Consider the following 54,171-nt stretch of genomic DNA (forward strand, 5'->3'; position numbering starts at 1 on the left):
GGGGGGGGGGGGGGGACAGCCCCCGCGGCTGGGAGACATCTTACAAAGCGGGGGGGGGCCGGTGCCAAAACACGTGTCCCGGGGGGGGGGGGGGGGGGCGGGGCTGGGCGGGGCCCCGGCTGGAGCCGCTGTTTGGCCCGCTGCCACCGCCGGTGCCCAGCTTTCCGGCCCGGCTTCCTGTTCTGGCGCTGGATCGGATCATGACCAACCGCCCAGGCCTGATTGCCGGCATGCAGGTGCATGACAGTCCGCTGGCCCGGCTTGCCTCCGACCACCTGCCGCTGAAAGCGTGGATTGATCTGGACAAGGCGGCAGAAGCTGTCGGATGAGAGCTTTAAATCCTGATATTTTCGGGTAAGACCGGGACAAAGCCTATATTCGGGAGACAGTCATGGCGGATGCATTGATCGCGGTTGAAGATCTGAGCGAAGAGCAGGCCGGGCAGGAACTGACCCGGCTGGCTGCTGCCATCGCCCATCACGATGCGCTCTATCACGGCAACGACCAGCCGGAAATTTCCGATGCCGAATATGATGCGCTGAAGCGGCGTAACGATGCCATCGAAGCCCGGTTTCCGACACTGGTGCGCAGCGATAGCCCCTCGCAGCGGGTTGGGGCGGCACCCGCCGGGATTTTCTCCCAGATCACCCATGCAAGGCCGATGCTGTCGCTGGACAACACGTTTTCCGATGAGGACGTGGCGGATTTCGTTGCCTCGGTCTATCGCTTTTTGGGCGTGATGCCTGATAATTCCATTGCCTTTACCGCCGAACCGAAGATCGATGGCCTGTCGATGTCGATCCGCTACGAGAACCGCAAACTCAAGACGGCGGCGACGCGCGGTGATGGCACGACGGGCGAGAATGTCACCGCCAATATCCTGACCATCAAGGAAATCCCGACCGAATTGCCCGCTGATGCCCCGGATGTGGTGGAGGTGCGTGGCGAGGTCTATATGGCGAAAAGCGACTTTCTGGCGCTGAACGCCCAGATGGAGGCCGAGGGCAAACAGACCTATGTCAACCCGCGCAATACGGCAGCCGGGTCGCTGCGCCAGCTCGATGCGAAAGTCACCGCCAGCCGCAAGCTGAAATTCTTCGCCTATGCCTGGGGCGAGATGAGCACCATGCCTTCAGATACGCAATCGGGCATGGTCGAGGCCTTCAAGGGCTGGGGCTTCCCGGTCAATCCGCTGACCCGGCGTCTGACGTCGGTTGAAGAGATCATCACCCATTACCGCGAGATCGGTCTTCAGAGAGCCGATCTGGACTACGACATCGATGGCGTCGTCTATAAGGTCGACCGGCTGGACTTGCAGGCTCGGCTCGGCTTTCGCTCGCGCTCGCCGCGCTGGGCCACCGCCCATAAATTCCCGGCGGAACAGGCCTTTACCAAGGTCGAAGCCATTGACATCCAGGTGGGCCGCACCGGCGCGCTGACGCCAGTGGCGCGGCTGGAACCGATTACCGTCGGTGGCGTGGTCGTCACCAATGCGACCCTGCACAATGCCGATTACATCGAAGGTATCGGCAATGGCGGCGAGCGTATCCGAGAGGAAGGCCATGACATTCGCATCGGCGATACGGTCATCGTTCAGCGGGCCGGTGACGTCATTCCGCAGGTGCTGGATGTGGTGCTGGAAAAGCGGACTGAGAGTTCGGTGAAATACGAATTTCCGAAAACCTGCCCGGTTTGCGGCAGCCATGCGGTGCGCGAGAAGAACGAGAAGACCGGCAAGCTGGATTCCGTGACCCGCTGCACGGGCGGCTTCGTCTGCTCGGCGCAGGCCAAGGAGCACATCAAGCATTTCGTCTCCCGCAATGCCTTCGACATTGAAGGGCTGGGCACGAAGCAGGTGGACTTCTTCTTCGACAGTGAAGATCCAGCGCTGATGATCCGCACCGCGCCGGATATTTTCACCCTCAAACAGCGGCAGGAAGCCTCGTCGCTGACCCGCCTTGAAAATATCGATGGCTTTGGCCGCGTCAGCGTCCGCAAGCTGTTCGACGCCATCGATGCGCGCCGCGAGATTGCCCTCAACCGCTTCATCTTCGCACTTGGCATCCGCCATGTCGGTGAAACCACCGCCAAGCTGCTGGCCCGCTCCTATGGCTCCTACGCGGCGTTTGCCGAGGCCATGCAGGAGGCCGCCCCGAAATTTGGTGAGGCCTGGAACGAGTTGAACAGCATCGATGGCATCGGTGAAGTGGTCGCTGCCTCCATGGTTGAATTTTTCAAGGAACCTCGCAATCTCGAAGTTGTCTCCCGTTTGCTGAAGGAAGTGACCCCACGGGATGCGGAGGCCGTTACGGCAAGCAATAGCCCCGTGGCCGGGAAAACCGTGGTGTTCACCGGATCACTGGAGCGCTTTACCCGCGATGAGGCGAAGGCGAGGGCCGAAAGCCTCGGTGCCAAGGTCGCCGGATCGGTCTCGAAAAAGACAGATTATCTGGTGGCCGGACCGGGTGCCGGTTCCAAGCTCGACAAGGCCCGTGAAGTGGGCGTGACTGTCATGACCGAGGATGAGTGGCTGGCGCTGATTGGCGGGTGACGCGGACCCTCCCGGCCTGTTGAGATAGTGCATTTACCGTGTTGGAACAGGCCCCAAAATTGCTCAATCAGGCCTGTTGCAATGTCCCTTGTCCGGGTGCATGTCTCTCAATGCACACAAAAATCTGTGCCAGGGTCGCTTCCGCCGAGGGGTATCGGGAAGGGGCGCCTTGAGGTTTTGATCTTTTATGCCGACTTGTAACGCCGCTCGGCGGTTTTGCACGGCATGTTTATCGTGGGGACATTATGCGTTTATTGACAGGTTTGGTGGTTGGCGTGGCCGCGATGGCTATGGCCTCGACTGTTTCTGCTGCCTCTGCGGCTTCCGGCAGCCATCGTTTTCTATTCGTCAACAAAACCAATTCGGCAATCGTCCGATTGACCTTCCGTTCTTTGGACGGCAAGGGTGGTAAAGTGGAGGTCTTGAACGGCCACAGCGTTGGAAAGGGCCGGAGCCGCGTTGTCTCTGTTCCTAACGATGGCACCTGCAAATATGGTGTTCTGGGCGAGATGGAGCAGGATTCGGGCTATTACGACTTGATGACCAAGGCCGATCTTTGCAAACTTGGCCAGTTTGTGCTCAGCGCCAACTGAGCTGAGGAGTCATCTATCTCCTTGATAGTAGCCAGATCTGGATACAAAGCCGGTTTCTGCTCTGCCACGACACAGGGTCTGTCGGGTTCAATCTGAACCGGGCAGACTCTACAACTGCCGGGCTCTGACAAATCTCTGCTCCAGCACTTCGCTTCCCCACTGATTGCCGGTGCGCTCCTCGACGCAAACAAAACCGTGGCTTTCGTACAGATGTCGCGCCGCCGTCAGGCCGCTGAACGTCCATAGATGCGTTTCTTCAAAACCTGTCTCATCCGCAAAGGCGAGGGCGGCGGAGAGCAATTGACGGCCGACACCTCCACCGCGCATGCCGTCATCGATGATGAACCATCGCAGATGGGCTGTTTTGGCGCCCAGGTCTTCGCCATCGATGGCGATGGAGCCGACGATTTCATCCGCTTGCATGGCTAGCCAGATGGCATTTGTCGAATTCCCTAGACGATTGCAAAAGTCGGCGAGGCCAGTTGCGACAACGCATTCGAAATGCAGGCCGAAGCCTGCCGTTCGCGCATAATAGAGCGCATGCATTTGCGTGATACGGGCAATGAGACCCGGTCTGTAGCCCTGGACAATGTCAACTTTGGGTGCTGCCACGTCGCCCCGATCGGCAAGAGCCTGAACATACAGCCGAAGCCCGTCAAGAACCCTGCTATTTTCGTCGGGTCGCAATCGGTTCAGAGCATTTGAAACCTGATGACGCGCAAACGCATGAATGGTTTCGGTTCGCTTTTGCCCGCTCTCGCTCAAGCGCAGCCGCTTGATCCGGTAGTCATCCTTATCCACCTCTTCCAACAGATCGCCCGATGAAATGAGCCTGCGGAGCATGCGGCTGACGCTTGATTTCTCAAGGCGAAGACTATGACCAAGGTCGCGGGCGGTGATACCAGGACATGCATCGATCTCTATCAAGGCATGCACGGCTGATGGAGGGAGATCCGTTCCAGCAAAATCACCTCCCATGAAACCGAGTTCACGAACCAACTGGCGTGATGAGGCGCGAATAGCTTCGACGTGTGAATGGTCTTGCATCATACCAGTTCCATATTGGTTGCGTGATGCAACTGTATTGCCGTGTGCTGTTCGCCGCAAGCGTTTTTGCTTTGGAAATTTTATTTCCGGAATAGACGATTGCCCTTAGGGTTTTGTCGTTTTATCCTGATTGCGACATTGTTGTAAATTTTCTGAGGTTAGATATGGGACGGCCAAATTTTAATATTGCGTGGGCAGCTTCAATGCGGATTTACGATCCGCAAGCGTCAGGAGCCAAAGTTTCTGAAGTCATTGGGGGAAATGTCGCAAAAAATGTCAATAATCCCAATCCGGTTGCGCGTTGGAGCAACACTTGCGCAGTCAGAATGAGCTATATTTTGAACTATTCCGGCATGCACCTCCCGCATGTCGCTGCCCAAACGGTTTCTGGCGCAGACCAGAAATGGTATTTTTTCCGCGTGAAAAACCTAATTGATTATCTTGAAAAAACCTGGGGTAAGCCAGAGGTGGTTCAGTACCCTCCGTCTAATGGAGGTACGCTTGCGGGAAAAAGGGGTGTTATTCTTTTTGAAGTATCGGGGTGGAGCGATGCACAGGGCCATGCAACTCTTTTTAATGGAACAGTTTGCTACGATCATTGCTATTTTAATGAGCCGGGAGTGGCTTACAAAACAGACAAGGCAAATTTCTGGAGTTTGCAATGATGTACCGTTTGCTTCTTCTCGGCTTGGTCTGTCTTTGTGTTAATTCCGAGGTTGCGGTGGGCAAGGATTTGGGTGTTGGCAACGGGCCTCAAGCGGCTGGTCGCACCTATCTTCAGAATTACAAGGATATGGTTTTGGCCACCTGCATTTCCAATGCCTATAAAGAGGATAAGGGCGCATCGGTCGATGCGGGTAGCAGTGTGAGCGCGCTGAGGGACTGGACATATTACGATATGGACAAAAGCCCTGATGACATGAATGCTTTGATCGAAAAATTCCTGACGAAAAATTACAGCAACCCGCTTGCTGAATCTGAAGTCAAAGGTGTGAAATTCGATTTTTTGAAGTGCCTCGATCTGTATCACAGCAAGGAATTGAACGATCAGGCGAAAAAATATGTTGTGAAGCCCAACCATACTTATCGGCAGGATAATCAATCAAAAGGTGATTGAGCGAATGAAAGGCCGCCGGGAACATGGTCCCCGGCGGCCATCAGTTCATTGGAAGCAGGCGCAGTCGCTGTATTTTGCCGGGTCCATGGTCCGGGCGATGGCGTTGACGGCGCAATAGGCTGACGTAACGGAGCCTTCCTGCCAGCCGGGCAGGTAGCTCCAGGTATCGCCCGCGCAGAAGAAGCGGGCGTTTTTCTCGAAGGTGGTGATCTGCTGATAGGCTTGCTTGGTGCTGTCGGTGGACGCGGTATCGGAAGCCCAGCCGCCGACCTGGTGCGGCATATATTGCCAGGCGATGGACACGCCTCGATAGACCTGGTCGGTCTTTCCGGGATGCAAAAGGCCGAGTCCTTTGCGTGCCGTTTCAACGCGCTGGGTATTGTTCAGCTTGGCGTAGTCCACGGCCAGCGGACCACGGTTATAGGCGCCGGTCAACACGCCTGTATGGGCAGTGAAATCCTCAGAAGGATACCAGATCTGGCCGATAATATCGGTTGTCCAGGAAATGCCGCCATAGATCTCATTGTCGGTCTCCCAGAAACGGTCCTTGCCCTGCCAGCCGACCTTGATCGCCGGTGTCCAGAGGTCGGGGGTCTTGTCTCCCCACTGACCTGTCTTCGAGAAGGCTTCAAGGCCTTTGCGGAAGTCTGCGGGGACCGGGTAATCGCCAATGATATTATTGAGCAGCGAGGGGGCCATGGTGGAAATGCAGAAATCGAACTGGGCCTGTTCAGGTTTCCGGCCAGCCGTTTCAAAGGTGATGACCACTTTTTCACCGGCGGAGGCGATTTTCGCCGCTTTGGTTTTGAGCAGGACCAGATGGCCGACTTTGGGGTGCCGCGGCTTGCTGCCCTTTTTCCATAAGGCCGTGGCGGGAACATCCTGAAGCAGCAATTGCTGCCAGATCCGGTCCATGCCGCCCACCGGCTGCATCAAACTTGGTTGCCAGTCCGTGTTGAAATTGTTGAACAGGAAAGAACCCGGCGCCAATTCTGGATTCTCATCAGGGTCGCCGATGAAGCGCGAATCAAGAATTTTGTCGAGCGGGATGGTCTCACGGGTTTTCGGTGCATCGCGCCAGCCACCGGGCAAATGGCTAAAGCCGAGCCGGGTGGTTTCCTGAGCGCCGCCGGTCGCTGTGAGATCGCCGAACACGCGGTAAAGCTTTTCCAGTTTATCCTTGGTCACCACTCCGGCGTCGCCTTGCAGCATCACGCCTTCCTTGGTGACTTTATACATCATCTCAGCCATTTCATTGTACAGGCTGAATGTCACCTGCGCGAAGGATACCGGCGCGCCGTTGTTGAACTCCTTGCTTTGCATCAGGTTGGACATCGACTGGAAGAAGTAAGGCTCCAGCGCCACGCCGATCTCCTGGCAAAGGGCAATCAGATTGACATGGTTGGAAGGAATACGGCCCGGACCTGCATTAAGGTAAAGCTCGACAGGGTTGCCCGCATATTTCTTCGCGGCCCAGGCGTCGTCCATGAATTGGCAGATTTGCAGGTCCGGTGCCGGGCTGTCGGCCGTTTCCTGATAGCGGTCCACATACATCTCGGAAAATTCCTGCGTGCCAGGATAATTCTTGAACCACCAGCTCTTGTAGTGCTCATTCGTTGGCCGCACCGTCAGGCTGCGGCCACCATAGCGGTTGTCGGCCTCGAAGACCTGAACGGAAAAGCCACTGCGGGCCAGCGTCAAGGCAGCCGTCAGCCCGGCAACACCTGCGCCAAGGATGGCGACGCTTTTGCCTTTGCCGAAACCGGTTGGCAGGTTGGGCTTGCTGGTCCGGTAGGCCGCCTGGGCATTACCAAAACCGGTGACCAGAGAGGGAGCCGCAAAAGAACCGGCCAATGCTGTCATGCCGCGCAGCAGCGTGCGGCGGGAAATCGAGTAAGACATCGCAATCCTGTCGTTAAGAGAGGGTGGCGAGCGGCCGGGAACGTCATGATCAAGGTCGGCTCGATCGGAAAAAACGGCCCCTTCCTTCATGGAAAGGAGAATGAGATTTTCTGTGAAATTTCGAAGGTGCCCCTGGGCTTTGCCTCAAGCAAACAGCACAAATCTACAACCTTCGGGGGCAATCATGAAGTTTCTAAAATTCCCCGTCAACTCTTGAAGGACGGAAGCGGCGAACTATTTTTGGTTGCAATGTTTTTACTCGCACCTGCGTGCAATGCTCCGCACAGAAATGAGCTATCAACGCAGCAGCCCGGAAATCAGGTCTGATTTCCGGGCTGCTCATCTATCAAAATGACTGGTGATAATCAGCCTTTCGGCTTGAAGCTCTTCTTGGCGCCGCCAGCCGGTCCTTCGAACTTACCCTTTGGCTTTCCGGCATAAGCGGGCTTGTCGCCCTTGCCTGCATAAGCTGGTTTGTCGCCCTTCGGCTTGCCCGACCAGTCTGATTTCGGCTTGTCCCAACTGCGAGTGTCACCGGCGGCATTGGATTTTTTCTTGAAGGACGATGCTGGCTTGGGGTTGCCCCAGACATCGTCATCGGCCTTGGCCATGTCGTCCTTGTAGGGGCGGCGCTCGGTGGCTTCGGCCTTAGCGGCGTAAGGCTTCTTGTCGCCCTGGGGGGCGCGCGGCTTGCGTTCAGAAAAGTCGCTATCGTCGCGTGGCGGACGGGCTGCACGCTCCTTCGGCGGGGCGTTGAAATCCGGCATGCCGGGCAATTGCTTGACGATAATGCCGCGTTCCAGCGTCTTGTTGGGGCCAAGTGCGGTCAAGAACTGGTCGAGATTGGCCTGGGCGATCTCCACAAAGGTCTCTTCCGGCTGCATCTTGATCGCGCCGATTTCGTTCTTGGTGATATTGCCGTTGCGGCACAGCATCGGGATCAGCCAGCGCGGCTCGGCACTCTGGCGGCGGCCGACCGACAGCGAGAACCAGACGCTGGGGCCAAACTCGCTGCGCGGGCGCGGCGGGGTGTTGGGCTCATAGGTGTCATTCTCGCGGCGCGGACGTTCCGCCTGGATCTTGACCTCCATCAGGTCTTCCGGAGCGGACCGGGTGCTGCGATAGGCGCGCAGATAGGCGGCAGCGATCTTGTCAGCACCGTGGGCCTCCAGCAGCCGGGCGATGGTGGCGGCTTCTTCCTCGCTGATCGCCTCGCTAAACACCGGATCGGCCAGCAGGCGTTCATCGTCGCGGGCAATGACTTCATCGGCGGAAGGTGGCTTGACCCAGGCAGCCTGGACATTGGCACCGCCAAGGATGCGTTCAGCCTTGCGGCGCTGGCTCATTGGTACGATCAGCGCCGAAACACCCTTGTTGCCAGCGCGGCCTGTACGGCCCGAACGGTGCAGCAAGGTTTCGGAATTGGTCGGCAGATCGGCATGGATGACAAGCTCCAGGCCGGGCAGGTCGATGCCGCGTGCCGCAACGTCGGTGGCGACGCACACACGGGCGCGGCCATCGCGCATGGCTTGCAGCGCATGGGTGCGCTCGCTCTGCGAAAGCTCGCCCGACAGCGCCACGACCGAAAAGCCGCGATTATGCAGGCGGGCGGTCAGATGGTTGACATTGGCGCGGGTAGAACAGAACACGATTGCATTGCGGGCTTCATAAAAGCGCAGCGCGTTGATGATCGCATTTTCCTTGTCGGCAGGCACGGTCAGCATGGCGCGATATTCGATATCGATATGCTGCTTCTGTTCGGAAACCGTCTCGATACGCTTGGCATTGCGCTGGTAGCTGCGGGCCAGATCGGCGATGGAGCGCGGCACGGTGGCCGAGAACATCAGGGTGCGGCGCTCGTCCGGCGATTCCTTCAGGATGAATTCCAGATCTTCGCGGAAGCCGAGGTCCAGCATTTCGTCGGCCTCATCCATCACCACGGCGCGCAGGCCGGAGAGGTCGAGCGCACGGCGGGTAATATGGTCGCGCAACCGACCGGGCGTACCAACGATGATATGGGCGCCACGCTCCAGCGCCCGGCGCTCGTTGCGGATGTCCATACCGCCGACGCAGGTGGCAAAAATCGCGCCGGTGTTTTCATAGAGCCATTCCAACTCGCGTTGCACCTGCAAGGCCAGCTCGCGGGTCGGCGCAATGCACAGCGCCAAAGGCTTGACGGCCCGACCGAAACGGTTCTCGCTACCCAACAGGGTCGGGGCCAGCGCCAGGCCGAAAGCCACTGTCTTGCCGGAGCCCGTCTGGGCCGAAACCAGCGCATCCCTACCTTCGAGATCGGTATCGATCATCGCCTGCTGAACGGGGGTGAGGGTGGCATAGCCACGTTTGCGCAAGGCCTCGGCAATCGCCGGAACGATGCCGTCATAATCGGTCATGGGGGTCATCTCTCGAAATGTCTGTCTTCAGGTCGCGCAAAAAGCACGACGCCCGCCGATTGCGGGCATGTTTGGGCTGTTCCTACCCTCCAAACCACGGAAAGTACAGGGGGACGGTGGAAAAAGGGGTGAAATGGTGAAGAGCGACAGACTATCCCCCTGCCACCTACTGTTTCAAACCCGTACCCGCGCCATGGCATAGGCATCGACAAAGGCGCCAGCCCGGAAGGCAAAGGCGCGATGAGTGCCTTCACGGATGAAGCCGAGACTTTCATAAAGAGCAATGGCGGCGGCATTGTCGGTAAACACTGTCAGCTCCAGACGACGAATGTTCAGCCAGTCCTCGGCAATCGCCACCAACTCGCTCACCAGCGCCCGGCCAATGCCGCGCCCCTGATAGGCATCGTGAACGCCGATACCGAGGCTGGCCGTGTGGCTGCGGCGTCCTTGGCCCTGCATGAAGCCAGCATTACCAACAACGATACCATCCATGACGGCGACCAGCGATACGCCGTTTGCGTGGCGGGTTTCGATATATTTTCGGACATCCTGTTCCGCCGGATAGGGCAGGCGCAGCGTACCGGCGCGCACGCCAGGCAGGCTTTGCATGGCGGCGATGCCAGCGGCATCATCAGGCGCTTGGGCGCGAATAAGCAGTCCATCCGGCCATCTTGCATTTGTAGCAAGAGGGGCATTTATGGCCACAGGGGCATTTGCAGCAACGGGTGAAACGGGTGGCGCAGAAAGAGAAGAATTGTCCGGCACGGCTGATCTCCAGGTGAGGCGAGGGAGCAGCGGTGCTTTCAAAACCCTGCTCTACTCGGCAGGGTTTGTGGGATGATCGCTTCTACATCGTGACGATGTGACGACGGCCCCACGTTCCCTGCGGAACGGTGGTGAGGACGGTCATCAGATGGGTCGAGCGATTGGCGATCATCAGGATAATGTCCGGGAAGGGATGTAATTTGTCAATGTCTTATGAGTCCGGTTCATGCTGCGGATCGGCCTGCGATAACAAGTTTCGCCAGCCAGTCCTTTATAATCGTCCCGTCTTGGCCTTCTGGGTCCCAACCATGGCCGCAGGGCAGAAGGTGATAGGCTGTATCTGCACCGGCAGCGGTTAATTGCGCCGCCAATCGCGCCCCGTCCTGCTGATCGCGGCGGCTATCGGTTTCGCCTGACAGGATCAGAACCGGACAGGTTATCGTCTGTGGGAACGGCGTGTCCGGGTCCAGCGAAAGGCCGCGCAACAGGATGGCGCCTTCAATCTCCGGTGCGTGGTCGCGGATTACGGCGGCGGCAACGATGGCACCATTCGAATAGCCGAGGAGAAACGGCCTGCGTCCGCCGAACTGTTGCGTCACGGCTTCGATTAGAAAGCTGATTTCCGTGGCGGAGCGCGTCAGATCGGGCATATCCAGCGACCTGTCGGGCCTGCGTCGGAAAAAGGCATATTTGCCTTCCCAGACAATATTGCCGCGAACGCGCACGATCGGGGAGGTTGGGGCAATCTTTGCTACGTTATCGTCCCAGCAGGTTTCATCCTGACCGGAGCCATGCAGTAGAACGAGCGGCGGGCCGCTTTTTTCAATATGATCGATCTCGCACCAGAACCCGGAGATTTTCGGCATGGCCAGTCCTCCACATTGCCCGAATCGCTGCTGCACTTTATGCCAGTTGGATGTCAGTGCCATTGCAGCCCAAAATCATCGCAATCGATTTCGAGACCGCCAATGAAGAGCGGGGCAGTGCCTGTTCGGTCGGGCTGGCCTTTGTCGAAAACGGAGAGGTGGTGCGGGTAGAAGAGCGCCTGATCCGCCCGAAGACCATGCGGTTTTCCTCCTTCAACATCGCCATTCACGGCATAAGGCCTGATCATGTCGAGGATGCGGGCGAGTTTCCCGAAGTGATGGACGAATTCGCCGATGATTTCGCTGGCGCGATGGTGGTGGCGCATAATGCCGCCTTCGATCTGTCGGTCTGGCGGGCATGTTGTGATCTCTATCGCCAACCCTATCCAAGCCTGTCTTACGTGTGCAGCGTCAAGCTGGCCCAGAAGGTCTGGCCGCAATTGCCCTCCCATCGGCTGAATATTCTGGCAGCGCATCTGCAATTATCCTTTCGGCATCACAATGCCGCCGAAGATGCGTCCGTTTGCGCGCAAGCGGTGATCGCGATGATGGAGCGCCGGGGTACGCAGGATCTGGGCGAGCTTGCTGGCATGATGGGGCTTTCCATTGGGCGACTGTTTCCGGGCGGCTATCAATCCTGCTCGGTTCGCAAGCCTGCGCGGGTGCCTGCTTGACGGTTTTTGTCATGGCGTGGCCGCGCATCTTGTAACGCGGTTATGGAAGCATATCTCTGCTTAAGATGTTTCTCGGAGGCTTTCATGTTCAAATCACCCAAGCTGCTGTTGGCTGCGGCTTTTGCCGCGCTTCTTGGTGCGCCGGCCATGGCCGATGTGGTCGGCAAGGTCGGTGTCGATTGGGTGGGCAACGATATCGTTGTTGAGGCGGTGGCCGATCCGCAGGTGAAAGGCATTACCTGCCATGTCACCTATTTCGACCGTTCGCTGATCGATCGGCTGCATAAGGGCAATTGGTTTGAGGACCCGTCCAACAATTCCATCGCCTGCCGCCAGACCGGGCCGATCGAGATAGGCGATATCAATCTTTCCAAAGGCGGCGAGGAAGTGTTTCGCCAGGGCCGGTCGCTGATCTGGAAGACGCTGGTCGTCAACCGGATCTATGACAAGGACAATGACACGCTGGTCTATCTCATCCACTCCCGGCAGGTGGTCGATGGTTCCGCCAAGATGGCGATTTCGACCGTGCCGCTGTTCAATCAGAGCGTAACCTGGAAAAATGGCAAGCCCTGATTGTATGGCTTGATTTGGCAAATACCAAAAAAGGTCAGGATTCGCACCGGATGGGCCGCGAATTCGGGCGTGTCGCGGCTTTATTGGCGCGGCCTTATGGTGCAGATTACTCCACAGCGGGGGCGCTGGGGAGTTGCAGCGTCATGGGTTTGTTGTAACGCTTTTGTCTGCGGATCGTCTGTTCCTTAAGCCGTTACCGGCTTGTGAGCGTTTCCGATAACGTGACGGTTGTTACGAAGCTCGTGATCTACCGCTTGTCTGCCAAGGCCGTTGATCCTTCTCCTGGGATCACCAGTCTGGAGATGTTGAAAGTCGCCTCCATGCCACCGGGGTGGACTTCTATATTCGAGAGTGTGTCCAGTTCAGATTGAACCGGACACACTCTCGATTGTTTTGTTCTCGGTTCTCTCTCTATCGAAAATCAGGCCCCGCTTTTCTTGAGGTGAGCTCCGAGTTGTCTGCTCCATCCGGGCAGGCAGGTTTGCCAGTCGGTGTGGCGTCTCATGACGTGCCAACCTTATGTGACCTACTTGACGTAAACGATCTTGCCGCCATTGGCAGCGGTCTGCACCCAGATGACGTTTTTCACTAGAATGCCGCGGACCTTCATGGCTTCGCGCAACGCAGGACTGCCATTGATTTCGGCCTGCGATGTCTCGATCATCTGGCGCGAGGGATAACGGACCAGAAGCGGCAGGTCATTGCCGTGGCCGGGCGGATGCTGGTAGATACGCTCCACCGACACGCCGTCATTGTAGCGCTTGCCAAACAGGATATCGGGGAGGGTAAGCTCGCCCGCCATTGCTGGCAATGTAAAGCCTATCGTCAGGCTTGCTGCGATTAGAAGGGCCGAAATCTGCTTTTTCATTATCATTCTCCATGCTGGCATATCGTGATCGCAAAAGTGTGTAGCGGTTTTGCGATCACGATATGCCCAACCAAGCCACGTCACGCAAAACTCCAAGGCCGTTTTACGGCGGAACCCCGCGTGTCATGACTGCGACCAGCGCGCCGACCTCTTAAGACATATAGAGAGCCGATAGCGGCAATTTCAGCCCTACCACCATCATAATTTTAAACGCACGAAACCACCGGTTCGGTGCCATCACGTCCGAACCGGCGGTTTCTTGTTCTTCCTGCTTTTCAATCTGGCTTGAGCTTTGCCGATCAGGCGGCGTTGGCCAGCTCGTCGGCGATAACCGTATCGAGATTGAGGAAGCAGACCATGGATTTTTCGAGCGCCACGATACCGCGGCAGAAGGCGCGCTGCATTTCCGGGATAATTTCCGGGGCGGGCTGCAAGTCTTCACCGCGAATGGTCATCATGTCGGAGACCTGTTCGACCAACAGGCCAACCAGCTTGCCGGCGATGTCGGTGACGATGATGGCCGAGCGCTCGGACGGTTCTGTCATGCTCATGCCCAGCCGGCAGGCCATGTCGATGACCGGGATGACGGCACCGCGCAGGTTGATCAGGCCCAAGACGTATGGGGGAGTATGGGGCATCGGGGTGACGGGTGCCCAACCACGAATTTCACGGATCGCCATGATGTCGATACAGAATTCCTGATCGCCAAGATGGAAGGAAACGATTTCAAGATAGGCGCCGGACTGCTTGATGGCATTAGACATGGTTCAGAACTCTTCCCATTGGTCGGTTGATGGGGCGGCTGCCGTTGCACGGGCTGGCGTGGAGCCGCTGCCTTTGGTGAAAGCCCCCGCAACCTTGCTCATGAGCTGCTTTGCGGGAGACTGCGTTGGTGCTGAGCTCGGTCTTGCCGGCTCAGGTCTGCTTGATGTCGGTCGCGCCTGGTGTGATCCTGGCCGCGTCTCGCCCGCGCCGCCGATCTTGAACTGCCCAACGAGCTGTCCAAGATTGTCTGCATCGCTGGCAAGCGTATGACTTGCCGCATTGGTTTCTTCAACCATCGCGGCATTTTGCTGCGTGACCTGGTCCATCTGTCCGACGGCGGAATTGATTTCACTCAGGCCAACTGATTGTTCGCGCGCCGAGGTTACAATCGACTTAACGTGATCGTTAATTCGCAGCACATCTTCGCCTATTTTATGCAAAGCCTCGCCGGTGGCGGTCACAAGCTCGACCCCGGTGCGCACTTCGTCGCTGGATTTGGTGACCAGATCCTTGATGGTGCGGGCCGCGTCGGCGGCCCGTCCTGCCAGGGCGCGGACTTCCTGGGCGACGACGGCAAATCCCTTGCCCGCATCCCCAGCGCGGGCGGCTTCGACGCCTGCGTTTAGCGCCAGTAGGTTGGTCTGGAAGGCGATCTCATCAACGACGTTGATGATCTTGCCGATTTCGCCGGTGGCACTTTCAATCCGCTCCATGGCCGCCATGGCGTCGGAGACGACGGCACCGGATTGTTCGGCATAGGTCTTGGCATTGTCGACCATGTGGCTGGCATCTTCAGCGCGCTGCGTGCTGGTGCGGACCGTTTCGGTAATCTCGGCCAGTGCCGCCGATGTTTCTTCCAGCGATGCGGCCTGCTGTTCGGTGCGGCGTGCCAGGTCGTCGGCGGCGGAGCGCATCTGATTGGCATTGGCCTGGATGGAGCTGGAATTGATGGAGATCTCGCCCATGACATTGCGCAGATGGGTGGTGACAAGGTTGAAATCGGTGCGCAGGCGTTCGACTTCCTGCGGGAAAGCTTCATCGACCGCTACCTGCAAATCGCCCTCGGCCAGTCGGTTCAGGCCCTTGCCCAAGGCATCGACGGCGGCTTTCATCCGGTCGCGCTCGGCAGCGGCTGCGGCCTCGCTCTCGCGCGTCTCGGTTTCGCGGCTCTTTCGGCTGTCTTCAGCCTCAGCTTCCAGCGTGCGTTTGTCGATGACGGCCTGACGGAAAATATCAGCGGATCGGGCAATGTCGCCGATTTCATCGCCACGCTCCAGACCGAGGATTTCGCGGTCGTAATTGCCCTCGATAATATCCTTGAGGCTGGTGCGGACATTGCGGATGCCGTTGACGACCGAACGGGCATGGATGATCTGCAATCCGAGAACCAGGAAAAACGCAATCAGTCCGATGGTGATCTGCATGTTGATGGCGCTTCTGGACGCCTCAGTCGCGGCAGCCACGCGGCTTTCGACCAATTTGCCAGCGGCGGCTGAGAGATTGGCCAGAGTGTCGCTCAGTTTGCCGCCCGCGCCATCGATGACATCGTCAATTCGCGCATAATCCTCTTCCGGAGCCTGGGTTTCCACCAGTTTCTTCAGTTCCACGGTGACTTCCTGGCGGATTTTCTGAACATCGCTGTCATAGCTTGCAACGTTTGCGGACAGGCCGACATCTGCGGCCACCTGCTTGACGATGGCAGACCCATTGGCCAGCGCCAGGCCGCTCTTGTCGAAAATGCCCTGGCGGTCCGGCTGGATCTTGCCCTCCTCGCGGTCGATGATCGTATCCATGGCCGCAAGAGTGATCTCGCCATTGGCAAGCCGCAAATCGTTGATCGTTTCCAGTTTGTTCTTGAGCTCAATCGCCCGGTTCAACGAGTGATCCAGTTGGCTGCTCTTATAATAGCCGACGGCCAGCATGGCCGCGATGGCGCAGATGGCAGCACCGCCCAAGGTCATCAGGCGCTGGCCGACGGAAATGCTTCGGCCGGAAATTGCGTTGCTCATGAATATCCCCGCATGGCTCAGTTGACGTGACCGGGTTGGTCCAATGGAACATGCTGTGCGGAGTTAGAAGGACTGCGCTCTCCCCTATGGGGGGCTGCTGTCATTGCTGAAACCGCCGCATCTTTCACGTCCAGCCCTTGCCGGTCACGATCTTTGCAGCAATCCTCCAAGGACATCATGTCCTGACGGCGTAAGGCCGACATGCAGGTTGACTGTCTCTCAAGACTGTTAAGCTTCTACTAATACTATTCCCGATTGGTGATTTAATTCTATCCGGTACCACGCAACACCTGTGGTTGGGTCATCACCATAACCCCACAGGACGGCTACGGGCGACGATATGTCTCGGGGGAATGGCATTGGATTTTCCAGCTTTGCGGTTTGTTTGATTTGCCTTGTCTATCCATCGGCTTGTATGGAAGGACGTGGGGCAGACGGTATTTGCGGTGATCAATCATGCCGTGCGCTTTGAAAATGCCGGGCGTTGAAAATTGAGTGAAGCGATGAAGAAACTGCGGATCGGGCTTTGGATATTGGTGGCGGCCTCGGCGGCTTTGTTGGGGTATCTGACGCTTGAAATTGGCCAATCGAGCCGCACGGTGGGCGAGGCGGCCTATGGCGTACCTTTTCAATTGGTCGACCAGCGGGGACAGGCTGTCAGCGAGCAGGTGCTGCGCGGCAAGCCGAGCGCGGTGTTCTTCGGCTTCACCCATTGCCCCGAAGTCTGCCCGACCACCCTGTTTGAATTGGATGGCTGGCTGAAACAGGTGGACCCGCAGGGCGGCCATCTGAATGCCTATTTCGTTTCCGTCGATCCCGAACGCGATACGACCGAGATCCTGAATACCTATGTTTCGAATGTTTCCGATCGGATCACCGGCATTACCGGCGCACCCGACAAGGTCATGGAGATGGTCAAGGGCTTCCGCGTCTATGCCAAGAAAGTGCCGGTGGACGAGGCCAATCCGAACGGCGATTACACCATGGACCATACAGCCTCGGTGTTTCTGCTGGATGCCGAGGGACGGTTCAAAGGCACGATTGCCTATGGTGAAAACCCGGAAACCGCCGTCCAGAAGCTACAAAAGCTGATGAAGGGCTGACCCGCTCGCGGGCGGGGCGCGGATGCCATGCCTTTCCCGCTTTGATGTTGCAACGGCGCGTCAGGCATTGTACCGGAAGCGGCAGGAACGTGGGCGTTCAATCAGCCCGCCCCATAGGGAATATCGACCGTGAGCGAACTTCGTTTTTTCACCAGCACCACCGAAGTGCAGGCCAATCACATTCTCGACCTCCTGAGCCTGGAGTTCGGCGAAGAGGATTATGCGATTGCCACCACGGAAGTCGATGAAAAACGCGATATCTGGCAGACCTCGATCTACCTGATGTTCGATGAGGAAGACGATATACTGGCGAGGGTGAAGACGGCGCTGGTCGCGGAATTTCCGGATCTGCCGGTCGAGCGTGAAGTGATCCCCGATATCGACTGGATCGCCAAATCGCTGGAAGGCCTGACGCCTGTCCGGGCAGGGCGGTTTCTGGTTCATGGGTCCCATGACCGCGACAAGGTGCGTCCCCATGATCTGGCCATCGAGATTGATGCCGGTCAGGCTTTCGGCACCGGCCACCATGGCACGACCGCTGGCTGCCTGGAAATGATCGACAGCGTGGTGCGCGCCCGCAGGCCCCGCAATGCGCTGGATCTGGGCACCGGCAGCGGCGTTCTGGCCATCGCTGTGCGCAAGCTGGTGAATGTACCGGTACTGGCCACCGATATCGATCCGATCGCGGTGCGGGTGGCCAAGGAAAACGGCACTCGCAACGGCGTCCCCAACGGAATCGAATGGCGCACTGCGCCGGGTTTTCATTCAACGGCTTTTGGTGAATTCGGGCCTTTCGACCTGATCATCGCCAATATTCTTGCTCGCCCATTGATGAAGATGGCGCCGCAGCTCGTCACTCATCTGGCGCCGGGCGGTTCCGTCATCCTCTCCGGGATTCTGGCATCGCAACGCTGGAAAGTGATCGCCGCCTATAATGGTGCGGGGGTGAAGCATGTGCGCACCATCTGGCGCAATGGCTGGGTCACCATTCATCTGCAATAGGCCGATCTTTGATATGTTTTCAGCTTGCGATGATTGTGTGCGGTGCAGCAGTGAATAACGCGCATGGCTGGAGCGGGACAATTGCCGTCAGACTTGTGCCAGCAGGCTGGCGTTTTCAGAAATGTCGCTTTTCACAAAAACAAAAAAGGCGGCACCGCCATGCCGCCTTTTCTAGATCAGGTTTCCCTGATCAACCCGCGAACCCTGGGAGGAGAGGCTCAAGCGGGTCCCGTAGCCGGGACTGTATTCGATAGGTAAAATGGCCGCTCGACACGCTTCCACAGCGGCAGCGTCGCATAGGCCATTTCAGCATGGTATTAGATTGCAGCGCGAACCGAGCCGTTGCGGACGGTGCCAGTGCGGGTTTCGCCAGCCAGAATGTCACGCGACAGGGAAGAAGCGCCGGTCAGACCGTTGCGGCCAATCTGACGGCCGAGCGGCATGGCGCGGGTCGGAGCAGAGGTGCGGATCGGGCTGGTCATCGGAGGTCTCTTCGGTTTTGTTTAGCATGTTGCGTTGCGGTGCTTCTAATCGGTTTAGCTGATTTGCGACAGCGTTTTGCTGGCATGGGAGCCATGCGCTCAGCGCATCGATTATGATGCTGTCAGACTCTTTGTGGTCAAAAAACCGTCACAATCTGCCCCGGGCGGACGGGGAAGGGCGAAAAGCGGGGCAAAGGTGATGGAAAGGGTGTCATTTCGGCGCCGCTGTTATAGGTTGGCAGCAGTTTTTGACAGTCTCGGACAGGTCTCATGTTCCAAAGTTTTGACGTTACCTCTACTCCTCAATTCGGCCGCGACCGTGTCGCGGCGCTGCGCGACCGGTTTTCGGGGCTGGGTATCGATGGTTTTCTGATCCCGCGGGCCGATGAATATCAGGGTGAATATGTCCCAGCCTCAGCCGAACGCCTGTCCTGGCTGACCGGCTTTACCGGCTCGGCGGGCGAAGTTCTGGTAACGCAGAGCCAGGCCGTGGTCTTTGTCGATGGCCGCTATGTCACGCAGGTGCGCCAGCAGGTGGACCTCGAGGTGTTCACACCAGGCGACCTGATCGACGAGCCTCCGACCAAGTGGATACCAACTCATGCACCGAAGGGTTTCCGTCTGGGCATCGATCCATGGATGCATACGGTGGCGCAGGTGTCGCTGCTGGAAAAGGCGCTGAACGAGATCGGCGGCACGCTGGTGCTGGTCGATGAAAATCCGCTCGATGCGGTCTGGACCGACCGTCCTGCCGAGCCCTTGGGTGCCGTATCGATCCAGCCGATGTCTGCCGCCGGGGTCGAGGCTGGTGAGAAGATTGCCAAAATCGCCGATGGCCTCGCAGCAAAAGACGCAGCGGCGGTGGTGATCACCGATCCATCGTCGGTGGCCTGGATCTTTAATATTCGTGGCCAGGATGTGCCTCACACGCCGCATCCGCTGTCGCGCGCAATCATCCATGCCGATGGCAAGGCCGAGCTGTTTCTGGACCGGCGCAAGACGAATCCCGAGGTCGAGACCTATCTCGATGGTCTTGCCACCCGGCTTGATCCGCAGAATTTCGTTTTGCAATTGGCGATGCTGGCGCAGACCGGCGCCCGCATTCTGATGGACCCGGATCTCTCGCCAGCGGCATTGGCACGTCTGGTGGCCAGCCGGGGCGGCAAGGTCGTTGATGGTGCCGATCCGGCCAAGCTTGGCCGGGCGGTGAAAAACCTCGTTGAATTGAATGGCTCGGCTGTCGCCCATGTCCAGGATGGCGTGGCCGTGGTCGAATTCCTCAGCTGGCTCGACCGTCAACCTGCGGGCAGCGCGACTGAGATCAGTGCGACTCGGGCTTTGGAAACCATCCGCGCCAAAGTGGGCGAGCGGATGCAGAACCCGCTGAAGGATGTGTCCTTCGATACGATTGCCGGGGCAGGCGAACATGCCGCGATCATGCATTACCGGGTGACGACGGAAAGCGACCGACCGATACGGGCAGGCGAAATGTTCCTGGTCGATTCAGGCGCGCAATATGTCAATGGCACCACGGACATTACTCGCACGCTTGCCGTCGGCGCGGTGCCGGACGATCAGAAACGGTTTTTCACGCTGGTGTTGAAGGGCATGATCGCCATCAGCACGGCGCGTTTTCCCAAGGGGACGCGCGGCTGCGACATCGACCCGCTGGCACGCATCAACCTGTGGAAGGCCGGGGCGGATTTCGCCCACGGCACTGGCCACGGCGTCGGCTCGTTTCTGTCGGTGCATGAGGGACCGCAGCGGATTTCCCGGCTTTCCACCCAGGAATTGCTGCCAGGCATGATTCTCTCCAATGAGCCTGGCTACTACCGGCCCGGTCATTTCGGCATCCGGATCGAAAACCTGATCTATGTGCGCGATCTGGAGCCGGTGAACGGCGGCGACCTTGATATGATGAGTTTCGAGACGCTGACTTTCGCGCCCATCGATCGCTACCTGATCGTTGAGGACATGCTGACCCGTGAGGAACTGCGCTGGCTGGACGATTATCACGCCCGCACACGAGAGCAGCTTTTGCCGCTGGTGGAGGGAGATGATGCCCGAAGCTGGCTGATCCGGGCGACGGAGCCACTGGCGCGGTCTGCTATTTAAAAAAGCGAGGATGCAGAGGCATCTTCGCTTTGGGCATGTTTGTTTTGAAAAATGATAGAGGTGGAAGGAGGGTGTTCAGCGCCCTCTTTCCTCGCTTTCGCGGATGGCCTCATCCAGTGCCACTTCCAGCAGATAGCTCAACATCTCGCAATGAGCCGCTTCCGACGCTTTGATCAGCTTTTGCAGGTCCTCGGCAATCTGATGGATGGAATGGGCGTTCGCTGCCGGTTCCTTGCCGCCGGCAATCAGCTCCAGTCGATGACGTTGATGACCCATTTAAAAAACCCTCTCAATTCATTCCGCCTTTTTGCCGCATGGCGCTATCAATAATATTGCCAATCAGACTGCCCTCACGTTGTGACGAGACGAATCGGCAAGGCAAACGGTTGCGACGACAGAGTTCTACCATAGGTTATTTATATTAAATATAGCTGAATAAGGGATACTAACTGTAAAACAAGCCTCACCCCAGTTTCGGCGGTTTTGGAGAGGTGATTGCCGCAGGGTGGAGCCGAGAGGGATCAGGCCATGAACTGGCGGATCAGCACGGCGGCGCCCCAACCGGTGAGCAGCATGGGGATCAGCGAAAAGCGCAGGCCAACGACGAGACCAAGCAGCATGGCGAATTTCACCTCCATACCACCGGCGTAAAAGGCCGGGGCGACCAGTGTGGTCAACACGGCGGCAGGAACGGCGTTCAGCGCTGCATCGACCCGGGGTGGCAGGGTCTTGAAACGGCTGATCACCAGATAGCCGCCGGCGCGGGTAAGGTAGGTGGCAAGGGCGGCAGCCAGAATGATCGCCACCATAGAGGGGTCGAGATCCATCATTGTGCCACCTCTGGTCTATCCTCTAGGGTCGCCTGGGTCTTGGGTGGCAGAAGGGCTGCGGTAACAATGCCGGCCAGTGCGCCGAGGCTGACATGCCAGGGTGAGCCAACTGCATGCATGGCGAAAACCGCCGCCACGGCACTGACGGCAACCACGATCAGGAAGTTCGGACGCTTGCGAAAGCCAAGCACGCTGCCCATGAAATAGACAGGCAGCAACACGTCGAGGCCGACCGCTTTCGGATCGCCGATCAGGCTGCTGAACACTGCCCCAATCGCCGAAAATCCGACCCAGGGAAGATAGATGGCCAGCGCAAAGCCCATATACCAGCCGAAGGAAACGGACTTGCCACCTTCGGAATGTTTGACGGTTTCGGCAAATTGTGGATCGGTCATGAAGAAGAAGGCGACGGCCTTTTGCAGTCCGCTCAGCCGTTGGAAATACGGGCCAATGGCCGCCGAATAGAGGATATGGCGGAAATTGACGGCAAACACCGAGAGCACGATCAGCCAGGCCGGAACGTTATTGCCGAATAGATCGATGCCAACCAATTGGCTGGCGCCTGCAAAAATCGTCGCACTCATCAGCGTCGCCTCAGCCACCGATTGGCCATGGGCGGCAGCGACTGCACCAAACAAGGCGGCGAAGGGCAATGTGGAAAGGGTGATGGCGGTGCTTTGGCGCGCGCCATCGGTAAAGTCTGACATCGTCTTTTCCTAGAGCATTTCCAGCAAAAGTGTGTAGCGGTTTTGCGTCCGGAAATGTGTTGAAACAAATAGTTAGAGTATTTATGCGTTTCTATGAAACGTAGAAATGCTCTAAATGGGTATATGCCTTGGGATGGCCTGTCTTTCACGCCAGCCCTTATTTCCCCTCCCAAGAATGAGGGGTGGACTAGAACATCATTGCGAAACGAGCAAATCAATAGGAGTGATCCTGCGTTGATTTCCATTGATGCGTGCTCATAGTCATGTCCTATTCCACCCGATCCTTCTTGTCGAAAAGGAACATTGTGAATGCCCAAGACAGATGATGTGAAAGCGGATTTTTCAAAAGAGGAACTGGCCCTGCTGGTCTCACGGCTGCAAAAACACCTGGCGAGTGAGCATGAGGTCGAGCTTGGACGGTTCGAGGTCGAAAGTCTGATCGATTTTCTGGCTGGAACGGTCGGTGTGCATTTCTACAACAGAGGTCTTACCGACGCCCAAACCCTGCTGGCCGAGCAGATCGACCGCTTCAATGACGGGATCTATCAATTGGAGCGGACGATGGCGTCTTGAGGTTTGCGCCATGGTGGACTGTGTTCTCCGTTGACTTGACGCTAGCCAGAACTTAAAGCGCATCTATTGACAAAGCAACCTTTGAGAGCAATTGACGCATGGCGATTAACAAGACGCCCGATCTGCTGTTTTGCTGGGGAGGCCGCGCCGACCATCCTCTGATTGGCAGACGCACAAGCTAGTATTGCGGTTTAGAGCACGTCCGCGTTTCGTTGAAATGCATCAGCTCTCTAAGCCTTTATTTTATGAATTTCTGGACGAAAACCGTTTCACGCTTTTCCTGGAAATATTCTGGGTCCACATTCGATGCTGATTAATATGCTTGGACTTCCCTTTGGTGCGCTTCTGGGAACAGCCGGAGGCTTCCTGGGAACCGGAGGCGGGACATTTGCAATCCCGCTTTTGGTTTTGTTTGCGGCCTATGATCAGAAGCTGGCCCAAGGGACAGCTTTGGTCATGGTGGTCACCAATGTCCTCTATGCCCTGGTGAAATACCGCAATAAGGGTAGCTTCGATCTCAAGACGGCCCTTGTGTTGGCCGTCAGTGGCAGCGTCACGTCTGCGACCAGCTCTCTCTGGGCCTTATCGCTGTCGAGCGAGACATTGAAGCTCTGGTACGGTGTGTTTTTGATGCTGCTTGCGGCCTTCGTCGCCGTCACGCGCAACATAAAATTCGTCTCGCATGGCCTTGATTATCGTTGGGCTTTTCTGCCGGGGGCAATTGGCGGCATATCGCTCGGCTTGTTTGGGGTTGGAGGCGCCATGCTGGCCGTTCCCTTGCTTGTAATGTTCTACGGGCATTCCCAGGTTCGGGCGCAAGGCCTCGGACTGGCGCTGGCGCTGCCCGGTTGCAGCATTAGTCTGATGCAATATGGCTATTACGGCCATGTCGATTGGGTGCTTGGCTCGATGCTGGCCATCGGCGGGCTTTTGGGCGTGCCAGCGGGCGTCCATTTGGCCCACAAGGTCGATGAACGCACCCTGGGTCTGTCATTTTGCACATTGCTGATTGCCGCGGGCCTGCTTGTTGTCGTCAAATAGCCGTAGCGCCTCACGCCGGATGAAGGCGCGAGGCGCTACCTTCTCTTTGGTGGTTACGATTTACGCGGCTGAAACGTATGCTCCGGCCCGGGAAATTGCCGCGCTTTGACCTCGGTTGCATAGTCTTCCACGGCCTTTGAAATCACCCCGGCCAGCTCGGCATAATGCTTGACGAAGCGCGGCTTGAAATCGTTGAACAGGCCCAGCATGTCGTCTGAGACCAGGATCTGGCCATCGCAGGCAGGCGAGGCGCCGATGCCGATGGTGGGGATGGCAAGAGTTTCGGTTATGTCCCGCGCCAACGGCTCCACGGTGCCTTCAATGACCAGCGCGAAAGCGCCTGCCTTGGCTATGGCGGTGGCGTCGGCCCGGATCTTGTCGGCTTCCGCCTCGTCATGGCCTTTGGAGCGGTAGCCGCCTGACGTGTTGACCTGCTGCGGCATTAGCCCGACATGGCCCAGCACTGGAATGCCGCGCTCCACCAGAAAGGCGACGGTCTCGGCCATTTCCGTGCCGCCTTCCAGCTTGATGCCGTCACAGCCGGTTTCCTTCATGATCCGTGCCGCATTGCGGAAGGCCTGTTCCCTGGATTCCTGATAGGAGCCGAACGGCATATCGACGATGACGCAGGCGTGACTGACTCCGCGTAACACCGCTTGCCCATGGGCAATCATCATCTCCAGGGTGACGCCAACCGTGGTGTCCAGCCCGTAGAGCACCATGCCAAGGCTGTCGCCGACCAGCAGCAGATCGCAATGCGTATCCATCAGCCGCGCCATTGGCGTGGTATAGGCGGTGAGGGACACAATCGGGCGCTGATGCTTCAGCGCGGCAATGGTGGTGGGCGTCAGGCGTTTCTGGCGGGGCGGGGCGCTCACTCGGCGGCTTCCTTCTTGCTTCTGGTCTCGATGACCCGGTTATCCAGCAGCTTGGTCGTGCCGATCTCTACGTAAAGTAGCACCAGAAACGGCTGGTCCAGATGGGGCAGGGTGGCCAGCGTATCGGGGTGACGCACGGCGACCACATCGGGCTTTGCCAACGGCTCGCGGGCAATGAATGCGGCAAGGGTGGCTTCCATCTCCGCCGCATCGGTTACGCCTGCCCGGTATAACCGTTCCGCCTCCTCCAGCGCTTTCGGCACGATGACGGCGGCGGCGCGCTGCTCCTCGGTCAGATAGACATTGCGTGACGAGCAGGCCAGCCCATCCGCCTCGCGGACGGTTGCTACCGGCACGACGCGCACCGGCATGGCCAGATCCTCGACCATGCGGCGGATGATCGCCACTTGCTGATAATCCTTCTCGCCAAAATAGGCGGCATCCGGCTGGACGATGTTGAACAGCTTGGTGACGACGGTTGCCACGCCCGCGAAATGGCCGGGACGGGCCTTGCCCTCCAGCTCACTGCCCAGCCTCGGCAGATCAACGACGGTCTCCATCGGGCGCGGATACATGTCGGCCACGCCAGGCGCAAACAGAAAATCGACGCCCGCCGCCTCCAGCATTTCACTGTCACGGGCGAGATCGCGGGGATATTTCTCCAGATCTTCGCCCTTGCCGAATTGCAGTGGGTTGACGAAGATCGACACAACGGTCACGGCGTTTTCAGCCCTGGCCTGCGCGACCAGCGTCAGGTGACCCTGATGCAGATAGCCCATGGTCGGCACGAAGCCGATGGATTTTCCAGCCTTGCGGCAGGCATCGAGCCTTTGGCGCAGGGCTGCAATCGTGTTGATAATCTCCATGGCGGCCCTCCCGAACCGATTCTTTTTGCAGCAGCTGATGCTTTTAGACGAGGACATCCGCACTGGTGATCAGCCGTGCGCCATGGGCCTGCATCTCGGCAATCGCCGCCTCCACCGTCTGCGGATCAATGCCCCGGCTGCCATCGATAATCAATCGCACGGTAACACCCGGTAGCATGTCGAGCGCATCCAGCACGGAGAACTTGACGCAATAATCGGTGGCAAGGCCCATGACATCCAGCTCGGTGATGCCCTTGTCGATCAGCCAGGTGCTAAGGCCCGTCAGGGCGGTCTGATCGTTGTCGCGCAAGGCCGAATAGCTGTCCACCAACGGGTTCAGTCCCTTTTTCTGCACATGATCGACCCGGGGGAGGTCGAGGCCGGGGTGAAACTCGGCATCCACTGTCCCCTGTACGCAATGGTCCGGCCACATCATCTGCGGCTTGCCGGAAAGCTCGCCCAGTTCGAAAACCTTGGCGCCGGGATGCTGGGAGGCAAAGCTGCCATGATTGGCTGGATGCCAATCCTGCGAGGCGACGATCAGGTCATAGGCCCCGCTGGCCATCAGGGCATTGGCGATGGGGACGATCTGATCGCCCTCTGCCACCGGCAGATTGCCGCCCGGGCAAAAGCCATTCTGGATATCGATGAGAAGCAGCGCCTTGGTCATGATCCCTCCTGCTGATTTTGCGCCAGACCATGGCAAGGCCGATCGATGCGCGCAAGGGTATGGGTAAGAGTATTTGGTCTCAAAATTTGATTTGCCGGTAAGATCGGTAGGAACCTAACGGTCGCTCCCGCGTTTGCAGTTCACCTATGCGCAAATTTTTGACGCACCCCCGCTTATTTTCAACATGCATCGGATTTGTCCTATGATCCTAATCGTTACAGCGGTCGTTTTCGCCGTCATCGGGCTCGCGCTCGGCGGCGGAGGCGGCTATCTCCTGTCGCTCGGCGGTAGCCCGTTTTACCTCATCGCCGGTCTTGCCTTCATCCTCGTTGCGCTGCTTCTGGCGATGCGCAAGGCGGCGGCGCTGTGGATCTATGGGCTGTTCATTCTCGGCTGCCTGGGCTGGGCGATCTGGGAGGTCGGCTTTGACTGGTGGCAGCTTGGCACACGCGGCGGGCTGGTCATCGTACTTGGCTTCGTGCTGCTTCTGCCTGCCGTCCGCCGCAGGCTCGGACCGCTGCATCGCCGCGAAGGCGGCATTGCCGCCAGTGCCTGGCCGGTGGCTCTGCCGGTGCTGGTCGCGCTTGTTGTCGCTGGCTATTCGATGACGCAGGACCCTTACGACAAGCCGGGTACGCTGCCGATGGATGTGGCCAGCGCCACGCCGTCCTATGGCGGCGACATGGCCGATGGCGAATGGCATCAATATGGCCGCACACCCTATGGCCAGCGCTACTCGCCGCTCACCCAGATCACCACCGATAACGTCAAGACACTGAAGACCGCCTGGACCTACCAGACCGGCGACGTGAAACAGCCCGGCGATGTCGGCGAGACCACCTATCAGGTGACGCCGCTGAAAGTGGGCGACACACTCTATCTCTGCACGCCGCACAATTGGGCCATCGCCGTGGATGCGGCGACCGGCAAGCAGAAATGGAAGTATGACCCCAATGTCGGCCTGAACCCGGATCGCCAGCACCAGACCTGCCGTGGCGTCACCTATTATGCCGACCCCGCCGCTACAGCAGGGGCACCCTGCGCTACCCGCGTCTATCTTCCGACCTCGGATGCGCGGCTGATTGCGCTCGATGCCGCCAATGGCAAGGTCTGTGAGAGCTTCGCCGACAAGGGGACGCTGCATCTGGAACAGGGCATGCCCTATAATCCGGCTGGCTATTACTATTCCACCTCGCCGCCGGTGATTGCCGCTGGCAAGATCATTATTGGTGGGGCAGTCAACGACAACTATTCCACCAAGGAGCAATCCGGTGTGATCCGTGCCTTTGACGTCCAGACCGGGGCGCTGGTGTGGAACTGGGATAGTGGCAATCCGGGCCAGACCCAGCCGCTGCCAGAAGGCCAGACATACACCGCCAATTCGCCGAACAGCTGGTCGGTATTCTCGGTCGATGAACAGCTGGGGCTCGTCTATATCCCGCTTGGCAATCAGGTGCCGGACCAGTTGGGCATGAACCGCAGCGCCAATGTGGAAAAATATTCCTCCTCCGTCGTGGCGCTGGACCTCAATACCGGCGCCGACCGCTGGGTGCAGCAATTCGTCCATCACGATCTCTGGGACATGGATGTTCCTGCCCAGCCCGTGCTGCTGGATATTACCCGCGATGGCACCACCGTTCCCGCGCTCGTTGCCTCCACCAAGCAGGGCGATGTCTATGTGCTGGACCGGCGCACTGGCCAGCCGATCATTCCGATCAAGGAACTTCCAGCCCCCGGCGGCACCATCCCCGAAGATCATGCATCACCAACCCAGCCGATTTCCGCCTTAAGCTTCCGCCCACCGAAGCTCGAAGAGCGCAATATGTGGGGCGTGACGCTGCTCGATCAGCTGGCCTGCCGAATCAAGTTCCACCAGTTGCGCTATGACGGCCAATATACCCCGCCATCGTTGCAGGGCTCGATCATCTATCCCGGCAATTTCGGTACGTTCAACTGGGGTTCGGTTGCTGTCGATCCGGAAAAACAGGTTATGTTCGGCATGCCGACCTATCTGGCCTTCACCTCACAGCTTGTGCCGCGTGATCAGGTTCCGGCCAAGGGGCAAGGCGAAAAAGGCTCGGAACAGGGGCTGAACCGCAATGATGGCGCGCCTTATGCCGTGAAAATGGGTCCATTCCTGTCGCCCATCGGCGTTCCCTGCCAGGCGCCGCCATGGGGTACGGTTGCCGCCGTCGATCTGAAGACCGGCAAGATCGCCTATCAGCATCGCAATGGCACTGTGCATGACATGACGCCGCTGCCGCTGCCCTTCAAGGTCGGCGTACCCGGCATCGGCGGGCCGATGATTACCAAGGGCGGCGTGGCTTTCCTCGGTGCTGCCGTCGATAATTATCTTCGCGCCTATGACCTCGCCACAGGCAAGGTTCTCTGGGAAGGCCGGCTTCCGGCTGGCGGCCAGGCGACCCCGATGAGCTACGAGCTGAACGGCAAGCAGTATGTTGTGATGGTCGCAGGCGGTCATGGTTCAATCGGCACCAAGCCGGGGGATTATGTGATCGCCTATACGCTGCCCTAGCCGCTCCGCCCCATAATCGCCGCTGACTGGCTGTAAATGGCGATGTCTGTGCTTACCTAGGCTCACGTACATGAGTACGCTCGGCTCCGGTTCTCGACATCACCATTTTCGCCACGTCATCGGCAATTCTGGAACGAACCGGCACCTCGCATTCCGCAAATACAAAATATTATAAAATCTCACCCCTGCCGGTTTTCACCGGGAGGGGTCTTCTTTTGGAACAATTGATTCAAATGTCCTTCCGCTACGGCAACCAAACCTTAACCATGAAGCCGTAAAACGAATCATCAGTATAAAGGATGGTTCGGATGCCCAACACTGCCGCCAAGCTTGAACCCGTCGTCTCGACGCTGGCTTTCTTCCCGCTGGCCAGCCGCCGTGACATGGTGCGTGGTGCCGCCGTGACGCTGGACCGCCTGCAAGGCAACGATGCCACCATCTACTGGCGCGCCACCTGCCGCCAGCTCGGTGCCGAACTCCTCGATCTCGGCTGCCCCGAAGACGTGATGCGTGGCGAGATCATGAATTTCCAGGACGCCGTGCAAATGGAACTGATGTGGCTGCATCGGAATGAGGAAGCGCGGGGCTGAGCTTGCACTGGCGGCGGGGTTTTAAGTTGACGCCTGCCATGGGTTGACAGGGATTACGCCCAGTCCAAAAATTCTAACCGCTGGTTTAGGAAAAATCGACATCACGGGTCGTAAGCTCGATCAGTCCAAAGGCAATGAAACGTCAATCAGATGCTTTGCCTCACATCGGATCACTTAGCTTGTCTTTAAAAAGAAATCGCGTAAGGCGGCAACGAAGGCTGCGTGATTGTCGAGCATCATGTTATGGCCAGCCTCTGGAATTGTAACGACCGGCAGGCTGGCGGCGCGGATTTGGTCCTGGCAATGCGGATTGGGTGTTTTGGCTCCGACGATAATCAGCCGTGGCATGGTCAGCCCAAGCAGCCGCTCGCAAAGATCGTCCGGCATGTTCTTTCCAAGCGAATGCTCGCTGCGATACATGGCAACCGGGTCGGCGTTCCGCATCGTTGCTGGCCATACATCGCCAACGGAGGTCAAAGCATTGGCAAAGCCCTGCTCAATAAAGGCGTGTTCGGTATAAGCCTCGGCACGGAGCCGGGGAGTGGGCGTCAGGCTTGGCTCGCATAGAACCAGAGAACCGACAAGATCCGGCCTTGACGACGCGAGCGCAACGGCAATAGAGCCGCCCATGCTATGGGCGACGATGTCAACATTCGACAAGCCAAGGTCGTCGAGCAACCGTGCCAGGCTTTGTGCCTGACGATCAATGGTATAGTCGTAATCTTGGGGCCGATCGCTGATGCCGAAGCTGAGCAGATCAATGAGCAGGCTTCTTTGGCCGACGAGCAACGGATCTGCCGCACTTGCCGTGAAATAGGCGAGCGAGGAGCTTCCAAGGCCATGGATGAAGATCCGCACTGGCTCTCGTCCTGCCAGTTCGACATAGCCGATCCGCGCGCCGGTATCTGTAACAGCAACATGCTTCATGGCTCAAGCCCGCTCCACAAACCCATCGAGCACCCGCTTTTGCCCAGCTCGATCAAAATCAATCGTCAGCTTATTCCCCTCGACGACAGACACATTGCCGTTGCCGAACTTGATATGAAAAACCCGGTCGCCGACGGTGAATTTTGATGGTTCGGTGCTGGTGGATTTGGCGACCAACTGGCCGTCGATGGTTTGGCCGCGGGGGCCGCTTTCGCCGTAGCCGATGCGTTCGACCGCGTGGCCGGAGCGGCTGCCCCAGTTTTCGCGGGTGGCGTCGGTTTTGTTGGCCTGGGCGCGTTTCCAGCCGGGGGTGGAATAGGAATTGGCAAACGGTTCCTGTTTGTCAAAGCGGGACTGGCCGTAGCCGCCGCGTCCATAGCCGCCATAGCTGGTTTCCACTTCTGCCACTTCCACATGGGCGGGCGGTAGTTCATCCAGGAAGCGCGACGGCATGGTCGATTGCCACAGGCCATGAATGCGCCGGTTGGAGACGAACCACAGGTGGCAGCGGCGCTTGGCGCGCGTCAGGCCGACATAGGCCAGCCGCCGTTCTTCCTCCAGCGCGGCGCGTCCGCCTTCATCAAGAGCGCGCTGATGCGGAAACAGGCCTTCTTCCCAGCCGGGCAGGAACACCGTTTCGAATTCCAGCCCCTTGGCGGAATGCAGCGTCATGATTGAAACGGCGTCGAGATTTTCGTTGGTCTCGGCATCCATCACCAGCGAGACATGCTCCATGAAGCTGCGCATGCTCTCGAAGGCTTCCATCGAGCGGATCAGTTCCTTCAGGTTTTCCAGCCGCCCCGGCGCTTCCGTCGATTTGTCGTTCTGCCACATGGCCGTATAGCCGCTTTCGTCGAGGATCTGCTCGGCAAGTTCGGTATGCGGCGTGTTTTCCAGCAGATCCTGCCAGCGGCGGAAATCCGTCACCACATCAAACAGCGCCTTGCGCGCCTTCGGCTTCAGTTCGTCGGTCTCGATAATGTCGGAGGCCGCCGCCAGCATCGGAATATCGCGTGTACGGGCATAGTCATGCAGGGTGCGCACGGTGGTGTCGCCTAACCCACGCTTTGGCGTATTAACGATCCGCTCGAAGGCCAGATCGTCGGCGGGCTGGCAGACCATGCGGAAATAGGCCATGGCATCGCGGATTTCCAACCGCTCGTAAAAGCGCGGACCGCCGATGACCCGGTAATTCAGCCCAAGCGTCACGAACCGGTCTTCAAACTCGCGCATCTGGAAGGAAGCGCGCACCAGAATGGCCATGTCGTTGAGCTTATGCTGGTTGCGTTGCAGCTGCTCGATTTCCTCGCCAACGGCACGCGCTTCCTCCTCCGAATCCCATGCGGCATGCACCACGACTTTCTCGTCGTTCGGATCAACCCGGTCGGTAAACAGCGTCTTACCCAGACGCCCCTCGTTATGGGCAATCAGGAACCCGGCGGCACCGAGAATATGCTCCGTCGAGCGGTAATTGCGCTCCAGCTTGATGACTTTGGCGCCCGGAAAATCTTTTTCAAAACGCAGGATGTTGTCCACTTCGGCCCCACGCCAGCCATAGATCGACTGGTCATCATCACCAACGCAGCAAATATTCACCGTGCCGTTTGTGACCTTGCCATCAGCGGTTCTGCTGCTGGGCCGCTGCGCCAACAGCCGCAGCCACATATATTGCGCCGTGTTGGTGTCCTGATACTCATCGACAAGAATATAGCGGAAGCGCTGGTGATAGTCCTTCAGCACATCCGGATTGGCGCGGAACATGCGGATCGGGTGCAGCAGAAGATCACCGAAATCGCAGGCATTCAGGCTTTTCAGCCGGGCCTGGTAGGCGGCGTAAAGCTCGCGGCCCTTGCCATTGCCAAAGGCGCGGGCATCCCCCTCGGGAATCTGCGCCGGGTCGAGACCCTTGTTTTTCCAGCCGTCGATCATTCCGGCAAACATCTTGGCGGGCCAGCGCTTGTCGTCCAGCCCTTCGGCCTGGATGATCTGCTTGATCAGCCGCACCACGTCATCGGTATCGAGAATGGTGAAATCCGATGTCAGGCCGACCAGTTCGGCATGACGGCGCAAAAGCTTGACACCGATGGAGTGGAACGTGCCAAGCCACGGCATGCCCTCGACAGCGCCACCAACCAGAACGCCAACGCGCTCCTTCATCTCGCGGGCCGCCTTGTTGGTGAAGGTGACGGAGAGGATCTGGCTGGGGAAAGCGCGGCCAGTGGCCAGAATATGGGCGATACGAGTGGTCAATACCCGTGTCTTGCCGGTGCCGGCACCCGCCAGCACCAGAACGGGACCGTCAAGGGTTTCCACCGCTTCACGCTGTTCCGGGTTAAGGCCGGAGAGATAATCCGGATTGCGGTTCTGGTCGCGCGCCGCCATGGCCCGCGCAGCGATGCCCAATCCGCCGCCCGCAGGCGTCGTGGTTTCCTTTTCCGGCGTAGCCGTGCCTTTCGCTCCTTTTGCGGAGGTGCGGGGTGCAGGCTCTTCGTCGAAGAAGGGAATATCGTCAAAACCGTTGCTCATGCCCCTCAATGTAGTGATTCTACTCCGAAAGGCCAGTGAAAACGTTCTTGTTTCATTCCAATTCCGGCAAAGCGCAATCCAAATTCTGGAAAATCGGGCAGAAAAGCCTGGCGAAGATAGCTCCCTTAAAAGTTGGGGGTGGGAGGTCGCGGCACGGGGTGGATGCCTGAGATTATTCTCTTTCAATCACAGGCGCGTGAGAAGACTTGCTGCGCGGATTCCTGTCACGAAAGCTTCATGGAAGCGACTTACGCCAATTCCAGTGTCGCTCGAAAAGCCGCTGGGGCTTTGAGAGATTGCTCGACGAACACGGGGATTATTCCGATGACTTTCATGAAAAAGATCGCCACGGGTGCGGCGCTTGCCGCCTTTTCGGTCGCCTTTACCGGTGCGGCTTTTGCCGCCGATATTTCCGGTGCCGGTTCCAGCTTCATCTACCCTGTGTTTTCCAAATGGGGTGAAGCCTATAAGGCCAAGACTGGCATCAGCCTGAATTACCAGTCCATCGGCTCCGGCGGCGGCATCAAGCAGGTTGAAGCCAAGACCGTGACCTTCGGCGCTACCGACAAGCCGCTGAGCGACGAGGAACTCACCAAGAACGGCCTGACCCAGTTTCCGATGGTGATGGGCGGCATCGTGCCGATGTATAATATCGAAGGCGTCAAGCCGGGCGAACTGGTGCTGGACGGCAAGGCGCTCGAAGCCATTTACATGGGCACGATCACCAAGTGGAACGACCCGGCGATTGCAGCCCTCAACAAGGGCGTTAAGCTGCCCGACCAGGCCATCGTTGTCGTTCATCGTGCCGATGGCTCCGGCACGACCTTCAATTTCACCGATTACCTCAGCAAGGTTTCCGCCGAGTGGAAGAGCAAGATCGGTTCCGACACTGCTGTTGAATGGCCGGTTGGTATCGGTGCCAAGGGGTCTGAAGGCGTTGCCAATACGGTCAAGCAGACCGCTGGCGCTATCGGCTATAACGAATATGCCTATGTGATCCAGAACAAGCTTGGCTATGCCAAGATGAAGAACGACGCCGGTAAGGTGGTCGAGCCTTCACTGGACAGCTTTGCTGCCGCCGCTGCCAATGCCGATTGGGCCGGTGCCAAGAATTTCAACGTCGTCATCACCAATCAGCCCGGCGAAAAGAGCTGGCCGATTGCTGCTTCCACCTGGGTGCTGATCCATAAGGACCCTGTCGACAAGGACGCGACCGAAGCCGCGCTGAAGTTCTTCGCCTGGGCCTACAAGGATGGCACCGGTGAAGCCAAGGCGTTGGAATATGTCGCTATTCCAAAGCCGGTGGTGAAGCTGATCGAAAACTCCTGGGACAACATCCAGAAGGACGGCAAGCCGGTCTTCAAGGCGATGTAATCGCCGTTCGTCTTTCCTCGCCAAAAACAGCGGACGGTCATCGCCCGCTGTTTTCATATCTGAAACACGCCGCTGCCTTGTCCCTTCGGAAAGCTCTGCATGACCGCCATTCATCCGTCGACCATAAGCGAGGACGAGGCAAGAACCGCTGCCGCCAAGCGGGTGCGCTTTGCCGATGCAGTGTTCATCCGCGCCACCTGGCTTTGCGCCATGCTGGTGATGGTCGCATTGCTCGGGGTGTTCCTGTCGCTGCTGATCGAATCCCTGCCGACCTGGCGAGAATTCGGCCTATCCTTCCTGTGGAACGAACGCTGGAGCCCGGCCAAGGACATTTACGGGGCCGCCGCACCGATTTACGGCACGTTGATTACCTCGGTTATCGGCCTGGTGATCGGCGTTCCCGTCAGCTTCGGCATCGCTATTTTCCTGACTGAAATGTGTCCACCGCTGCTGCAACGGCCCATCGGCACTGCCATTGAGCTTCTGGCTGGCATTCCCAGCATTATTTACGGGCTCTGGGGCTTCTTTGTGCTGGCGCCGATCATGCAATCCGTGGTGCAGCCCGCTTTGATCGCCACATTCGGCAATGTGCCTGTTCTCGGCCTGCTGTTCAGCGGCGCACCCTATGGCATCGGTCTTCTGACAGCGGGGATCGTGCTGGCCATCATGGTCATTCCATTCATCACCTCTGTCACCCGCGATGTGTTCGGTACGGTGCCGGTGCTGCTCAGAGAATCGGCCTATGGCATGGGCATGGCCACCTGGGAAGTCGTCTTCCACATCATCATTCCCTATACGCGGCGCGGCTTGATCGGCGGCGTCATGCTGGGGCTTGGCCGGGCGTTGGGCGAAACCATGGCGGTCACCTTCGTGATCGGGAATTCACACCGGATCGCCACCTCGCTGCTATCGCCCGCCACGACGATTTCCGCCTCGATTGCCAATGAGTTTTCCGAGGCGACATCGGATCTCTATACGTCCAGTCTGGTGGCGCTTGGTCTCATCCTGTTCTTCATTACCTTTGCAGTTCTGGCGCTTGCCAAGTGGCTGATCGGGCGCAGCGAAAGTTTTTGAGGCCAGCCGATGTCGATTGTTTCTCGCCGCTATCTCGTCAACCGTATCGCCCTTGGCCTGTCACTGGCCTCGGCCATGCTTGGTCTCGCCGTTCTGGCGGCGATCCTGTGGACGCTGTTCAGCAATGGTCTGCAAGCGATCACGCTTGACCTCTTCACCAAGATGACACCGCCGCCCGGCTCGGATGGCGGTCTTGCCAATGCCATCTATGGTTCCTTCATGATGACGCTGCTGGCAACTGTGGTGGCAACGCCAATCGGTATTCTGGCTGGCACCTATCTTTCGGAATATGGGCGCGGCACGAAGCTTGGCATGGTGGCGATCTTCGTCAATGATATCCTGCTGGCCGCACCGTCCATCGTCATTGGCCTGTTTGTCTATACGCTGCTGGTCGTGCCGTTCCGGCATTTCTCCGGCTATGCCGGGGCTGCCTCGCTGGCGCTGATTGCCATTCCGGTCATCAACCGCACCACCCAGGATATGCTGGCGCTGGTGCCGGATGCAATGCGTGAGGCGGCGGCGGCGCTTGGCGCGCCACGCTGGAAAATCATGACCTCGGTGATCTGGCGCAGCGCCCGCTCCGGCATGTTGACCGGTGTGCTGCTGGCTGTCGCCCGGATCAGCGGCGAGACCGCACCTTTGCTGTTTACCGCGCTCAACAATCAATACTGGACCGCCGATCTCAGCCAGCCGATTGCCAATCTGCCGGTGGTGATCTTCCAGTTCGCCATGAGCCCCTATGAGGATTGGCAGCGGCTGGCCTGGGGCGGGGCATTGCTGATCACGGTGACGATCCTGGTTTTGAATATCGTCGCACGAAGCCTGTCGGCGGGCTTGTTGTTTGGAAAGAAGGATAGATAGATGCAAATGTCTGACACGGGTACCAGGACGCCTCTGATGCGCGCGCCCCTGCAAGCCTTCAATCCGTCCGATATTGGCCGCCCTATCAAGGTCGAGGCCAAGCAGCTGTCATTTTATTACCAGAACGGCTATCAGGCGATCAAAAATGTCGATCTCGGCCTGCGTGACCGCACGGTCACCGCCTTTATCGGCCCGTCCGGCTGTGGGAAATCGACCCTGCTGCGAATTTTCAACCGGATGTACGATCTCTATCCGGGCCAGAAGGTGACGGGCGAGGTTTTGCTCGATGGACGCAATATTCTCAACCCATCGGAAGACCTGAACCGGCTGCGCGCCAAGATCGGCATGGTCTTTCAAAAGCCGACGCCGTTTCCGATGTCGATCTACGAGAATATCGCTTTCGGCATCCGTCTTTATGAAAAGCTTTCCAAGCCGGATATGGATAATCGCGTTGAAGCAGCACTTCAGGAAGCAGCCCTTTGGGGTGAGGTGAAGGACAAGCTGCACCAGAGCGGGCTTGGGCTTTCCGGTGGTCAGCAGCAGCGCCTGTGCATTGCCCGCGCCATTGCCGTCAAGCCGTCCGTGCTGCTGCTGGACGAACCGGCCTCGGCGCTCGATCCGATCTCGACCAGCAAGTTGGAAGAATTGATTGAAACCCTACGGTCCACCTATTGCATCGCCATCGTCACCCATAATTTGCATCAGGCGGCGCGCATCTCGCAATATACCGCCTTCATGTACCTGGGCGAACTGGTGGAATTCGACCGCACCGAAGCGATTTTCAGTGCCCCAAGCGACCAGCGTACCAGCGATTATGTGACCGGCCGGTTCGGCTGATCGTTCCGCGATGCCGAGGACGGGATATCAGCAATTCCTGCCGCAATGACTGGACAAGCCTGTCTGGTCTGGCCATACCTGCAACCAATTGACAAAATGGTTCGAGATGCAGGGAGACGGGCATGAGCAGGAAGGATGTCGTGGCGGGAATGCGCAACGAGGAAGGGATCGCAACCGTTCTAGGCCTGCTCAAGCAGTCCTTCGGCGAGCGGTTCCAGACCGGCCAGTCCTTTCGTGAGCAACATGCCCACACCACCACCTATCTGCCGGCGCAATTGCCCGATGGGGTGGTTTTCGTCGAAAGCGCCGAGGATGTGAAGACAGTGGTGCGGATCTGCGCCCAGCATAAGGTGCCGATGGTGCCGTTCGGGGTTGGCTCGTCGCTGGAGGGGCAGGTCAATGCGGCGCATGGCGGTATTTCCATCGATTTCACCCGGATGGACAAGGTTCTTGAGGTCAATGCCGAGGATCTCGACTGCGCCGTGCAGCCCGGCGTGACGCGCGAGGCGCTGAACACCTATCTGCGTGATACCGGCCTGTTCTTCCCCATCGATCCCGGCGCCAATGCCTCCATTGGCGGCATGGCCTCGACAAGGGCTTCCGGCACCAATGCGGTACGCTATGGCACGATGAAGGACAATGTCATGGCCCTGACGGTGGTGACCGCCAATGGAGAAGAGATCCGCACCGCCCACCGCGCCCGTAAATCCTCGGCGGGCTATGACCTGACACGGCTGTTTGTCGGTGCCGAAGGTACGCTGGGGGTGATCACCTCGATCACCCTCAAACTTCAGGGCATTCCGGAAAAGATTGGTGGCGGGGTCTGCGCTTTTGCCGATGTAAAATCGGCCTGCGATGCTGTCATCATGACCATCCAGATGGGCATTCCCGTGGCGCGGATCGAGCTGCTCGACGCTATGCAGGTCCGGGCCTGCAATGCCTATTCCAACCTTAGCCTGCCGGAAAGGCCGACGCTGTTTCTGGAGTTTCACGGCACGGAGCAGACGGTGGCCTTGCAGGCGGAACAGTTTGCAGCCATTGCCGAGGAGTATGGCGCCGAAGACCTGCGCTTCACCTCCGATCCGCAGGAGCGCGCCCAATTGTGGAAAGCACGTCACAACGCCTATTGGGCAGGCCGGGCGCTGGCCCCGGAACTGGCGGGCTTGTCGACCGATGTCTGCGTGCCGATCTCCAAACTGGCGGAATGCGTGGCGGAAACCCAGGCCGATATTGCCGAGACCGGGCTTCTGGCACCGATTGTCGGCCATGTCGGTGATGGTAATTTCCATCTGCTGATCCTGTTCGACGACAAGGACGCTGAGAATGTCGATAAGGTAGAGGCGTTCATGGCGCGGTTGAACGACCGTGCGCTGGCCATGGATGGCACCTGCACCGGCGAACATGGGGTCGGCCAGGGCAAGATGTCCTATCTGGAAGCTGAGCTTGGCGGAGCGCTGGATGTGATGCGCCAGGTAAAGCGTGGACTGGACCCCGACAATCTGTTTAATCCAGGCAAGATCTTCCGGCTTTGATCCGCAGGCTTAAAGCCGTTACCATAATGAGTAGGCCGGTTTGATAACGGGCATGAAACAACAACATGAAACAACTTAGGGAGTCGCAGTGCTAGGCAGACTGTTCATCGCGTTTGGCGGATTGGTCGTGGTGGCGCTGTTTGCCGCGCTTCTAGCGCCGCTTTTCGTCAACTGGACGGACTTCCGCAAGGATTTCGAGGATCAGGCCAGCCGTCTTCTCGGTAAAAAGGTGGTGGTCCACGGCGCTGTCGAGGCGCGTATCCTGCCGTTTCCGTCGATCACGATGAATGACGTCACGGTCGGGCCGGGTACTGATGGCAAGACGCTGGCGCATGTCGCGCGGTTTTCCATGGATGCCGAGCTTGCGCCGTTCCTGTCTGGCGAAGCGCGGATTTTCGCCATGCGGATCGAGCAGCCGAATGTGCGGTTGCGCGTGTTGCCGGACGGTTCGCTGGACTGGTTGCAGGGCAGTCAGCCAAGCCTGCCGGGTCGCAATGTCGTGCTGGAAAAGGTGACGGTTGTCGATGGCGCTCTGACCCTGGTCGATCAGCAGACAGGTCGCACCCGCCAGATCAGCGGACTCAATGCCGATATGACGGCCCGCTCGCTGGCCGGTCCCTGGACGGTGACGGGGCAGGGCGCGCTTGATGGCCAGTCCGGCAATTTCTCGCTGTCCAGCCTGCAACCGGATCCGGCCAAGGGCGCTGTGCCGGTGAAAATCCATATCGCCCCGGATGCAACGCCCGTCGATATCGACCTGTCCGGCGATCTCACGCTTGTCGACAAGCGCCCGACCTTGCAGGGAAGTTTCCTGGCGGCCTTGCGCGCCACTGCCAATGCCGAGGACGGTCAGGTGAGCGCGCCGATGGGTAATCCGGTGCTGCCGCCACGCATCAAGGGCAAGTTCGAACTGGCCAATGACCGGGTGCGGATTCCGGAATACCGGATGGAAATCGGTGCCAGCGACCAGCCCTATATCATCACCGGCGAGGCGACGCTGGACAGCGGCAAGGCGCCGGAATTTCTGCTGACAGCTGAGGGCCAGCAGATCGACGTCGATAAGCTGACGCCCACCCTGCCCAAGGGCAAGACCGGTCGGCAGATGCAGAATTCCGCTCGCCAGCGTATCCAGTCGCTGATCGCGCTCGCAGACCGGATCCCCATTCCAGATATGCCGGGTCGCGCCAGCCTGAAACTTCCGGCGATTGTCGCAGGCGATACCGTTATCAGGGACATCACCCTGGATCTGCGGCCTGCCGGAACCGGTTGGCAGGTCGATAAGGCGGTTGCCACCCTGCCGGGCCGCACCCAGGCGGAAGCCTCGGGACGGCTACAACTGAAAGGTCAGGCCTCCTTTAACGGTTCGCTGCTGGTTGCGTCCAGCCAACCCTCCGGGCTGGCTTCCTGGCTATCGGGCGATGTTGATCCGGCCATCCGGCAATTGCGCACAGCGGGCTTTTCCGCCAATGTCAACCTGACCTCCGACCTGCAACGGTTCGACAAGCTGGAATTGGCGATCGGGCCAGCCAGCCTGCATGGGCGTCTTGAGCGGCGATCAGCCGATGGCGTCATGCCCAGCCTGTCCTTTGATCTCTCCGGCAATGCCTTCGACTTCGATGCAACGAAAGCGCTGGCTTCGCTGGTGTCCGGCGATACCAGCGACGATGCTCTGCTGAAGCACCAGATTGCCGGGAACATCAAGGTCGATGCGTTTTCGGCATTCGGCATCACGGCTCGTGATGTGGATGGGCTGTTTACCTACAAGGATGGCGGGTTTTCGGTGCGCAAGCTGGATATTGGCAATCTTGCCGGCGCCAGTATCAAGGCGACGGGCGAGGCCACTGGCTCGCTTGCCGATTATAGTGGCAAAGCGCAGGTCATGCTGCATGCTGACGACATGAGCGGATTTCTGGCCATGCTGCATCAGCAATTGCCGCAGCACCCGCTGCTGGCCCGGCTGGCGTCCAGCGGGCAATGGTACTCCGATGCCGACATTGTGGTGAATGCCCGTTTTGGTGACGCTCAGTATGGCGGCTTGCAGGTTGACCTACAGGGCAAGGCCAATGGCACGGCGGTCGATGCCGCCTATCGACAGGACAGCCTGTTCGATGTGTTCGATGATTCAGAGAAGAGCTTTTCGCTGACCGCTGCCAATGAAGAACCTTCGGCGCTGTTGGGTCAGCTTGGCTTCGATCCACTGCCGGTGCCGATGGATGGCGGTGCGAAACTGACCCTGCAACTGAAACAGCAGGGAACCGCGCCAGCGGATGGCCAGATGTCATTGACGGCGGGTGCGACCCGGCTTGGGGTGAGCGGCACGGTCAATCTCGGTGCCGACCTGTTCTTGCAGGGCAAGGGCAAGGTGGAGCTGGCCAGCGACGATATTGCCCCCTTGCTGATCATGAATGCAGTCAGTCTCCCCGACATCGACACTGGTCTGCCAATCACCCTGACCGGCGACATCGAGCGGCAGGGCGAAAAGACGCAATTGCACGATATAAAAGGCGAGGTTGCGGGCGATGATTTGTCCGGCACGCTGGTGCTGGAGCCGACGGCTTCAGCGGTTAAAATCGGCGGTGTGGTTGGCCTGGAGACCGTTGATCTCGAGTGGTTGGCATCGACCGTGATCGGCCCGGTCAAAGATGTTGCATCCAATACGTTATCGGCGGCGAAGGTGCAGCTCCCTGTCTGGGGCGACATGCAGATGGACATCGCCCTCAAGGCTGGCACACTCGATCTTGGCCCGCTGCCGGCCGCCCGTGATGTTGCAGCGCGCCTGACGCTGGTGGATGGCGGCATGGCGCTGGAAGATCTATCCGGCACTCTGTTCGGCGGCGATCTCTCCGGGCGCATGTCGCTCGCCAACAACCAGGGAACGGCTTTTTTGCGCAGCAGACTGTCCCTTGCCAATGCCGACTTGGGCAAGATCTGGCCTGATAGCGGCCTGTCCGGTCAAGCCAGGCTGCAAGTGATGGCAGAGGGCAGTGGCGGTAGCGCCATAGGCCTGCTGGGATCGGTGAACGGTTCCGGTCAGGTCGATGTCTCCGCCCTGGTTATCCCGGACCTGGACCTGTCCAGCTTTCCCGCGCTCTCGGCGTCGTTTGGGGCTGCGACCAGTGAGGTGACGCCTGGGCAGGTTTCCGCAGCGCTGACGCCACTGCTGGCCCGCGCGCCTGCACGGCTGGGCGACGTGACTATGCCGTTTACGCTGAGTGACGGCAAAGCCCGGATGCAAGGTGTGAAACTGCCAGCCAAGGATGCCGCTATCGAGACGCAGGCCGTTGTGACGGTTGCCTCTGGTGACGTCGATGCCAATGTCCAGATCGCCTTCGATCCGGCTACAGCGGTCTCTGCGCCGGGGGAGGCTGTTGCAGCGCAGACGGATGCTGGACAGGGAACGGCGGGAGATGCAGCGCCGACCGTCCACCTGCTGTTGAGCGGCCCTCTCGCTGCGCCCAAGCGGCAGCTGGATGTTCGTGAAATGGCAAGCTATCTATCGCTCCAGGCTTTCGAACGTGAGCGTCGCCGGGTGGAAACATTGCAAGCCGCTGTGTTGGAAAAGCAAAGGCTGCGGCGCGAAGTGGCCTATTATACCGCCCTTGCAGCGGAGCGTGCGGCGGTGCAGGCCAAGGCTGCGGCGGCAGCCGATGCCGCGGCACGGGCTGCGGAGGCGGCGGCGAGAGCGGCGGATCGTGGTGCTGGCAATGCTGCGCCATCAACACCGCGCGATGGGTCGAATAACGGTTTCAAACTTGAGTTGCAGGATTTGCCCGGAGTGCAATAATTTACGTGCAATAATTTACGTTCAATAACGAAAGCGCAATAACGTCGGCTACTGCATGATGAGCTTGCGGCCTTATGAACTTGCCGCCTGGCGAAAAGACAAAAAAGTACCGCTATGCCATCATGGCAGAGCGGTGCTGCGTCTCGATAGAGATCGATCAGAAAATTTCAGAGAAAGGCTTCGCGCTGGCCAAACGGAGGCATGGCGCCGCCACCCATATTGCCGCCACCGAAATTCGGGAACTTGCCTTCAAAGCCTTCGAAACCCTCAGGTGCGGAACCTTCGGCGGATGACGATGTCTCGGAGGAGGTGCTGGTGGATGCTGCTGTTGTGCTGGTCGATGCTGTCGCGTCGGTGGTGGTCTGCTCTTCGCTTGGCTTTTGCATGCGGCCCATTGGCGGCATCATTGGCATGAACGACTGGGAAGAAACTGCGCTTGTCATATTTGAAATCCTTTTCAAATGAAGTTGGCGCTGTTGGAGGGGGCGTATCGGGTGGAGAAATCCTGCACCATTCCCGGGCGTCCTGCAGCTTTCAGCGCAGCCCGACCATAATAGTCGTTCCCTAATGAAACGTTATTTAACATAACCTTTGTCCGGGGATGTCGGTCAGATTAACATAACTTTACTTCATGGGCCCCTGAAACGGACGATTTGTCTCGTCAGACGGGACGCTGGAATACGAAAGGCCTCTGGTGAGGTTGATCACAGGCCCAAATTGTCGTGTTTTCGAATCACTGGACCATTTACAGGGATACGCATTTCAATGCGGATCGGAGCCAGACTGTTTGAGCCATTCCAGCACATAGAGCCGCAGAGCCGACGAGAGATTGCAATCCGCCGGGCGTTTGCCGTCAATATCCGCAATCAATGCCGCAATCGGGATATTACGGCGTTCGGCAATCCCGCGAATTTCCTGCCAGAATGCATCTTCCAGAGAAAAACTGGTGCGATGTCCATGGAGGGAAATAGAATGTTTGCGGATCAGCGGCATAGAGGAGGCCGTTCAAGGGACATCAAAAGGCAAGCGAGTGGCTTGGTATGTCCCCGTCCTGCCATGGGAAATCCTGTCAGGAGCAATAGGAACAAACGTCCGCTCTCAACCGAGCTCGTCTGGCGCAGGACTGGCCGGTTTCGGTTCCAGTTTGGAATTGTCGAGAGCAGCCCGGGCCTTGTCGTTCAGGGCGCTGGTCAGGTTTTTCTCAGCCTTGCTTCGTCCGAAACTCACGCGGTTCTGATCCGCGATCTTTTCCTTTTCGGTACGCGCTTTGGCTTTCCTGACCTGACGTAGATTAACGACTTCGCCCGACATGCGCTGCTTTCCTTGGCTGTACCGCCTTACTGTTTCTTTCGGAACGCATCCAGGGAGACGACTGAGCCTTCCTTCTTTTCGCCTTCCGGCTTATCGGCAGCGCCATCCTCTGATTTTTCCGATTCGGCGGCCAGCGGATAGGCGGTGATTTCGGCAGAGGTTTCGTCTTCTTCAACCTGCGGCACATCGAATTCCAGTTCGAAATTCACAGAAGGATCGTAGAAGCCGCGAATGGCGTTGAAAGGAATGACCAGTTTTTCCGGCGTGTCGGAGAAGGACAAGCCCACTTCGAACAAGCTATCGGTGACCTTCAGGTCCCAGAACTGGTGCTGGATGACAATGGTCATCTGCTCAGCATATTTGGCCTTGAGGTGCTGGGAGATGCGCACACCCGGAGCACCCGTCAGGAAGGTGATGAAAAAGTGATGTTCCCCCGGCAGCCGGCCCGTTGCGGCGACTTCGGTCAGCACCTTGCGGATAACGCCGCGCAATGCGTCCTGAGCCAGAATGTCGTAACGGATGTGGTCCTGCCCCATATGGTCCTGTCTTTCTTCTGCGTCCGGTCATGTGCATCACAAGTGATGCGCGTGTCTGTTGTTTATAAGCCATGCACGGCTTTGGCGCAAAGCCCGATTCCGCTTCTATCTATATCACTATAAATCAAACTCAAGGGTGAGGGTAGGGGCGCGGCTCAGGACGGGACAAGGAGCCAGAGGAGGACGTGCCGGTGGCTGGATGCGCAAAAGGCATCGCAGGAGAAGCCACTCAGCGGCCACCACGGCATCTATCAGCGCAAGGCAAAGTGATATCAAGGAGTAGAGAAGTGGAGGTTTCTGTTGCCAGGTACCTCCGAACCCCGCCTTACAGTGCTACCCGTAAGGACTTAGTTTGGGTTTCTGGCACCGCGATTAAGCAGCGACAGCGTAACCCTGAGCGTTGTTGTCATTTGCAACTACACTTGTGACCCGATGACGGTGGTATCATGCCGAGCAAAAGTTCGATCTTTACGCCCTTGTCGATCCTATTTCGCCCCCATCAAAAGCCGGTCACAAAGACCGACCGGTTTTTGGTGGAGGCGCCGGGTACCGCCCCCGGGTCCAATAGGTTTATTTCACCGACCGTTTATTGCCATAGCCGATGCAAGCACCGGCAAGGGGGATATAGGTGTTTTCCGCACGGATGAAAAGACCGGCATCACCTGAATTTAACGGGTTCGTGACAAATGCGGATAATACCCTTGGAAATGCCGGGATATGACGGTGTTTGATGCTGTTTCGACTTTCGCTGGGACGGGTTTCGGAGGTAAAGCTTGTTTCAAACGACAAACGGCAGGCACCGACCATGAAGCAATATCTCGATCTCCTGCAGCATGTGATGGAAAGTGGCAGCGACCGCGGCGACCGCACCGGTACCGGCACGCGCTCGGTCTTTGGGTATCAGATGCGGTTTGATCTGGCGGAGGGCTTCCCTGTCCTGACCACCAAGAAGCTGCATCTGCGCTCAATCATCCATGAACTCCTGTGGTTTTTGAAGGGCGATACCAATATTGCCTATCTGAAGGAAAACGGCGTTTCCATCTGGGACGAGTGGGCCGATGAAAATGGCGATCTCGGACCGGTCTACGGTGCGCAGTGGCGCTCCTGGCCAAAGCCCGGCGGTGGCCATATCGACCAGATTGCCAATCTCGTCGAGAGCATCAAGACTAACCCCAATTCCCGTCGCCATATCGTGTCGGCCTGGAATCCGGCCGAGGTGGACGAGATGGCGCTGCCGCCCTGCCATTGCCTGTTCCAGTTCTATGTGGCCGATGGCAAGCTCTCGTGCCAGCTCTACCAGCGCTCCGCCGATATTTTCCTCGGCGTGCCATTTAACATCGCTTCCTATGCGCTGCTGACCATGATGGTGGCCCAGGTGACGGGGCTGAAAGCCGGCGATTTCGTTCATACGCTGGGGGATGCGCACCTCTACGCCAATCACTTCGAGCAGGCGCGGCTGCAATTGAGCCGGCAGCCAAAACCCTTGCCGGTGATGCGGATCAATCCAGACGTGAAGGATGTTTTCGGCTTTGAATTCAGTCATTTCAGCCTGGAAGGCTATGTCGCCGAACCTGCTATCAAGGCCCCGATTGCCGTGTAATACAATTTTTCGGTGTTGGTCACGACAACGTTATCAAGAATTTCAGTGACAGAATGCCGCAGCTGTGGTTTCGGTCTCACATCGTTTCTTCCTAAAAAGGTTTAGGTTTCATGATCTTCACTCGACTGAGCCCGTGGGCTCCGACCGTCCTCAGCATCCTGCGTATTATTGCGGGCCTGCTGTTTCTTGAACATGGCATGAGCAAGCTTCTGGGCTTCCCGCCCTCGGATATGAACCCGGCTGTGATGTCGCTGCCCTGGATTGCCGGTTGCATCGAACTGGTTGGCGGCGCGCTGATCACCATCGGCCTGTTCACGCGTCCAGCCGCCTTCATCGCATCCGGCATGTGCGCTTTCGCCTATTTTCTCGTGCATGCTCAGATGGGCTTTTACCCGATGAACAATCACGGCGAGCCGGCGATCCTGTTCTGCTTCGTGTTTTTCTACATCGTCTTTGCTGGCCCTGGCCCGCTCAGCGTCGATGCGGCGATGCGCAAGGAATAGTTTGTCTGCAAGGGATGTATTTCGGGCCGCCGTCGTGTTGACGGCGGCCTTTTTCATGGAAGTCTACGGTGGTTTATGACACCACTCCGCTCGGTAAATGAAGAGAGCAGATCATGCCGAAAATCTCCATTGTTGTTGCCGTCTCAAACAACGGCGTGATCGGTCGAGATGGTGACATGCCCTGGAAGCTGACCACCGATCTCAAGCGGTTCAAGGCGCTGACGCTTGGCAAGCCGCTGATAATGGGCCGCAAGACCTTCGAGAGTTTCGGCTCCCGACCGCTTCCCGGTCGCCCGCATGTGATCGTCAGCCGTCATGCCGATATCGCCATGCCCTCGGTGGAAACCGTGCGCAGCCTTGAGGCGGGGCTTGAGCGGGCAGGGCAGATTGCCGGGGATTTGGGGATAGAGGAGATCTGCGTGATCGGCGGTGGCGAAATCTACCGGCAGGCTTTGCCGCTGGCTGATATCCTGCATGTCACCCATGTGGAGACGGATATTGCCGATGGCGATACGGTTTTTCCGGCAATCGATCCGTCACAGTTTGAAAAACTGCATGAAGAGGCCGTGCCAGCCGGCGAACGCGACAGTTTCGCGACGCGCTACGCGATCTATCGGCGAAAAGCGGCTTTATAACCGTTTATTTCCATAGAAATCGAAGAAGTTAGGGCCTTTTCGTTGAAAGGCGCCGCCGCGATCCCTATAACGGGATTAATCCGGGTGGATGCCTTTTTGATGGCGCCGTTGCGGGCCTTTGCACAACAGTTATGGACTGAAATAGTCTTTGGCGTGGATTGTGCAGGAGACTAGAGGTTTTGCAGCGTCGTGCCGGGTTTACGAGCTCCATGGCGCTGTTGGGAGCATTCTCAGAAAAAGAGGTTTTGATGCCTTGGAGTAATCAGAACGGCGGCGGCCCGTGGGGCGGCGGCGGTGGTAATAACAACAATGGAGGACCGTGGGGGCAGGGACCGAATCGGCCTCGCGGCAATGGCGGTGGCGGCGGTGGCAAACAGCCGCCGGATCTGGAAGACATTATCAAGCGCGGGCAGGATCAGTTCAAGAACCTTGTTCCCGGTGGTCTGGGCGGAGGCATGGGCCTGATCGTCGTGCTCGCCGTGGCCGGTCTCTGGTTGACCCAGGCGGTCTATACCGTGCAGCCGGACGAGCGTGGCGTGGAAATGCGTTTCGGCAAGCCGAAGGACGAAATTTCCGCCCCCGGTCTGCATTTCCATCTTTGGCCGTTTGAAACGGTGGAGAAGGTCAAAGTGACCGAGCAGCAACAGAATATCGGTGCCAAGGTTGCCTCCAATTCCACGGCTGGCCTGATGCTGACCGGCGACCAGAATATCGTCAACGTGCAGTTTTCCGTGTTGTACACGGTCAGCGATCCGAAGGCCTATCTGTTCAATCTCGAAAGCCCGCCGCAGACTTTGCAGCAGGTGGCGGAGAGCGCCATGCGCGAAGTCGTCGGACGTCGCCCGGCCCAGGAAATTTTCCGTGATGCTCGTCAGTCTATCTCTGTCGACGTGCGCAACATCATCCAGGGCACGATGGACAACTACGGTTCCGGCATTTCCATCAATTCTGTAGCTATCGAGGATGCGGCGCCGCCGCGTGAAGTGGCCGATGCGTTCGATGAAGTGCAGCGTGCCGAACAGGACGAAGACCGGTTCGTCGAGGAAGCCAACCAATATTCCAACCAGAAGCTTGGTCAGGCCCGTGGCCAGTCCGCGCAGATGCGGGAAGAGGCTGCTGCCTACAAGGATCGCGTCGTGAAGGAAGCCGAGGGTGAGGCGCAGCGCTTCATCTCGATCTACGACCAGTATACCAAGGCGCCGGACGTGACCCGCACGCGGCTTTACATTGAAACCATGGAGCAGGTCCTGAAGAAATCCAACAAGGTGATCGTTGATGAGCAGGGCCAGGGTGTCGTTCCCTATCTGCCGTTGAACGAAATCGGCCGCATGGGCAGCCAGCCAGCACAGGGAGGCAAGTAAGATGACCAATCGTCTTCCTGCCGTGCTGATCGGCTTAGCCATCGTGCTTCTGCTGATCTACTCTTCGGTTTTCGTCATCAACCAGCGCCAGCAGGCGGTCGTCGTGCGCTTCGGCCAGATCAAGGCGGTCTATAGCGAGCCTGGCCTTTATTTCAAAATGCCCTTCGCCTTTGCCGGCGCCGACAAGGTGCAGATCATTTCGGATCAGTCCCTGCGATTTGACCTCGACAATATCCGTGTCCAGGTTTCTGGCGGTAAATTCTATGAGGTCGATGCCTTCCTGATCTACAAGATCACCGATGCCCGCCGCTTTATCGGGATCGTTTCGGGTGGTGACCGAGATCTGGCGGAAGCGCGGCTTCGTACCCGTCTCGATGCATCCTTGCGTCGGGTCTACGGTTTGCGCGGCTTCGAGGCCGCCCTGTCGGATGCCCGTTCGCAGATGATGCAGGAGGTTGCCGACGATCTGAAATCGGATGCGGAAAACCTTGGTATCACCATTGAGGACGTACGCATTCGCCGCACCGACCTGACCCAGGAGATTTCGCAACAGACCTATGCCCGGATGCGTTCCGAGCGTCTGGCCGAAGCCGAACTGATTCGGGCTCGCGGTAATGAAGAGGGCCAGCGTCGCCGGGCCATCGCCGACCGTCAGGTTGTCGAGTTGCAGGCCGATGCGCAGCGCGATTCGGAAATCCTGCGCGGTCAGGGTGATGCAGAGCGCAACCGGGTGTTCGCGGATGCCTATCAGCGCGATCCGTCCTTCTTCGAATTCTACCGTTCGATGGCAGCCTATGAGGCATCGCTCGGCACGACCGGGACGTCCATGGTGCTGTCGCCGAATTCGGAATTCTTCAAGTTCTTCCGTTCGCAGGCTGGCACTGGGGCGGCAACGCCCGCAGCACCTGCCGCCAACTGATAGACACATCTTTAAAGCCAAAAGGGGCCGGGTTATTCCGGCCCCTTTTTCTATGGGTATGCCATTTGCAAATATCTCAACCGCCTGATGCATTTGAGATCGACGAAATCCTTCGAAACGACGATGCCTGCGCATTTTGGGCGGCGGGTATAAACAGCACTCCGCGCCATGACGCCGCCCTATACTCAAGATAGCGTGAACAAACCCCGCAAGGCGGTTTCGGTTTGTAGCCATGCGTCCTATGATCGGTCGGATGCGAGCAGGAATGAAACTCACGATGAGGAAGCTTATGATCAAGTGTTGCGGACCGGCCACCCGCCTTCTGACCTCTGTTGTTGTCGGGGGCATGGTCAGCTTTGGGCCTGTGGCCACGAGCACGGCAGCCTTCGCGCAGGTCAAGACCGCAGCGCCGATTCCCCCGTCACCGCCTGCTTCCGGGTCTAGTGCGTCCCCAACACCCGGACCCGCGCAGGGCGGCCCGGCACCCGTCGCTGATCTCGCCGAGGGGCTTCTCGGTGCGGTGGTCAATATCGCGACATCGCAGAATGTCGATGATGACGAGTCTGCGCCCCTGCCACAGGTGCCGAAAGGGTCGCCTTTTGAGGATCTGTTTGAGGATTTCTACAAGAATCGCGAGGGCAAGGGCAGCAACCACAAGGTCAATTCGCTCGGCTCCGGCTTTGTCATCGATCCCGCTGGCTATATCGTCACCAACAACCATGTCATCGAGAATGCCGATGATATCGAAGTCATTTTCTCCGACGGGTCGAAATTGCAGGCCAAGCTGATCGGCACCGATACCAAAACCGATCTTTCGTTGCTCAAGGTTGAGCCGACGGAACCGCTGACGGCGGTAAAATTCGGCGATTCGAAAGTGATGCGGATCGGCGATTGGGTGATGGCGATCGGCAATCCCTTCGGGCTTGGCGGATCGGTGACCCTCGGCATCGTTTCGGCCCGGGGCCGCAATATCAATGCCGGTCCCTATGACAATTTCATCCAGACCGATGCGGCGATCAACAAGGGCAATTCCGGTGGTCCACTGTTCAACATGCGCGGTGAAGTGATCGGCATCAATACGGCGATCATTTCGCCGAGTGGCGGCTCCATCGGCATTGGCTTTGCCGTGCCATCGGAACTGGCTGAAAATGTTATCAAGCAACTCCGCGACTTTGGCGAGACGCGGCGCGGCTGGCTGGGCGTGCGCATTCAGCCAGTGCCGGATGATCTGGCCAAGTCGGCAGGCATTAAAGTCGGCCGGGGTGCGCTGGTCAGCAGCATTATTGAAGGCGGTCCGGTGGCCAAGGGTCCGCTCAAAACCGGTGACGTGATCATTTCTTTCGGCGGCAAAGATATTGCCGAAAGCCGGGATCTGGTGCGCACCGTGGCCGAAAGCCCGATCAATCAGGATATCGATGTCGTGGTGTTTCGTGACGGCAAGCGAGAGACCCTGAAAGTGAAATTGGCGCAATTGCCCGACGATAAGGCGATGGAAGCCAAGGACAGTGAGCAGGCCGATCCGAAGGCCAGCGATAGCGAAGACACGGATGAAGCGGCCAGCGGCATGGTGCTTGGCATGAGTGTCGAGGCGCTGGACGATGAGAAGCGGACCGCCAATTCGATTGCCAAGAGCGTCGAGGGCTTGCTGATAACAGATGTGCAGCAGGGCTCCGCCGCTGACCAGAAGGGCTTGAAAGCGGGTGAGGTCATTGTGGAAGTGGCGCAGGAATTCGTCGCCACGCCGGAAGCCTTGGCTGAGAAAATCGACAAGCTGAAATCCGATGGCCGCCGTGCCATTCACCTGATGGTCGCCAATAGCGAGGGCGATCTGCGGTTTGTCGCGGTGCCGCTGGAATAGGGCGTTTTCGAGAGTCGATTCAGTGGTCTACGGCGGCGGGTTCAGAGTTTGAATCCGCTGCTTCAAGTGATTTGTTGGGACGCCCAACGCTGTTTTGTCATCCGGTAAAGCACATGTGGTTTCAGCTGCGGATGGGTGTCAGGGACGCGCGGATGGTCGAAATCGCCGCTCAGATCCCGGATCATGCCAAGCCGCTGCATGACAGCGGTGGAGCGGTGGTTGGTTGCGACCGCAAAGGAGACGATTTCGGTCAAGCCTTTGGTCTCGAAACCGTAGCCGAGAAGACCGCGTGCCGCTTCCGTCGCATAGCCATGCCCCCAGAACCGGGTGGCGAGCCGCCAGCCGATTTCTATTGTGCCCTCGCCCAGAATGCCCGGCATCATCGCGTCCGACAATCCGCAAAAGCCAATGGGCTCTTCGGTTTCCTTCAGTTCGACCGCGTAAAAGCACAGGCCGGTCTCATCGATCAGCCTGTTGACGCGCTCCATCATCAGGTCCGCTTCTTCATAGGTCCGGCGAAAGGGGAAGAACTGCATGACTTTCGGGTCGGCGTTGATTTCCCGAAACAGATTGCGGTCGCTCTCTTTCCATCGGCGCAACAGCAGCCGGTCTGTTTCGAGAATAATCATGATGCCCGTGGTTTAAGGAGCGACGAAATCCGTCTTGCGGTAGCCCTGAAGATAAAGCAAAGCCGTTAAATCACCATAGTCGATGCGAATTTTCGCCTGAGCCGCCACCGTGGGCTTGGCATGTAGCGCCACGCCGGAGCCAGCGACGCCGAGCATGCCGAGATCATTGGCGCCGTCGCCGACAGCAATCGCATCTTCTGGCGAAATCCCGAGACGGGTGACAATGTCCTGCAATGCGTCTACCTTGGCTTGCTTGCCGAGGATGGGTTCAGCCACTTCGCCGGTCAGCAGGCCATCTTGTTCCAGCAGGATATTGGCGCGATTTTCGTCAAAGCCCAGGGTGGCTGCTATTTTCGAGGTGAAGACGGTAAACCCGCCGGAGACCAGAGCGGTATAATAGCCCTTGGCCTTCATGGTGGCGATCAGTTCCAGCCCGCCGGGGGTGAGCGTGATCCGCTTGGCGATCACTTCGTCCACGACGGTAATGGGCAGGCCTTTCAACAGAGCGACGCGCTCGCGCAGCGCCGGTTCGAAAGCGATCTCGCCATTCATGGCGCGGGCGGTGATCAGCGAGACCTCGTCCTTCAAGCCGACTTCGGCGGCCAATTCGTCAATGCATTCCTGGCTGATCATGGTTGAATCCATATCGGCAATCAGGAAGGCCTTGCGGCGTGTGTCGGCCTGTTGGATGGCGAGATCAATGGGGTGACCTTCTATCACCTTGCGCAAGGTCTCTTCCACAACGTCAAGATTGCTGCCATCCTTCAGCGCAATATCGCAGGCTACGCCATCTGCCAACCAATAGAGGTCAGAGGCCGAAACCGCGGCTGCGGCTCGCTCGGCAAGGGCCGGGGTCAGAACAGGATTTGACGGATTGGCAATAAGCGTGGCAACGAAAGCCATGATGAACAACCTTGATGACAATTTTGATGCCATCCTGATAACCGGACCGACCGCCAGCGGCAAGTCCGCGTTGGCGCTGACGCTTGCGGCCGAGGCGGGCGGCGTGGTGATCAATGCCGATAGCATGCAGGTCTATGACACGCTGCGGGTGGTGACGGCTCGCCCGAGCGAAGACGAGATGCAGGGCGTGCCGCATCGCCTCTACGGTCACGTGGCGGCTGGTGCCACCTATTCGACCGGCGACTGGTTGCGCGACGTGACAGTGTTACTGCAAGACCTGCGGGCGCAGAACCGGTTGCCGGTGGTCGTTGGCGGCACGGGATTGTATTTCAAGGCGCTGACCGGCGGCCTCTCCGACATGCCTGTTATACCCGAGGGGGTGCGCGCAGCCCTGCGCCAGCGTGAAAGAGTGGAAGGGGCGGAAAGCCTGCATCGCGACCTGACTCTGCGTGATCCTGCCGTTGCGGCAAGGCTCGACCCCCGCGACGGCCAGCGGATCATCCGGGCGCTGGAGGTCCTTGAGGTCACCGGCCAGTCGATTTCCGAATTTCAAACCCGCTCCGGGCCAATGATCATCGATCCGCAACGGGCCAGAAAACTGGTCGTGCTGCCGGATCGCAAACTGCTGCACGACCGCATCAACCGTCGCTTTGCGATGATGATGAATGAGGGCGCGGTGGAAGAGGTCGAGGCGCTGCTGGCGCAAAACCTCTCCCCGGACATGCCCGCCATGAAGGCCATCGGTGTCTCCCAGATCGCCGCCATGCTGCGAGGTGAGATGAGCCGCGCGGACGTCATCGAAAAGGCCTCCGCCGCCACGCGCCAATATGCCAAGCGCCAGATGACCTGGTTTCGCAATCAGATGGATGAGAGTTGGGAGAGGGTCGATCCTGCCGCTGACCGGTTATCCTGACACAATCCTCGCTTTTGCCAAAACCTTGTCGAGCGCACCAAACCGTGATTTCATTCTTTCGAAAATATCGATCTCTGGAGTTTCCATGAACCGCTTTCTCGCCAGAACACTGTCCGCCCTCAACATCCTGTTTGCGCTGCTGATCATCACCATCGCCGCTGCATCCGGCGCCACGCGCGGCATCTATTATACCGGTGAATTGTCCATTCCCGGCGCGGTGATTGGCGGCTTGGGCGGCGTTCTGGTGGCCGCCCTGGTCTGCGGCACGATTGCCTTCCTGACGCTGATCGAGCGGCATTTGAGCGTGTTGGCTGATGCGGCGAAGCGGGATGTGGGTGGGTGATAGGGTAACAGCCGAACCGGTTTTCCCTAAGAGCCAAGCGCTCCACGAGAGGGTCATTCTAAGAGATTGAAGCAACCCCTGACTCGATATGAATTGGCAGAATAGTTGTGCAGGCTCCTCAATCCTTCAACCCACCCAGCGGCTTCTTCAGGATACTCTCGCGCAAACTCATGCCCGTGTCACGTCTTGATGGGACAGCGGGCGAGGGCGCGGTGGCAAAGAGAGTGTT

The 54,171-nt window shown here is 58.4% G+C and carries 51 protein-coding genes, 1 other RNA gene and 1 pseudogene; 29 read left to right on the top strand and 24 right to left on the bottom strand.

The window, feature by feature from the left end:
- Positions 1-131: 131 nt before the first annotated feature.
- From ASB66_RS25290 to ASB66_RS25300, 3 genes and pseudogenes are all read left to right on the top strand, one after another.
- Positions 132-329: pseudogene (locus ASB66_RS25290) on the top strand (endonuclease/exonuclease/phosphatase family protein); the annotation flags it as partial.
- A gap of 62 nt (positions 330-391) precedes the next feature.
- On the top strand, positions 392-2,551 hold the full coding sequence (gene ligA, locus ASB66_RS25295) for an NAD-dependent DNA ligase LigA (protein WP_060717899.1): 2,160 nt from the start codon (positions 392-394) through the stop codon (positions 2,549-2,551).
- A 245-nt stretch (positions 2,552-2,796) separates the two neighbouring features.
- Positions 2,797-3,144 carry a hypothetical protein gene (locus ASB66_RS25300; RefSeq protein WP_060717900.1) on the top strand — a complete coding sequence of 116 codons (348 nt, stop codon included), beginning with the start codon at positions 2,797-2,799 and terminating at the stop codon, positions 3,142-3,144.
- A gap of 108 nt (positions 3,145-3,252) precedes the next feature.
- Here ASB66_RS25300 and ASB66_RS25305 read toward each other — a convergent pair whose 3' ends face one another.
- Positions 3,253-4,194, bottom strand: a complete 942-nt coding sequence (locus ASB66_RS25305) for a bifunctional helix-turn-helix transcriptional regulator/GNAT family N-acetyltransferase (RefSeq protein WP_060717901.1) — start codon at positions 4,192-4,194, stop codon at positions 3,253-3,255.
- A 161-nt stretch (positions 4,195-4,355) separates the two neighbouring features.
- Between ASB66_RS25305 and ASB66_RS25310 the strand changes: the two genes are divergently transcribed.
- Positions 4,356-4,856, top strand: coding sequence for a type VI secretion system amidase effector protein Tae4 (locus tag ASB66_RS25310; RefSeq protein WP_060717902.1), 501 nt, complete (start codon positions 4,356-4,358; stop codon positions 4,854-4,856).
- Positions 4,853-5,308 (top strand): type VI secretion system amidase immunity protein Tai4, encoded by a 456-nt coding sequence (locus tag ASB66_RS25315; protein WP_197433274.1) that lies wholly within the window; start codon positions 4,853-4,855, stop codon positions 5,306-5,308. Before ASB66_RS25310 ends, ASB66_RS25315 begins: the two co-directional genes overlap by 4 nt.
- Positions 5,309-5,353: 45 nt before the next feature.
- Here ASB66_RS25315 and ASB66_RS25320 read toward each other — a convergent pair whose 3' ends face one another.
- On the bottom strand, positions 5,354-7,210 hold the full coding sequence (locus tag ASB66_RS25320; RefSeq protein ID WP_060717939.1) for a flavin monoamine oxidase family protein: 1,857 nt from the start codon (positions 7,208-7,210) through the stop codon (positions 5,354-5,356).
- A 45-nt stretch (positions 7,211-7,255) separates the two neighbouring features.
- Between ASB66_RS25320 and ASB66_RS26140 the strand changes: the two genes are divergently transcribed.
- Complete coding sequence (locus ASB66_RS26140; RefSeq protein ID WP_147274081.1) at positions 7,256-7,537, top strand: hypothetical protein; 282 nt, start codon at positions 7,256-7,258, stop codon at positions 7,535-7,537.
- 38 nt (positions 7,538-7,575) lie between these two features.
- Here ASB66_RS26140 and ASB66_RS25325 read toward each other — a convergent pair whose 3' ends face one another.
- The 3 genes from ASB66_RS25325 to ASB66_RS25335 all read right to left on the bottom strand — a co-directional run bounded on the left by ASB66_RS25325 (position 7,576) and on the right by ASB66_RS25335 (position 11,234).
- Positions 7,576-9,603, bottom strand: coding sequence for a DEAD/DEAH box helicase (locus ASB66_RS25325; protein WP_114387029.1), 2,028 nt, complete (start codon positions 9,601-9,603; stop codon positions 7,576-7,578).
- 174 nt (positions 9,604-9,777) lie between these two features.
- Positions 9,778-10,260, bottom strand: a complete 483-nt coding sequence (locus ASB66_RS25330) for a GNAT family N-acetyltransferase (RefSeq protein WP_081089016.1) — start codon at positions 10,258-10,260, stop codon at positions 9,778-9,780.
- Positions 10,261-10,592: 332 nt separating this feature from the next.
- The gene (locus tag ASB66_RS25335) at positions 10,593-11,234 is read right to left on the bottom strand and encodes an alpha/beta hydrolase (protein WP_060717905.1); all 642 of its coding nucleotides are present in this window, start codon (positions 11,232-11,234) and stop codon (positions 10,593-10,595) included.
- A 50-nt stretch (positions 11,235-11,284) separates the two neighbouring features.
- On the opposite strand from ASB66_RS25335, the gene ASB66_RS25340 reads away from it, so the two are divergent.
- Positions 11,285-11,908, top strand: a complete 624-nt coding sequence (locus ASB66_RS25340) for a 3'-5' exonuclease (RefSeq protein ID WP_060717906.1) — start codon at positions 11,285-11,287, stop codon at positions 11,906-11,908.
- 84 nt (positions 11,909-11,992) lie between these two features.
- Positions 11,993-12,481: a CreA family protein gene (locus tag ASB66_RS25345; protein WP_060717907.1), complete on the top strand. Its 489-nt coding sequence runs from the start codon at positions 11,993-11,995 to the stop codon at positions 12,479-12,481.
- Between the two features lie 526 nt (positions 12,482-13,007).
- Here ASB66_RS25345 and ASB66_RS25350 read toward each other — a convergent pair.
- From ASB66_RS25350 to ASB66_RS25360, 3 genes are all read right to left on the bottom strand, one after another.
- Entirely contained in the window at positions 13,008-13,349 is a 342-nt protein-coding gene (locus ASB66_RS25350) for a hypothetical protein (RefSeq protein WP_060717908.1), read from the bottom strand.
- Positions 13,350-13,648: 299 nt separating this feature from the next.
- A complete protein-coding gene (locus tag ASB66_RS25355) occupies positions 13,649-14,113 on the bottom strand; it encodes a chemotaxis protein CheW (RefSeq protein ID WP_015916481.1) in 465 nt (154 codons plus the stop codon).
- 3 nt (positions 14,114-14,116) lie between these two features.
- Entirely contained in the window at positions 14,117-16,123 is a 2,007-nt protein-coding gene (locus ASB66_RS25360) for a methyl-accepting chemotaxis protein (protein ID WP_060717909.1), read from the bottom strand.
- A 503-nt stretch (positions 16,124-16,626) separates the two neighbouring features.
- Here ASB66_RS25360 and ASB66_RS25365 point away from each other — a divergent pair.
- Positions 16,627-17,226: an SCO family protein gene (locus tag ASB66_RS25365; RefSeq protein ID WP_060717910.1), complete on the top strand. Its 600-nt coding sequence runs from the start codon at positions 16,627-16,629 to the stop codon at positions 17,224-17,226.
- A gap of 129 nt (positions 17,227-17,355) precedes the next feature.
- Complete coding sequence (locus tag ASB66_RS25370) at positions 17,356-18,228, top strand: 50S ribosomal protein L11 methyltransferase (RefSeq protein WP_060717911.1); 873 nt, start codon at positions 17,356-17,358, stop codon at positions 18,226-18,228.
- 317 nt (positions 18,229-18,545) lie between these two features.
- Here ASB66_RS25370 and ASB66_RS26400 read toward each other — a convergent pair whose 3' ends face one another.
- Entirely contained in the window at positions 18,546-18,710 is a 165-nt protein-coding gene (locus ASB66_RS26400; RefSeq protein ID WP_156540976.1) for a hypothetical protein, read from the bottom strand.
- Positions 18,711-18,980: 270 nt separating this feature from the next.
- Here ASB66_RS26400 and ASB66_RS25375 point away from each other — a divergent pair, with 270 nt between their 5' ends.
- The gene (locus tag ASB66_RS25375) at positions 18,981-20,825 is read left to right on the top strand and encodes an aminopeptidase P family protein (RefSeq protein WP_060717912.1); all 1,845 of its coding nucleotides are present in this window, start codon (positions 18,981-18,983) and stop codon (positions 20,823-20,825) included.
- A gap of 75 nt (positions 20,826-20,900) precedes the next feature.
- On the opposite strand, the gene ASB66_RS25380 is transcribed toward ASB66_RS25375, so the two are convergent.
- The 3 genes from ASB66_RS25380 to ASB66_RS25390 form a co-directional block, all read right to left on the bottom strand.
- Entirely contained in the window at positions 20,901-21,101 is a 201-nt protein-coding gene (locus ASB66_RS25380) for a hypothetical protein (RefSeq protein WP_060717913.1), read from the bottom strand.
- A 245-nt stretch (positions 21,102-21,346) separates the two neighbouring features.
- The gene (locus tag ASB66_RS25385; RefSeq protein ID WP_060717914.1) at positions 21,347-21,652 is read right to left on the bottom strand and encodes an AzlD family protein; all 306 of its coding nucleotides are present in this window, start codon (positions 21,650-21,652) and stop codon (positions 21,347-21,349) included.
- Positions 21,652-22,362 carry an AzlC family ABC transporter permease gene (locus ASB66_RS25390; protein ID WP_114387033.1) on the bottom strand — a complete coding sequence of 237 codons (711 nt, stop codon included), beginning with the start codon at positions 22,360-22,362 and terminating at the stop codon, positions 21,652-21,654. Before ASB66_RS25390 ends, ASB66_RS25385 begins: the two co-directional genes overlap by 1 nt.
- 309 nt (positions 22,363-22,671) lie before the next feature.
- Here ASB66_RS25390 and ASB66_RS25395 point away from each other — a divergent pair, with 309 nt between their 5' ends.
- Both ASB66_RS25395 and ASB66_RS25400 read left to right on the top strand, forming a co-directional pair.
- Positions 22,672-22,935: a DUF2164 domain-containing protein gene (locus tag ASB66_RS25395; protein ID WP_060717916.1), complete on the top strand. Its 264-nt coding sequence runs from the start codon at positions 22,672-22,674 to the stop codon at positions 22,933-22,935.
- 306 nt (positions 22,936-23,241) lie between these two features.
- Positions 23,242-23,976: a sulfite exporter TauE/SafE family protein gene (locus ASB66_RS25400; protein ID WP_060717917.1), complete on the top strand. Its 735-nt coding sequence runs from the start codon at positions 23,242-23,244 to the stop codon at positions 23,974-23,976.
- Positions 23,977-24,029: 53 nt separating this feature from the next.
- Here the strand turns inward: ASB66_RS25400 and panB are convergent, their stop codons facing one another.
- From panB to pncA, 3 genes are read right to left on the bottom strand one after another with little or no spacing between them, the layout of a single operon-like run.
- Positions 24,030-24,854 (bottom strand): 3-methyl-2-oxobutanoate hydroxymethyltransferase, encoded by an 825-nt coding sequence (gene panB / locus ASB66_RS25405; protein WP_060717918.1) that lies wholly within the window; start codon positions 24,852-24,854, stop codon positions 24,030-24,032.
- Positions 24,851-25,720: a pantoate--beta-alanine ligase gene (gene panC / locus ASB66_RS25410; protein WP_060717919.1), complete on the bottom strand. Its 870-nt coding sequence runs from the start codon at positions 25,718-25,720 to the stop codon at positions 24,851-24,853. Before panC ends, panB begins: the two co-directional genes overlap by 4 nt.
- 43 nt (positions 25,721-25,763) lie before the next feature.
- Entirely contained in the window at positions 25,764-26,390 is a 627-nt protein-coding gene (gene pncA / locus ASB66_RS25415) for a bifunctional nicotinamidase/pyrazinamidase (RefSeq protein ID WP_060717920.1), read from the bottom strand.
- Positions 26,391-26,592: 202 nt separating this feature from the next.
- Between pncA and ASB66_RS25420 the strand changes: the two genes are divergently transcribed.
- Positions 26,593-28,926: a glucose/quinate/shikimate family membrane-bound PQQ-dependent dehydrogenase gene (locus ASB66_RS25420; protein ID WP_060717921.1), complete on the top strand. Its 2,334-nt coding sequence runs from the start codon at positions 26,593-26,595 to the stop codon at positions 28,924-28,926.
- A 308-nt stretch (positions 28,927-29,234) separates the two neighbouring features.
- On the top strand, positions 29,235-29,516 hold the full coding sequence (locus ASB66_RS25425) for a DUF6074 family protein (RefSeq protein WP_114387035.1): 282 nt from the start codon (positions 29,235-29,237) through the stop codon (positions 29,514-29,516).
- 174 nt (positions 29,517-29,690) lie between these two features.
- Here ASB66_RS25425 and ASB66_RS25430 read toward each other — a convergent pair whose 3' ends face one another.
- Together ASB66_RS25430 and ASB66_RS25435 are read right to left on the bottom strand one after the other, a co-directional pair.
- Complete coding sequence (locus ASB66_RS25430) at positions 29,691-30,443, bottom strand: alpha/beta fold hydrolase (protein ID WP_060717922.1); 753 nt, start codon at positions 30,441-30,443, stop codon at positions 29,691-29,693.
- Positions 30,444-30,446: 3 nt separating this feature from the next.
- The gene (locus ASB66_RS25435; RefSeq protein WP_060717923.1) at positions 30,447-32,969 is read right to left on the bottom strand and encodes an ATP-dependent helicase; all 2,523 of its coding nucleotides are present in this window, start codon (positions 32,967-32,969) and stop codon (positions 30,447-30,449) included.
- A gap of 324 nt (positions 32,970-33,293) precedes the next feature.
- Between ASB66_RS25435 and pstS the strand changes: the two genes are divergently transcribed.
- The 6 genes from pstS (at position 33,294) to ASB66_RS25465 (ending at position 42,431) form a co-directional block, all read left to right on the top strand.
- Positions 33,294-34,343, top strand: coding sequence for a phosphate ABC transporter substrate-binding protein PstS (gene pstS / locus ASB66_RS25440; RefSeq protein WP_060717924.1), 1,050 nt, complete (start codon positions 33,294-33,296; stop codon positions 34,341-34,343).
- 99 nt (positions 34,344-34,442) lie between these two features.
- Complete coding sequence (gene pstC / locus ASB66_RS25445) at positions 34,443-35,417, top strand: phosphate ABC transporter permease subunit PstC (protein ID WP_060717925.1); 975 nt, start codon at positions 34,443-34,445, stop codon at positions 35,415-35,417.
- Between the two features lie 9 nt (positions 35,418-35,426).
- Complete coding sequence (pstA, locus tag ASB66_RS25450) at positions 35,427-36,278, top strand: phosphate ABC transporter permease PstA (RefSeq protein ID WP_060717926.1); 852 nt, start codon at positions 35,427-35,429, stop codon at positions 36,276-36,278.
- A gap of 36 nt (positions 36,279-36,314) precedes the next feature.
- Positions 36,315-37,115 carry a phosphate ABC transporter ATP-binding protein PstB gene (gene pstB / locus ASB66_RS25455; protein ID WP_060717942.1) on the top strand — a complete coding sequence of 267 codons (801 nt, stop codon included), beginning with the start codon at positions 36,315-36,317 and terminating at the stop codon, positions 37,113-37,115.
- Between the two features lie 122 nt (positions 37,116-37,237).
- On the top strand, positions 37,238-38,647 hold the full coding sequence (locus ASB66_RS25460) for an FAD-binding oxidoreductase (RefSeq protein WP_060717927.1): 1,410 nt from the start codon (positions 37,238-37,240) through the stop codon (positions 38,645-38,647).
- 88 nt (positions 38,648-38,735) lie between these two features.
- Entirely contained in the window at positions 38,736-42,431 is a 3,696-nt protein-coding gene (locus tag ASB66_RS25465) for an AsmA family protein (protein WP_060717928.1), read from the top strand.
- A gap of 167 nt (positions 42,432-42,598) precedes the next feature.
- Here ASB66_RS25465 and ASB66_RS26145 read toward each other — a convergent pair whose 3' ends face one another.
- From ASB66_RS26145 to ssrA, 5 genes are all read right to left on the bottom strand, one after another.
- Positions 42,599-42,874, bottom strand: coding sequence for a hypothetical protein (locus ASB66_RS26145; protein WP_147274082.1), 276 nt, complete (start codon positions 42,872-42,874; stop codon positions 42,599-42,601).
- Between the two features lie 319 nt (positions 42,875-43,193).
- Positions 43,194-43,418 (bottom strand): ribbon-helix-helix domain-containing protein, encoded by a 225-nt coding sequence (locus ASB66_RS25475; RefSeq protein ID WP_060717943.1) that lies wholly within the window; start codon positions 43,416-43,418, stop codon positions 43,194-43,196.
- Between the two features lie 111 nt (positions 43,419-43,529).
- Positions 43,530-43,742, bottom strand: coding sequence for a DUF4169 family protein (locus tag ASB66_RS25480; protein ID WP_060717930.1), 213 nt, complete (start codon positions 43,740-43,742; stop codon positions 43,530-43,532).
- A gap of 26 nt (positions 43,743-43,768) precedes the next feature.
- A complete protein-coding gene (locus tag ASB66_RS25485; protein ID WP_060717931.1) occupies positions 43,769-44,278 on the bottom strand; it encodes an SspB family protein in 510 nt (169 codons plus the stop codon).
- Positions 44,279-44,564: 286 nt separating this feature from the next.
- Positions 44,565-44,932: a transfer-messenger RNA gene (gene ssrA / locus ASB66_RS25490) on the bottom strand.
- A gap of 151 nt (positions 44,933-45,083) precedes the next feature.
- Between ssrA and ASB66_RS25495 the strand changes: the two genes are divergently transcribed.
- The 6 genes from ASB66_RS25495 (at position 45,084) to ASB66_RS25520 (ending at position 51,154) form a co-directional block, all read left to right on the top strand.
- On the top strand, positions 45,084-45,878 hold the full coding sequence (locus ASB66_RS25495; protein ID WP_060717944.1) for a thymidylate synthase: 795 nt from the start codon (positions 45,084-45,086) through the stop codon (positions 45,876-45,878).
- Between the two features lie 110 nt (positions 45,879-45,988).
- The gene (locus ASB66_RS25500) at positions 45,989-46,381 is read left to right on the top strand and encodes a DoxX family protein (protein ID WP_015916452.1); all 393 of its coding nucleotides are present in this window, start codon (positions 45,989-45,991) and stop codon (positions 46,379-46,381) included.
- A gap of 113 nt (positions 46,382-46,494) precedes the next feature.
- Positions 46,495-47,016 (top strand): dihydrofolate reductase, encoded by a 522-nt coding sequence (locus ASB66_RS25505; RefSeq protein ID WP_060717932.1) that lies wholly within the window; start codon positions 46,495-46,497, stop codon positions 47,014-47,016.
- Positions 47,017-47,264: 248 nt separating this feature from the next.
- Positions 47,265-48,377 (top strand): FtsH protease activity modulator HflK, encoded by a 1,113-nt coding sequence (hflK, locus tag ASB66_RS25510; protein WP_041698081.1) that lies wholly within the window; start codon positions 47,265-47,267, stop codon positions 48,375-48,377.
- A gap of 1 nt (position 48,378) precedes the next feature.
- Positions 48,379-49,296, top strand: coding sequence for a protease modulator HflC (hflC, locus tag ASB66_RS25515; RefSeq protein WP_060717933.1), 918 nt, complete (start codon positions 48,379-48,381; stop codon positions 49,294-49,296).
- Between the two features lie 289 nt (positions 49,297-49,585).
- Positions 49,586-51,154 carry a Do family serine endopeptidase gene (locus ASB66_RS25520; protein ID WP_411910098.1) on the top strand — a complete coding sequence of 523 codons (1,569 nt, stop codon included), beginning with the start codon at positions 49,586-49,588 and terminating at the stop codon, positions 51,152-51,154.
- Positions 51,155-51,216: 62 nt separating this feature from the next.
- On the opposite strand, the gene ASB66_RS25525 is transcribed toward ASB66_RS25520, so the two are convergent.
- Positions 51,217-51,783: a GNAT family N-acetyltransferase gene (locus ASB66_RS25525; protein WP_060717935.1), complete on the bottom strand. Its 567-nt coding sequence runs from the start codon at positions 51,781-51,783 to the stop codon at positions 51,217-51,219.
- Between the two features lie 12 nt (positions 51,784-51,795).
- Complete coding sequence (serB, locus tag ASB66_RS25530; protein ID WP_060717936.1) at positions 51,796-52,686, bottom strand: phosphoserine phosphatase SerB; 891 nt, start codon at positions 52,684-52,686, stop codon at positions 51,796-51,798.
- On the opposite strand from serB, the gene miaA reads away from it, so the two are divergent.
- Positions 52,685-53,599 carry a tRNA (adenosine(37)-N6)-dimethylallyltransferase MiaA gene (gene miaA / locus ASB66_RS25535; RefSeq protein WP_060717937.1) on the top strand — a complete coding sequence of 305 codons (915 nt, stop codon included), beginning with the start codon at positions 52,685-52,687 and terminating at the stop codon, positions 53,597-53,599. The genes serB and miaA overlap by 2 nt on opposite strands.
- Positions 53,600-53,684: 85 nt before the next feature.
- A complete protein-coding gene (locus tag ASB66_RS25540; protein WP_060717938.1) occupies positions 53,685-53,942 on the top strand; it encodes a hypothetical protein in 258 nt (85 codons plus the stop codon).
- Positions 53,943-54,171 lie beyond the last annotated feature (229 nt).

Source organism: Gillisella vitis, from assembly GCF_001541345.2.
GTDB classification, from domain to species: Bacteria; Pseudomonadota; Alphaproteobacteria; order Rhizobiales; family Rhizobiaceae; genus Allorhizobium; species Allorhizobium vitis.

What these genes read in the sequence shown, in the direction of transcription:
- ASB66_RS25335 (WP_060717905.1), bottom strand. Translation starts at nt 11,234, where the DNA reads ATGCCGAAAATCTCCGGGTTCTGGTGCGAGATCGATCATATTGAAAAA.
- ASB66_RS25350 (WP_060717908.1), bottom strand. Translation starts at nt 13,349, where the DNA reads ATGAAAAAGCAGATTTCGGCCCTTCTAATCGCAGCAAGCCTGACGATA.
- ASB66_RS26145 (WP_147274082.1), bottom strand. Translation starts at nt 42,874, where the DNA reads ATGACAAGCGCAGTTTCTTCCCAGTCGTTCATGCCAATGATGCCGCCA.
- ASB66_RS25390 (WP_114387033.1), bottom strand. Translation starts at nt 22,362, where the DNA reads ATGTCAGACTTTACCGATGGCGCGCGCCAAAGCACCGCCATCACCCTT.
- panC (WP_060717919.1), bottom strand. Translation starts at nt 25,720, where the DNA reads ATGGAGATTATCAACACGATTGCAGCCCTGCGCCAAAGGCTCGATGCC.
- miaA (WP_060717937.1), top strand. Translation starts at nt 52,685, where the DNA reads ATGATGAACAACCTTGATGACAATTTTGATGCCATCCTGATAACCGGA.
- ASB66_RS25375 (WP_060717912.1), top strand. Translation starts at nt 18,981, where the DNA reads ATGTTCCAAAGTTTTGACGTTACCTCTACTCCTCAATTCGGCCGCGAC.
- ASB66_RS25300 (WP_060717900.1), top strand. Translation starts at nt 2,797, where the DNA reads ATGCGTTTATTGACAGGTTTGGTGGTTGGCGTGGCCGCGATGGCTATG.
- ASB66_RS25320 (WP_060717939.1), bottom strand. Translation starts at nt 7,210, where the DNA reads ATGTCTTACTCGATTTCCCGCCGCACGCTGCTGCGCGGCATGACAGCA.
- ASB66_RS25385 (WP_060717914.1), bottom strand. Translation starts at nt 21,652, where the DNA reads ATGGATCTCGACCCCTCTATGGTGGCGATCATTCTGGCTGCCGCCCTT.
- ASB66_RS25525 (WP_060717935.1), bottom strand. Translation starts at nt 51,783, where the DNA reads ATGATTATTCTCGAAACAGACCGGCTGCTGTTGCGCCGATGGAAAGAG.
- ASB66_RS25540 (WP_060717938.1), top strand. Translation starts at nt 53,685, where the DNA reads ATGAACCGCTTTCTCGCCAGAACACTGTCCGCCCTCAACATCCTGTTT.
- pstC (WP_060717925.1), top strand. Translation starts at nt 34,443, where the DNA reads ATGACCGCCATTCATCCGTCGACCATAAGCGAGGACGAGGCAAGAACC.
- serB (WP_060717936.1), bottom strand. Translation starts at nt 52,686, where the DNA reads ATGGCTTTCGTTGCCACGCTTATTGCCAATCCGTCAAATCCTGTTCTG.
- ASB66_RS25345 (WP_060717907.1), top strand. Translation starts at nt 11,993, where the DNA reads ATGTTCAAATCACCCAAGCTGCTGTTGGCTGCGGCTTTTGCCGCGCTT.
- ASB66_RS25310 (WP_060717902.1), top strand. Translation starts at nt 4,356, where the DNA reads ATGGGACGGCCAAATTTTAATATTGCGTGGGCAGCTTCAATGCGGATT.
- hflK (WP_041698081.1), top strand. Translation starts at nt 47,265, where the DNA reads ATGCCTTGGAGTAATCAGAACGGCGGCGGCCCGTGGGGCGGCGGCGGT.
- ASB66_RS25360 (WP_060717909.1), bottom strand. Translation starts at nt 16,123, where the DNA reads ATGAGCAACGCAATTTCCGGCCGAAGCATTTCCGTCGGCCAGCGCCTG.
- ASB66_RS25325 (WP_114387029.1), bottom strand. Translation starts at nt 9,603, where the DNA reads ATGACCGATTATGACGGCATCGTTCCGGCGATTGCCGAGGCCTTGCGC.
- ASB66_RS25520 (WP_411910098.1), top strand. Translation starts at nt 49,586, where the DNA reads ATGATCAAGTGTTGCGGACCGGCCACCCGCCTTCTGACCTCTGTTGTT.
- ASB66_RS26140 (WP_147274081.1), top strand. Translation starts at nt 7,256, where the DNA reads ATGATCAAGGTCGGCTCGATCGGAAAAAACGGCCCCTTCCTTCATGGA.
- pstS (WP_060717924.1), top strand. Translation starts at nt 33,294, where the DNA reads ATGACTTTCATGAAAAAGATCGCCACGGGTGCGGCGCTTGCCGCCTTT.
- ASB66_RS25400 (WP_060717917.1), top strand. Translation starts at nt 23,242, where the DNA reads ATGCTGATTAATATGCTTGGACTTCCCTTTGGTGCGCTTCTGGGAACA.
- ASB66_RS25495 (WP_060717944.1), top strand. Translation starts at nt 45,084, where the DNA reads ATGAAGCAATATCTCGATCTCCTGCAGCATGTGATGGAAAGTGGCAGC.
- ASB66_RS25380 (WP_060717913.1), bottom strand. Translation starts at nt 21,101, where the DNA reads ATGGGTCATCAACGTCATCGACTGGAGCTGATTGCCGGCGGCAAGGAA.
- pstB (WP_060717942.1), top strand. Translation starts at nt 36,315, where the DNA reads ATGCGCGCGCCCCTGCAAGCCTTCAATCCGTCCGATATTGGCCGCCCT.
- ASB66_RS25315 (WP_197433274.1), top strand. Translation starts at nt 4,853, where the DNA reads ATGATGTACCGTTTGCTTCTTCTCGGCTTGGTCTGTCTTTGTGTTAAT.
- ASB66_RS25420 (WP_060717921.1), top strand. Translation starts at nt 26,593, where the DNA reads ATGATCCTAATCGTTACAGCGGTCGTTTTCGCCGTCATCGGGCTCGCG.
- ASB66_RS25425 (WP_114387035.1), top strand. Translation starts at nt 29,235, where the DNA reads ATGCCCAACACTGCCGCCAAGCTTGAACCCGTCGTCTCGACGCTGGCT.
- ASB66_RS25435 (WP_060717923.1), bottom strand. Translation starts at nt 32,969, where the DNA reads ATGAGCAACGGTTTTGACGATATTCCCTTCTTCGACGAAGAGCCTGCA.
- ASB66_RS25305 (WP_060717901.1), bottom strand. Translation starts at nt 4,194, where the DNA reads ATGATGCAAGACCATTCACACGTCGAAGCTATTCGCGCCTCATCACGC.
- ASB66_RS25460 (WP_060717927.1), top strand. Translation starts at nt 37,238, where the DNA reads ATGAGCAGGAAGGATGTCGTGGCGGGAATGCGCAACGAGGAAGGGATC.
- ASB66_RS25395 (WP_060717916.1), top strand. Translation starts at nt 22,672, where the DNA reads ATGCCCAAGACAGATGATGTGAAAGCGGATTTTTCAAAAGAGGAACTG.
- ligA (WP_060717899.1), top strand. Translation starts at nt 392, where the DNA reads ATGGCGGATGCATTGATCGCGGTTGAAGATCTGAGCGAAGAGCAGGCC.
- ASB66_RS25355 (WP_015916481.1), bottom strand. Translation starts at nt 14,113, where the DNA reads ATGTCTAATGCCATCAAGCAGTCCGGCGCCTATCTTGAAATCGTTTCC.
- pncA (WP_060717920.1), bottom strand. Translation starts at nt 26,390, where the DNA reads ATGACCAAGGCGCTGCTTCTCATCGATATCCAGAATGGCTTTTGCCCG.
- ASB66_RS25430 (WP_060717922.1), bottom strand. Translation starts at nt 30,443, where the DNA reads ATGAAGCATGTTGCTGTTACAGATACCGGCGCGCGGATCGGCTATGTC.
- hflC (WP_060717933.1), top strand. Translation starts at nt 48,379, where the DNA reads ATGACCAATCGTCTTCCTGCCGTGCTGATCGGCTTAGCCATCGTGCTT.
- ASB66_RS26400 (WP_156540976.1), bottom strand. Translation starts at nt 18,710, where the DNA reads ATGACCAGCCCGATCCGCACCTCTGCTCCGACCCGCGCCATGCCGCTC.
- pstA (WP_060717926.1), top strand. Translation starts at nt 35,427, where the DNA reads ATGTCGATTGTTTCTCGCCGCTATCTCGTCAACCGTATCGCCCTTGGC.
- ASB66_RS25485 (WP_060717931.1), bottom strand. Translation starts at nt 44,278, where the DNA reads ATGGGGCAGGACCACATCCGTTACGACATTCTGGCTCAGGACGCATTG.
- ASB66_RS25365 (WP_060717910.1), top strand. Translation starts at nt 16,627, where the DNA reads ATGAAGAAACTGCGGATCGGGCTTTGGATATTGGTGGCGGCCTCGGCG.
- ASB66_RS25500 (WP_015916452.1), top strand. Translation starts at nt 45,989, where the DNA reads ATGATCTTCACTCGACTGAGCCCGTGGGCTCCGACCGTCCTCAGCATC.
- ASB66_RS25505 (WP_060717932.1), top strand. Translation starts at nt 46,495, where the DNA reads ATGCCGAAAATCTCCATTGTTGTTGCCGTCTCAAACAACGGCGTGATC.
- ASB66_RS25340 (WP_060717906.1), top strand. Translation starts at nt 11,285, where the DNA reads ATGTCAGTGCCATTGCAGCCCAAAATCATCGCAATCGATTTCGAGACC.
- ASB66_RS25480 (WP_060717930.1), bottom strand. Translation starts at nt 43,742, where the DNA reads ATGTCGGGCGAAGTCGTTAATCTACGTCAGGTCAGGAAAGCCAAAGCG.